The following is a 56,365-nucleotide window of genomic DNA, read 5'->3' on the forward strand; positions in this document are numbered from 1 at the left end:
GTCGTCCCGAGGGCCGTACCGGGCGGCGGGACCGTCGGGTAGGGTTGCCGTCCGGCCCGGCAAGGACCCGGCCGTCGGAAACCGAGGAGGTGAGACCCATTACCGCTGTGTCAGCTCGGGTGCTCTCCTCTCGATGTCCCGCGGATCGCCGGTCGTAGGCGATCACCGGAGCGCCCTTCGGTTCCCGAAAGGCTCTGGGCTTCCATGCCGTCTGTCTCCGCAGTCCCCCCTTCCACTCCGTCGTCGCGTGACGCGGTGGTCCTCGCCCTGCGCACCGCGGGGTGCGTCTTCGCCGAGGACGAGGCCGAGGTGATCCTCGCCGCCGCGCGCATCCCGGCCGAGGCCGCCGCCATGGTCGAGCGCCGCGTCGCGGGTATGCCGCTCGAACTCGTCGTCGGCTGGGCCGAGTTCCGCGGTCTGCGCATCGCCGTCGCCCCGGGCGTCTTCGTGCCGCGCCGGCGCACCGAGTTCCTGGTGGAGCAGGCCTTGGCGCGGGCCGCGGGCGCCACCGTGGTCGTGGACCTGTGCTGCGGCTCGGGCGCCGTGGGAGCGGCCCTGGCCGCCGGGCTCGGCGGCGTGGAGCTGCACGCCGCCGACATCGACCCGGCCGCCGTGCGCTGCGCCCGGGGCAACGTCGCCGCCGTGGGCGGCCGGGTCCACGAGGGCGATCTGTTCGAGGCGCTGCCGGTCGGCCTGCGGGGCCGCGTCGGCATCCTGGCGGCCAACGTGCCGTACGTGCCCAGCGACGAGATAGGGCTGCTGCCGCAGGAGGCCCGTGACCACGAGCCGCTGGTCGCCCTGGACGGCGGCACGGACGGCCTCGACGTCCTGCGCCGGGTCGCGGCCGGGGCGTCCGACTGGCTCGCCCCCGGCGGCTGCGTCCTGGTGGAGACGAGCCGGCACCAGGCCCCCGCCGCCGTCGAGGCGTTCGAGCGCAACGGGCTCGCGACCCACCTGGCCGTGTCTCGGGAGCTCTACGCCCACGTGGTGATCGGCGTCCGGCCGTGAGGTCGCTCAGTCCGGTTCGGTCGCCCGGGCGATGAGCAGCGCCACGTCGTCGAAGTTGTCCGGCTCGTGCAGGGTGCGCAGCAGCAGGTCGCAGACGTCCTCCAGCGGCAGGTCGGGCCCGTCGAGCAGGGACAGCAGCGTCTCGAGCCGTTCGTCGATCGGGTCGCGGCGGGTCTCGACGAGTCCGTCGGTGTAGAACACCAGCCGGTCGCCGGGTTCGAGGTCGACGGTGGTCGTGGAGAAGGCGACACCGCCCACGCCGAGCGGCACCCCCGTCGGCAGACCGAGCAGCTCCGGCGGCCGGCCGGCCCGCACGCGCACCGGCGGCAGATGCCCGGCGTTGGCGATCCGGCACTGCCGCAGATGCGGGTCGTGGACGGCGTAGACACAGGTGGCGATGGCCTGTTCGAGCCCTGAGGTGATCTTGTCGAGGTGTTCCAGGAGCACGTTCGGGTCGAGACCGAGGGAGGCGAGGGTGTGGGTCGCCGTGCGCAGCCGTCCCATCGCCGCGGCCGCGGGGATGCCGCTGCCCATCACGTCGCCCACGACGAGCGCCGTCCTGCCGCCGTCCAGCGGGATCACGTCGAACCAGTCGCCGCCCACCTCGCTCGTGGCGCCCGCCGGCTGGTAGCGGGAGGCGACCTCCAGCCCGCCCGTCACCGGCGGGTGAGTGGGCAGCAGACTGCGCTGCAGGGTGAGCGCGGTCTCGCGGGCGCCCTGGTACCAGCGGGCGTTGTCGATCTGCACCGCGGCCCGGGCGGCCAGTTCACGCGCCAGCAGCAGGTCGTCCTCGCTGAACGGCAGCGGATTGCGGGTGCGTTTGAGGTCGAGGGCGCCCAGCACCTCACCGCGCGCGATCAGCGGTACGGCCAGATAGGAGTGCACCCCCGCCCGGCCCAGCAGCTCGGCCGCCTCCGGGGAGCGGGCGATGTGCGCCAGGTCCTCGGCCTTGACCTCCGGCAGCATCACCGGGCTCGCCGTGCGCACGCACTGGGTGACCAGCCGGTCGGGGGCGTACCGGGCGACCTGCCCGGGGGTGTCGGCCGCCTCCAGGGCCTCGGCGGAGTCGTACCCCTGGACCGCCAGCGCGCGGATCACGGCCGACTCGGCGGGCCCGAGGCTGGTGCGCCGGCCCTGCACGACCGCGTCCAGCAGGTCGACCGCCGCGATGTCGGCGAGCTCCGGGACGGCCACGTCGGCCAGCTCGCGGGCCGTACGGTCGAGGTCCAGGGTGGTGCCGATGCGGCCCGAGGCGTCGGCGATCAGGGCCAGACGCCGGCGCGCCGCCTCCGCCTCGATGCCCGCCCGGTACTGCTCGGTGACGTCGACGATGGAGACGGCGACTCCCAGCACGGTCCCGAACGCGTTCTCCAGCCGGTACAGCGAGACCGACCAGGCGTGGTCCTGGTGCGGGTCGGCCGGGGTGCGGCCGATCGTGGACCGGTCGACGACCGGCGCGCCCGTCTCCAGCACCCGGCGCGTGGCGGCTTCCAGGGCGTCCACGTCCATCCCGGGCACCACCTCGCGCGGAGTGCGGCCCAGGTGCTCCTCCGCCGGTACCCCGTTGATCTCCTCCAGCGCCTTGTTGACCGAGACGTAGCGCAGCTCGGTGTCCAGCACGGCCAGCCCGCTCGGGGACTGTGCGATCATCCGGGTCGACAGCGCCACCTCGCGCTCCAGCCGGTGCACGGTCCTCTGGTCGGCGCACAGCCCCAGCGCGTAGACGTCGCCCTGGTCGTCCAGCAGGCGCATGTTGCGGAACTCCACGAGCCGGGTGGTGCCGTCCTTGCGGCGGACGGGGAAGGCTCCCGCCCAGCTCTGGCCGGTGCCCATGACGTCGGCGAACAGCTTGACGACCAGGTCGACGTGCTGTTCGTGGACCATGATCCGGGCGGCGTACTGCCCGAGCGCCTCCCGTGCCTCGTACCCGAACAGCTCCTCGGCCTGCGGGCTCCACAGCACGATGCGGCCCTCGGCGTCCAGGACGACCGAGGCCACGCGCAGCACGTCGAGCAGACCGCTCGGGCGCGCCGATCCGCGCACCGGACCGTCGCCTGCGGACTCGGCAGACCCGGCTGCACTCATCCCACGCCCCGCCTTCGCCGTCCTCGCGGCACGCCGTCGTGTGCCGACACCCCATGTTCTACCGCGCGGAGCCGTCCCCGAAGGCCGCTTCCGTCACCTTCCACCATCTCCCACCACGGCCCGGACCGCCCCGCCGAACCGGTCACCGGGAGCAGGGCACCGCCGGTAGTGCTCACCGGGAGGTGGTGCTTTGCTGGGGGAGGGGCGGATACCGCAGCCGGTGGCCACGTAAGGAGCGATCACGATGGCGATGGACCACGAGCGACCGCATCCCCACTCCGTCTCGGTGGAGATCAGCGGGTGCAGCAAGCACGACGCCCGCACCGTGTTCGACGCACTGTGCTCCTGCTTCGAGTCCGACCGGTGCGCCGACGACGTACCGGAGGAACTGCACGAGACCCGTCCCACCGTGTGGCTCGGCACCTTCGACGTCGCCGACGAGCACGAGGGCGCGCGGCCGGTGCACCTGTCGTCCTCCGTCGACGCCGACCTGCACGGCGGCTACTGGGCGATCGAGCGGTTCCGCACGACCCTGGACTCGCTGTTCGACGTGCACGACCTGAGCACCGTCTCCGGCGACCAGGAGAAGGAGCTCCACGTGCGTCTGCAGAGCCGGTGACGGCCTCCTCACACCACACCCTCTGAGCGCACGGCGGTGCAGCCGCACCGCCGTGCCCGCAGGTCACCGTCGGCTTCGGCGGCAGCGCGGACGCGCCCCGCTGTGCCCTCCATCACCTTGTGCAACTAGTTGCATAAACCGTGGGTCGTCCTCTACAACTACAGGCACGACACCGCGCACGGAGGGCCCGATGAGCCGTTACCCGCACCTGCTGAGCCCCCTCGACCTGGGCTTCACCACCCTGCCCAACCGGGTCCTCATGGGCTCCATGCACGTCGGCCTGGAGGAGGCCGAGGGCGGTTTCGCACGCATGGCCGCCTTCTACGCCGCCCGCGCCCGCGGGGGAGTGGGCCTGATCGTCACCGGCGGCATCGCCCCCAACGACGAGGGACGGCCCTACGAGGGCGGCGCCAAGCTCACCACCGAGGAAGAGGCCGAGCAGCACCGGGTCATCACGGACGCCGTGCACCGCGAGGGCGGACGGATCGCGATGCAGATCCTGCACTTCGGCCGCTACGCCTACCACCAGGACCTCGTGGCGCCGAGCCCGGTCCAGGCGCCGATCAGCCCCTTCCCGCCCCGCGAGCTCACCGACGCCGACGTCGAGCGGACGATCGACGACTACGCGCGCGCCGCCCGCCTCGCCCGGCAGGCCGGCTACGACGGTGTCGAGATCATGGGCTCCGAGGGCTATCTCATCAACGAGTTCATCGCGCGGCAGACCAACCACCGCACCGACCGCTGGGGCGGCACGTACGACAACCGCACGCGCTTCCCGCTGGAGATCGTGCGCCGGGTACGCGAGGCCGTCGGCGAGGACTTCATCGTCATCTACCGGCTGTCCATGCTAGACCTCGTCCCGGGCGGCTCGACCCTCGACGAGGTCGTCACCCTCGCCAAGGCCGTCGAGGCCGCCGGGGCGACGATCATCAACACCGGCATCGGCTGGCACGAGGCCCGCATCCCCACCATCGCGACCTCCGTGCCGCGCGGCGCGTACACCTGGGTGACCAAGCGGCTCATGGGCGAGGTGTCCGTCCCGCTCGTCACCACCAACCGCATCAACACCCCCGAACTCGCCGAGGAACTGCTCGCCGAGGGCGCCGCCGACATGGTGTCGATGGCCCGCCCGATGCTCGCCGACCCCGACTTCGTCACCAAGGCCGCCGCCGGTCGCCCCGAGGCGATCAACACCTGCATCGGCTGCAACCAGGCCTGCCTGGACCACACGTTCAGCGGCCTGATCACCTCCTGCCTGGTCAACCCGCGCGCCTGCCACGAGACCGAACTCGTGCTCTCCCCGACCCGGCTGCGCAAGCGCGTCGCGGTCGTCGGCGCCGGACCGGCCGGCCTCGCCTGCGCGGTGTCCGCCGCCGAGCGCGGCCACGACGTGACGCTGTTCGACGCGGCGGGCGAGATCGGCGGCCAGCTCAACGTCGCCCGCAAGGTCCCCGGCAAGCAGGAGTTCGACGAGACGCTCCGCTACTTCCGCACCCAGCTCGACTGGCACGGCGTCGACATCCGGCTGAACACGCCCGTCACGGCCGCGGACGTCGACGACTACGACGAGGTCGTCGTCGCCACCGGCGTCACCCCGCGCACCCCGGAGATCCCCGGCGTCGACCACCCGAGCGTGGTCGGCTACCTCGACGTCCTGCGCGACGGCGCCCCCGTCGGCGACCGGGTCGCGGTCCTCGGCGCGGGCGGCATCGGCTTCGACGTGGCCGAGTTCCTCACCGACGGCGGCGACAAGGCCCACGAGGACCCGGCGACGTACTTCCGCCAGTGGGGCGTCGACATGGACTACAACGGCCCCGGCGGCCTCGCCGCGCCCGAGCGGCCCGCCCCGCCGCGCACCGTCCACCTGCTCCAGCGCAAGACCTCCAAGGTCGGCGCCGGCCTCGGCAAGACCACCGGCTGGATCCACCGCACCGAGCTCAAGCACCGCGGCGTCACCATGGTCCCGGGCGTGCGCTACGACCGGATCGACGACGCCGGTCTGCACATCACCGTCGGCGAGGAGAGCACGGTCCTCGAGGTCGACACGATCGTGCTGTGCACGGGCCAGGAGCCGCGCCGGGGCCTGTACGAGGAGCTGATCGCCGCCGGACGCAGCGCGCACCTCATCGGCGGCGCCGACGTGGCCGCCGAGCTGGACGCCAAGCGCGCCATCAAGCAGGGAACGGAGCTCGCGGCCGCCCTGTAGTGCGGATACGCGTCCCTAGGATGAGGCCATGTCACTCCCGCACGCGATCCTCACCGCCCTGCTCGAGAAGCCGTCGTCGGGCCTGGAACTGACCCGCAGGTTCGACCGGTCGATCGGCTACTTCTGGTCGGCGACGCACCAGCAGATCTATCGCGAGCTCGGGAAACTGGAGGCCGACGGCCTCATCAGGGCCCTGCCGTCCGAGCAGCCGGCCCGCGGGCAGAAGAAGGCCTACGAGGTCCTGCCCGCGGGCCGTGCCGAACTGGCCCGGTGGACCGCCGCCTCCCAGGACCCCAGGCCGCACCGCGACCCGCTGCTGCTGCGGCTCAGGGCGGCGGCCGTGGTCGGCACGGAGGGCCTGGAGGCCGACCTGCGCCGCCATCTGGAGCTGCACGAGCGGCAGCTCGCGGAGTACGAGGAGATCGAGAAGCGCGACTTCCCGCCCGGCCGGGACGCCGCCGAGGACCGGCTGCGGCACCTCGTGCTGCGGGCCGGTATCGATCTGGAGACCTTCTGGACCCGGTGGCTCAGGCACGCCCTGGAGGATTTCGCCGAACTCCCCGACGAGGCCACCTGACCGGCCGACCGGCCGACCGACCGACCGACCAGCTGACCGGCCGACTGGGCCGGCCGGGCTGAGCAGCCGTCCGGTTGACCTGCCGGATGGCCGTCTTGGGGCGGACCGGCCGTCCGTCCGGCCCGGTCACGTCATGACGCCGGCCCGCCCGCCCGGAGCGCTTCGGGGGAGCGGGCCGACGTCCGTACCGGATCAGAGCCGGTACGGCTTGTTGCGCCGGCGCAGGTACCAGGCCGTCCCGAGGAGGCCGGCCCCGACCAGCGTCCCGCCCGCCACCAGCGTGACGGTTCCGTAGTCCGTCGTGCTGCCGCCGACCCCGCCCATGACGCCGCGGGACGGCGAGACGGAGGGGGACGCGGACCGCGAGGGGGAGGGGGCGGTGGAGACCACGACGGACTGCGTGCCCGCCGTGGTGCCGTCCGAGCACACGACGATGACCGTGTACGTGCCCGGGGAGACGTTCGACCAGGCCGCCGACTGACTCGTGGACGTCCCCGACAGCGTCACCTGGCGGCCCTGGGCGAAGCTGCCCTGGCTGCTGGTGAGGAGCGAGGCGGTGCCCCAGCTGCCGTTGATCTGCGTGCACGAGCTGGTCGTGACCGACACCGTGGAGCCCGTGGTGCTCACGGAGATGCCCGGGCCCGCGACGGCGGGTACCGCGGCCAGGGCGAGGGGCAGCGCGGCCACTGCCACGGTCAGGCCGGAGCGGAGAACTGACGATGAGTTGCGCATGTGGACTGCCCTCCGGCGGCACGGTCGGCGGTACATCCCTTGCGCCGCCGAGGGTCGGGGAGCGCCCGTGCTGCCTCGGGGCCAGCCAAAGCGCCCCCGGCCACGGCCGCACTCCGAGCGCCCCCGTGCAGGTGACGGGTTCCTCCTCCCGGCCGATGACGACCGATGACGATGGTCGCGACTGGTGACGGCCGATGACGACGGTGGTGACTGATGACGGCTGATGGTGGCCGATCTCAGCCGATGAAGGCTGATGATGACGGATGACGGATGACGGATGACGGCCGATGAGGGCTGATGGTGACGGTGACGGCCGATGAAGGCTGATGGTGACCGATGACGGCCGACGGCACGGCGTCGTCAGTGCCCCGTGGTCACCGCGCGCTCCGCCGAGAAACCTCCCCAGGTGCCGTCCGGCAGCATCGCCCGGACGCGGACCCGGTGCGTGACACCGGCGCTGCGCCCCACGTAGAAGCTGTAGGTGGCCCGCCCGCGCGGGGCCCTGCCGCCGTACACGAGGGACGTCGCCGGCCGGCCGTCGAGCTCGATCCGGTACTCGGTCACCTCACCGTCCACCCGGGGCGGCACCCAGCTCAGGTCGAGGTGGTAGGCCCCGTCCTCGCGGTGGCTCGTCGCCCGGAAGTCCGTGGGGGCGGTGGCGCGGCCGTCGTCGGTGCCCGGGGTGGTGAGGCGGACGGCGGGCCCGGCGGGGGAGACGTTCCCGGCCGCGTCCCTGGCCCGGACGGTGAACACATAGCGCGTGCCGGGCCGCAGCCCCGTCAGCACGGCGGCCCTCTGGTGCCCGCCCACACTGTGGATCTTCGTGTCTCCCTGAAGGATGTCGTACGACACCACTGCCCGGTCGTCCGTCGAGGCCGACCAGGACAGCTGCACCGCTCGGCTCCCCGCCGCCCGCCCCTCGGAGGACTTGGGCCGGCCCGGCGCGGAGCGGTCGTCCGCGACGGCCTCGGGCGTCTTCGCCCGCACCGCGCGGCTGGACGGGCCGAGCCGCCCGTCGGCGTCCCGCGCCCGCACGGAGAAGACGTACAGGGTGGCGGGCCGGAGCCCGGTGACATCCACCATGTGCCGCGAACCCGGCACCTCCTTGACTTTGGTGGGGCCCCGATACACCTCGTAGACCTCGGCCCGGGCGGTGGTGTTCCACATGACGTGCACGCTCCTCGCGCTGCCCGCCGCCGCGGTGACACCCGTCGGCGCGCCGGGCGCACGGCCGCCGTCCCCTTCCTGGGCCCCGGCCCCGCCGCAGGCCGCGACCAGCGTGAGGGCGGCGCAGAGCGCCAGGCGGCGGAGGAGGAACAAGGGGGTGAAACGTCCTCGCACGGCACTGCCTCCCGGGGTGGTCGGCCGACGGGTACACCGCAATGGTCCGGACCAATATGGCCTCGTTGGCGGGAGCACATCAAGGGGGCGTCCGGCTGAACCGTCACCGTCCCTGCCGCGACCGCGTCACCCCGGGCCGGGCGGGCGTTCCGTACGCTGAGGGCGCCACGGTCTAACTCCCCGCATGAGAGCGGGAGTTCAAGTCTGCCGACCCGGTGGCCGGACGGTCGGCGTCTTACGCGGACTCAGGTGGTCGACTCCCGTCGGACGTTGGGGGCGTGCACCGTCCGGCCCCCCAGCGGTGGCCGGGGGATGGGCCCGGGGCCAGATTGGGCTGAGTGCCCGTCAGGTCCCCAGCGAGAGGCTCCCGTATCGTGCGTGTCCAGTCGCTCACTCTGGCCGTGGCCAGCGCCGCCCTGCTCGCCCCCACGACACCCCCCGCCCATCTCCAGCCCGCGGTATGGCGCGAGAGCACCGTGAGCGCCGCCGACCTGCTCGCCCGCGTGCGCGACTGTGTCCCCGTCTCCCGCGGCCGCTACCGCAGTGACGTCGGCGCTCCCGCGAACATCCCGGTCTGCGGCACCGGCGACGTCGTGTTCTGGAAGGCCGACATGGACATCGACTGTGACGGCCGGCCGGGGCCCCGCTGCAACGCCCGGACCGACCCGTACTTCGCGGCGAGCACGGCCTACTCCCAGTCGGACGGCCGCCCGCTGAGCGCCGAACGCCTGCCCTTCATCGTCGTACCCGCGCCGAGCGCCCTCTGGGACTACCGGGCGCACGGCATCGGCGGCGGCTCGGTCGTGGCGGTCGTGTACCGCGACCGCGTGCAGTACGCGGTGGTGGGCGACGCGGGCCCGCAGGGCATCATCGGTGAGGCGTCCTACGCGACGGCCAAGGGTCTGGGCATCCGCGCCGACCCGCACGGCGGGGGCGCACCCTCCGGCGTCACCTACATCGTCTTCATGAACACCAAGGTGTCCCCCATCGAGGACCACGCCGCCGCCGTGACGGAGGGGGAGCGGCTCGCGAAACGGCTGGTCGCCGGAGGGCGGACGAACGCAAGCTGAGCAGCTGACGGCACCTCACGACGGGCCCGCGGCCGGGCGGAGCGCCGCCGGTCGGACCACCGCCGGGCCCGCGATCCGGCGCTGCGCCGGCAGGCCTGCGGCCACATCCACCGCCGGCAGGCCTGCGGCCGGGCGCAGCACCGCTCCGGTGGGCCCGGCCGCCTCCGTGGCTCACCTGCCGGCAGGTATACGCCTCCGTCGCTCACACCTGCCGGCAGGTACACGCCTCCGTCGCTCGCACTCTCCGTTAGCTGTACGCCTCCGTCGCTCGCACTCTCCGTTAGCTGTACGCCTCCGTCGCTCACACTTTCCGGTAGCTGTACGCCTCCGTCGCGGCCGCCTCCACCGCTGACAGGTCCGCGCCGGTGGACGCCGTGACGACCGCGGCCACGGCTCCCTCCACGAAGGGCGCGTCCAGCAGACGTGTGCGCTCGGGGAGTTCGTCGCCTTCCGCGAGCAGCGCCTTCACCGTGAGCACCGCGCTGCCGAGGTCGGTCAGGACGGCCACTCCCGCACCGCGGTCGACGGACGCGGCCGCCGCGGTGATCAGTTCGGAGCTGGTGCCGATTCCGCCGCCCTCGGTGCCGCCCGCCGCAGCGACCGGCACCGCCGGACCGCCGCCCGCGAGCCCCTTCGCCATCTCGGCGACCGACGCGGCCACCTCCGCGCTGTGCGACACCAGAACGATGCCCACCAGCTGTTCGTCACTCACCGGCGGCCTCCGCGAGTCCGGCGATCAGCAGGGCCGACGACGTGGCCCCCGGGTCCTGGTGGCCGATACTGCGCTCGCCCACATAGCTCGCCCGGCCCTTGCGCGCCTGCAGGGGCGTCGTCGCCACGGCGCCCTCCTCCGCGGCGGTCCGGGCCGCCGTGAACGAGTCGCCGAGCGCGTCCACCGCGGGCACCAACGCGTCGATCATGGTCGCGTCGCCCGGGGCGGCCCCGCCGAGCGTCATGACCGCGTCCACCCCCGCCCGCAAGGCCTCGGCCAGCTGCTCCGCGCTCACCTCTTCGGCGTCGCCGAGGGCCTTGCCGGTGCGGCGCAGCAGCGTCCCGTACAGCGGCCCCGAGGCGCCGCCCACCGTCGAGATCAGCTGGCGTCCGGCCAGGGTCAGGACCCCACCGGGCGTGCCGGGGGCCTCCTTCTCCAGCGCGGCCGTCACGGCCGTGAACCCGCGTTGGAGGTTGCTGCCGTGATCGGCGTCCCCGATGGGGGAGTCGAGGGCGGTGAGCCGTTCCGCCTCACGGTCGACGGACGCGGCGGTCGCCGTCATCCAACGGCGGAAGAAATCGGCGTCGAGCACTGGCTCTCCTTGCCTGGTAGGTACTGGTGATCCTCTACTCCCGCAGGTCACGCGCCCCAGCGCAGGCCCGGAGTCTTCACCGGCGCGTCGTACAGCCGCAGCAGTTCCTCGTCGACCTGGCACAGGGTGAGGGAGGCGCCCGCCATGTCCAGGGAGGTGACGTAGTTGCCCACGAGGACACGGGCCACGGGGACGCCGCGCTGCGCGAGCACCCGGTGCACCTCGGCGTTGAAGCCGTACAGCTCCAGCAGCGGCGTCGCGCCCATGCCGTTGACCAGGACCAGCACCGGATTGCGTGGCTGGAGGTCCTCCACCACCGCCTCGACGGCGGCCTCCGCGATCTCCCCGGAGGTCATCATGGCGCGCCGCTCCCGGCCGGGTTCGCCATGGATGCCGATGCCCAACTCCAGCTCTCCGGGCGGCAGATCGAAGGTCGGGCTGCCTTTGGCCGGGGTGCTGCAGGCGCTCAGCGCGATCCCGAAACTGCGGGAGTTCTCGTTCACCTGCCGGGCGACGGCCTCGACCCGCTCCAGGGGCATGCCCTCGGCCGCCGCGGCGCCCGCGATCTTCTCCACAAACAGGGTCGCGCCGGTCCCGCGCCGGCCCGCCGTGTACAGACTGTCGGTCACCGCCACGTCATCGTTGACCAGCACCTTCGCCACCCGGATGCCCTCGTCCTCGGCCATCTCGGCTGCCATGTCGAAGTTGAGCACGTCGCCGGTGTAGTTCTTCACGATGAACAGCACACCGGCGCCGCTGTCCACGGCGGCGGCCGCGCGCAGCATCTGGTCGGGCACGGGGGAGGTGAACACCTCGCCCGGGCAGGCCGCCGACAGCATGCCGGGACCCACGAAACCCCCGTGCAACGGCTCGTGCCCCGAGCCTCCGCCCGACACCAGTCCCACCTGTCCGGCCACGGGGGCGTCCCGCCGTACGATCACCCGGTTCTCCACGTCCACGGTCAGCTCCGGGTGGGCAGCCGCCAGACCGCGCAGCGCATCCGCGACCACGCTCTCCGGGACGTTGATCAGCATCTTCACGGGTACCTCCTAGAAAACCTAGTAGATGAGCCCTGGAACTCCAGCTTCGCAGCCCACACCACGTTTGACCAGTTGTCGATCATGGCTGTTCCCATCGGTCCGCCGCGGACTGCGGCGCCCGACGCGCCGAGGCCGTCCGCACCCCTCACGGTGCGGACGGCCTCGGCTCCGGCCTGGGATCAGTAGCCGTAGATCATCTTGTAGGCGACCTCGGGGAGGAACTGCCCGGCCGTGGAGCCGCCTCCCACACCGCAGTTGCCGTCGGACTCGCCGGGAACCTTGATCCACAGCAGCATCTCCGCGCCTCCGCCCAGCTGGGTGGGCGTGCCGATACGGCGGCCCGCCGGGTTGCACCACTGGCCGTTCGAGCCGTTGCCGTTGCGGCTGGTGTCCACGACGAACGGCTTGGTGTAGCCGTAACGGGCGGCGAGTTCCCTGTTGACGGCGTTGCCGTACGCGGTGTTCTGGTCCGTGGTGAGGTAGTTGGAGACGTTGAGCGAGAAGCCGTGGGCCTGCCGGACTCCGGCTTCGTGCAGCCGCCGGGCCATGGTCGCCGCGTCCGCCCAGGCCGGGTTGCCGGCGTCGAGGTAGACCCAGGTGTTGGGCGCCCGGCGGTTGAACTCGGCGAGCGCACCGGTCAGCATGCTCTCGCGTTCGTCGATCTGCGCCTGGTTCATGCAGCCGTAGTCGCCGAGGGAGTCCGGTTCGAGGACGACCAGGGCCGGGCGGCCGCCGATCCCGCCCGCGAACTGGGCGATCCAGTTCGCGTAGGCGGACGGCGAGGAGGCGCCGCCCGCGGAGTGCCCGCCGCAGTAGTCACGGTGGTAGATGTTGTAGGCGACGAGGAGGGGCAGCTTGTCCCGGGCGTCGGCGGCGCCCGTGTACGCGCCGGTGGCGGTGCCGATGCTGCCGCTCCAGGAGCCGAACCAGCGGGCCGTGGGCGTGTTGGCGATGGAGGCGTTGATCGCGGAGGCCCGGCCGTCGCCGGGGTTGGCGGTGACCCACCGTTTCGCGCTGGAGTCGGGGTCGGCGTAGAACCCGTTGGTCATGGTCGTCGGGTCGGCCGCCTGAGCGGCCGGGGCGGCGGCGAGCGCCAGCGGCAGCGCGGAGAGCGCTGCCATCAGGGCGAGGAGACTGCGGCGCATGACGGTACCTCGGCTTTCTGGCAGGAGAGCGTGCGAAGGTCGACGGCGGGCCGGAGAAGGGGGAGCGCTCCCCTCGTGGCGGCGCTCCCCCCCCCGGCACGGCAGGTCAGCAGGCGGAGTTCGTCCGGGTGAGCAGGCCGAGCCGCCACGGGAGCAGGCCGTAGGTGCCGCCCGCGCCGGGGTTCAGGCCCTGGTAGAGGGAGGCGGCGGTGCCGGCGGCCCCACGGGAGCGGGCGGGCGTGCCGCGGGTGGCCGCGGAGGCGCCGCCGGTCACGGCGGGCGTGACGGGGGTGGGGACACACGCGCCGCCGGTCACGGCGGGCGTGCCGCCCATCGCCGTCAGGGCCGCGTTGTACGCCGGTTTCTTGCCGCCGTTGCGGTCGAACAGCAGCGGGTTCTCGCCGCTGCGCCAGGAGTCGCTGTCGCGGATGCCCCACACCGTGATGCCGGTGCAGCGCGCGACGTTCATGCAGGCCCGCACGGTGTTCGCGTAGGCCGTCGTGGGGGCCTGTGCGATGTCCAGCTCGGTGATCTGGACGTCCACCCCGAGGGCGGCGAAGCTCGACAGCGTCGTCTGGAAGCTGCCGGGCGGGCCCCCGGCGCCGAAGTGGGACTGGAGGCCGACGCAGTCGATGGGCACCCCGCGCGCCTTGAAGTCGCGCACCATGCGGTAGACACCCTGCGTCTTGGCGTCGCTCCAGTTCTCGATGTTGTAGTCGTTGTAGCAGAGCTTGGCCGCCGGGTCCGCCGCTCGCGCCGTGCGGAAGGCCTGCTCGACGAAGCCGGTGCCCAGGACGTCCCGGAAGACCGAGCCGCGCATCTGTCCGCTGCCGCCGTCGGCGAAGGCCTCGTTGACCACGTCCCAGGAGTGGATGCGGCCCTTGTAGCGGTTCATCACGGTGGTGATGTGGTTGTTCATCACGCCGCGCAGCGTGGTGGCGTCCCTGATGGAGCTGACCCAGCCGGGCAGTTGTGAGTGCCAGACCAGGGTGTGGCCGCGCAGACGCTGACCGCGGGCCTGCGCGCGCTGGGCGATCTGGTCGGCGGGGCCGAACGTGAACGAACCGCGGGACGGCTCGGTCGCGTCCCACTTCATCTCGTTCTCGGGAGTGACCGAGTTGAACTCACGGTCCAGGATGCGGGTGTACGTGCCGTCGCCGAGGCGTCCGGCGGCCACGGCCGTTCCGAAGTACCGCCCGGACTGGGCCGCCTGGGCGCCCAGGGTGGAGGCCCGCACGCTGTCGGGCGCGCCGGTCGCCGTGCCCGGTGTCACCAGGACCGTCGCGGCCAGCAGGCCGAGGACCGTGGCCCGGCGGCGGCCGAGCCGTTTGGGTAAGTTCATGGGACTCCTCGTGGAGGTGGGGGGTTGGGTGGTGCGCTCGGTGGGCCGTTTCAGGGCGTCGACAGCTCGAACCGCTGGATGCGGACCGCGCCGCCGAGTGCCTGCGTGGCGTGGTTGAAGAGGGCGAAGCGGTAGCCCATGAAGAACCGCCAGTCGTTGCCCAGGGTGAAGGCGGGGCCGAGGCGGGTGAAGGTGGTGCCGTCGGTGCTGTAGGAGAACGTGCCGGAGCGGGCCGCGCCGGGGCGGATGTCCGCACTCGCGCGCAACCAGAGCCGGCTGCCCGTCAGGACCGCACTCGCGCGCTCCCTGCCGGTGCCGGTGGTGTTCCAGTTGCTGTCCATGGTGAGCCCGTCGACCATCACCACCCGCGGCACGCCACCGTCGCGCCGGACGCCGATCCAGGCGGAGGAGTCACGCAGCAGCGCGAGCCCGGCCCGGTCGCCGTCCCGCATCGCGGAGTGGTCGAGCTGGACCGTGGCCGTGGAGGTGGGGCCCTGGATGCGGTGCGTCAGGGTGTTGCGCGCCCAGTAGAGGTCGCCTGTGACGGTCGCTGTCCGCAGGGTCAGGCCGTTTCCCGCCGACCACTTGGTGGCGTCCGGGTTGTGGTTCCACTCCCAGCGCGGGTTCAGTGCCGGGCCGTCGAAGGTGTCGACACCGGTCATGGGGGTCACCGGCCGCGGGGGAGGAGGCACGGCGGGGCCGGGGTACGAGGTGCCCCAGGCGCCGTCGACGAGCTGCACGACCGGCCACCCGTCCGGGGTCCAGGTGACGGGAGCCAGGGCGGGCATCCGGCCACCGGGGTAGGCGTCGACGAAGGCCAGGTAGTACCAGGCGCCGTTCTGCGTCTGTACGAGACCACCCTGGTGCGGGACCCCGCCGCCGGGGATCGGCCCGCGCAGGTCGAGGAGGACCTGCCGCATCGTGTACGGACCGAAGGGGCCGCTCGACGACTTCAGGATGTACTGGCCGTTCGCCGGGCGGGTCAGAAAGATGTAGTACTGCCCGTTGATCTTGTAGAAGCGGGAGCCCTCGAGGGTGCCGACGCTCGACGGTGTCGTGAACACCTGCTGGGTGCGGACCTGGGTCCGGCCGTCACGGGAGAGCTGGGCCACGTGGATGGTGGTGTTGCCGTACGCCACGTACAGGGTGTCGTCGGTGTCGACCAGCAACCCGGCGTCGTAGTAGGGGGTGCTGATGGTCGTCAGCCTGTTCCACGGCCCCTCGGCGGCCGTGGCGGTGTAGACGTACGTCCGGGCGAAGTCGATCTGGCCGAGCCAGTAGAACGTCCTGTTGCTCGGCCGGTAGGCCAGGGATGACGCCCAGATACCGCGGACGTACCCGCGGGCACCGTTCAGGTCGTACTTGGCGCCGAAGTCGAGCACGGGCACCGAGTGGCCGGCGATCTCCCAGTGCACCAGGTCGTACGACCGCAGGACGGGCGCGCCCGGCGAGTAGTGCATCGTCGAGGCCGAGGCGTAGAAGGTGTCACCGACGCGGATGACGTCGATGTCCGCGAAGTCCTGCCAGATGACCGGGTTCGTGTAGGCCGCCGCGCTCGCGAGGAGCCGTCCCCGGGCAGTGGCGGACGCGGCCCGTGGCGGGGCCGGGGGGAGCAGGGCGCCCGCGGTCAGGCCGGTGGCGGCCGCCAGGGCGTGGCGACGGGACAGGTCTTGATGAAGCCATGACAGACCCATGGTGGCGTTCTCCTCGCGTGGCTCGGCCGTTGGTGGGCGGGAACGTCCTGGAGGTGCCGTGCTTCGAGCGAGTGGGGCGTATGGATCGTTCGAGTGGTTCGAGATGTCGAACATATATCGAGGTGTCGACCAACCTGGATGATAGGAGGCCCACGAGCCCCGTCAATCCTTCTCGCAGTATTCGATTGATCCTGCGAAACATTCGAAGCCGGGCCTCTCCGATCGCCGCAGGTCACTTGCCCGCCCGGCGGGAATGCTCCCGGTGTTGACATGTGCAGGCGTCCGTCTACCATCCCTGGCACCGCGAGTTTCCGAATGGCATACGAAATTTCGAACCCACTCTGCGTGTCATGGACGTGACATCCCAGCGGCGTCGCCCACCCATGGCACCCGTTCCCGGCCGAGGAGGCCCTTGGTGCCCAGACGACCAGGCGGACGACTGTTCCGCCTTCTCGCGACCACCGTGCTGACGGTCACCGCGTCCCTGGCGGGCTCCGCACACTCCACCGCCACGGCCGCGCCGGGCAGCCCGGCGCTCACCCCGCCGCTCGGCTGGAACAGCTGGAACAGCTTCGGGTGCGGGATCACCGAGGCCCAGGTGCGCCAGGCGGCCGACGCGATGGTCACGTCCGGCATGAAGGACGCCGGCTACCGGTACGTGGTGGTCGACGACTGCTGGTTCGACCCCCAGCGCGACCCGGCGGGCAACCTGCGGGCCAATCAGGCCAAGTTTCCCAGCGGGATGAAGGCACTCGGTGACTACATCCACAGCAAGGGCCTGAAGTTCGGCATCTACCAGGTGCCGGGCGAGCGCACCTGCGCGCAGACCACCGGCGCCTACCCGGGATCGACGGGCAGCAAGGGGCACGAGGCCCAGGACGCCGCCACCTTCGCCTCATGGGGCGTCGACTACCTGAAGTACGACTGGTGCTCCTCCAGCGGCACCCGGGACGAGCAGGTCGCGCGGTTCACGCTGATGCGCGACGCCCTGCGTGCCACCGGGCGGCCGATCGTCTACAGCATCAACCCCAACAGCTTCCACGCCATCACCGGCGCCGCGTACAACTGGGGCGAGGTCGCCGACCTGTGGCGGACGACCGAGGACCTGCTCGACATCTGGCAGAACAACAACACCAACAGCTACCCCATGGGCGTCGGCAACGTCCTGGACGTCACCGCGCCGCTCGCGGCGCAGTCCGGCCCCGGGCACTGGAACGACCCGGACATGCTCGTCGTCGGCCGCCCGGGCCTGTCACTGACCGAGTCCCGCTCCCACTTCGCCCTGTGGGCGCTGATGGCCGCTCCCCTCATGGCCGGAAACGACATCCGCACCATGTCCGTCGACGTGAGCGCGATCCTGCGCAACCCCCGCCTGCTGGCGGTGAACCAGGACCCGCTGGGCGCGGGCGGACGCAGGGTGCGCGACGACGGCGCCACCGAGGTGTTCGCCAAGCCCCTGTCCGACGGATCGGTCGCGGTGGGCCTGTTCAACCGCGGCGCGGCTGCCGCGACCGTCACCACCACGGCCGCCCAAGTAGGCCTGACCGGCGGCCCGTTCACCCTCACCGACCTGTGGAACGGCAGCACGTCGAGCACGTCCGGCCAGATCTCGGCGAGCGTCCCCGCGCACGGAGTGGCCGCGTTCCGGGTCAGCGGGGGCAGCCCGCTCGGCGCCACCACCTCGCGCCTGCGCGGCACCGCGTCCGGCCGCTGCCTGGACGTGGACAACGCCTCCACGGCGCCCGGCGCCACCGTGCTGATCTGGGACTGTCACCGCGCCGCCAACCAGTTGTGGACCACATGGGCCGGCGGCGAGATCCGGGTCTTCGGTGACAAGTGCCTCGACGCCCAGAACCAGGGCACCACCAACGGCACCCGGGTCGTCACCTGGCCCTGCAACGGCCAGAACAACCAGCAGTGGACCCTCGGCGCCGACGGGTCGATCCGCAACGCCCGCGCCGGGCTGTGCCTCGACGTCAACGGGGCAGGCACCGCGGGCGGGACCCCGCTGGTGCTGTGGACCTGCAACGGACAGGCCAACCAGAAGTGGAGCCGCGCGTGAACCGCCGCGGAGGGACGATGAGACGCGCGTGAGGCCGCCCGCCACCCGTTCGTGACCGGCCTGAAGACCGGTCAGGTGGCCGCTGTCCCGTTCCGGCCCCCCGGCCACGGTCTGCCGGGGGGCCGGACTCTCTCCTGCGGTGTCCGCTTCGCGAGCGATCCGGGGGCGAACGGACCGGCCCGCCGGGGGTGGCCGACGGGTCCGCGAGGTGCTATTCAGGGGTCCGCTCGACGGTGCGGCGACAGCGTCCGGTGAACGGTTCGAGTCTCTTCGCGGCGCGTTCCGTATGCGTTCTCGGACGCGGTACGTCACCTGAACATGAGGGGGGAAGCGGTGGAAGCGACAGGGTCACAGGTGCGGGTGCGGCGACGCGCGGTAGCACCGGTGGTCGCGGCGCGGTGGGCGCTGTGGACGTTCGTCATCGTCAACGTGGTGATCGTCGAGTTCTTGTTCCTCGACGCCGGCAGCGGGAAGAACGGCGTGCTCACCGCCGCCAAGTTCTTCGGCCTGCACGCCGCCGTGCTGATGCTGTTCCAGCTGCTGCTGGTGGCCCGGCTGCCCTGGCTCGACCGCCGTATCGGCATGGACCGGCTGACGGTGTGGCACCGCTGGGTCGGCTTCACCCTGGTGTGGACCCTCCTCACCCACGCCGTTCTGGTGGTGCTGGGCTATGCCCGGCTCGACGACGCGTCGATGACGAAGACGTTCTTCGCGCTGGCCGGGGTGCCGGCGTCGCTGCTCGGGATGGGAGCCGCGGCGATCGTCGTCGTGATCGGCGCCGTCTCCGCCCGGTACGTGAGGCGGCGGCTGCGGTACGAGACGTGGCACGGCCTGCACCTGCTGCTGTACGTGGCGTTGGGGCTGGCGTTCGTCCACCAGTTGCGGGAGACCACGACCTTCAGCTCCTCCGCGGCCGCGAAGACCTACTGGTTCGCGCTGTGGCTGTTCGCGTTCGGCGCGCTGGTCACGGGCCGGGTCGTCCTGCCCGTGTGGCGCAACGCCTACCACCGGTTCCAGGTGACCGCGGTGGTCCCGGAGTCGGACGACGTGGTGTCGGTCCATGTCACCGGCCGCCGTCTGGACCGGCTGCCCGCCCGGGCGGGCCAGTTCTGCGTCTGGCGGTTCCCCGGGCACCGGCACTGGTGGACGGCGAATCCGTTCTCCCTGTCGGCGGCTCCCGACGGCCGCACACTGCGCCTGACCGCCAGGGCCGCCGGCAGCGCCAGCGCGGGCCTGCGGCACCTCCCGGTCGGGAGCCGTGCCTACGTGGAGGGACCGTACGGGGCGTTCACCTCGCTGCACCGAACGCGGCCCGGTGCTCTCCTGATCGCCGGAGGGGTGGGAATCACCCCGGTCCGCGCCCTGCTGGAGGAGGACGCGGCGGGGGACGTCGTCGTGCTCTACCGGGTGCGCAGCGAACGCGAGGCCGTGCTGGCCGACGAAGTGCGCGCCCTGGTCGCGGACCGCGGCGGGCGGCTGCACCTGCTCACCGGCCGCACGGGGGAGGGGAACCGGCCCTTCGAGCCGGACGGCCTTCGGGCCCTGGTCCCCGACCTGGCCGAGCGGGATGTGTACGTCTGCGGCCCGCCCGCGATGACCTCGGCCGTGCTCGACGCCCTGCGGAGGCTGCGGGTTCCCCGCCGGCAGGTGCACTCCGAGCGGTTCGGCCTGGCCTGAGCGCGGATCCGGAGGAGCCCGGCGGTCGCGGTCCGGGAAACGGGCCGTGCCCGCCGTCGGCCTCGGCAGCGCATGGCCGGCGCACGACCTGCGCCGGGTCAGCCGCGGCGTACGAGCACGCTCAGGGAGTTGGCCAGCACGATGGCGCCGATGCCGGCCCACTCGGCCCAGCCGAGGTGCTGGCCGAGGCCCAAAAGGCCCACCACCGCGGCGAGCACGGGGTTGACGCTCATGAACAGCCCGAAGGCCTGGGCCGGTACGGTGCGCAGCGTGAACAGGTCCGCCAGATACGGCACGGCGGACGACAGGACCCCCGCGGCGACCGCACAGCCCACCGCCTGCGCGGTCGGCGGCTGGCGGAGGACGAGGACGACACCGACCGGCAGGAACATCACAGCCGACAGCCCCGCCGCTGCCGCCGAGCCCTGCGCCCCCGGGATGCGCCGCCCGACCGTGCGGTTGAGCAGGATGTACGACGCCCAGCACGCGGCCGCGAGCAGGCCCAGCCCCATGCCCGCGTAGTCGGCCGACGGCTGAGGCCGCATCAGGACCACCACCCCTGCCGCCGCCGTCACCGCACAGCACGCGTCCACCCGGCGCCGCGCGGCGGCCAGGGCGATGGTGAGCGGGCCGAGGAACTCCAGGGTCACGGCGAGGCCCAGGCCGATGCGGTCGACGGCGCTGTACAGGGACAGGTTCATCGTCCCGAAGACGACGGCCAGCGCGAGGACCGGCCACCACTGCCGTCGGGTGAAGGACCGCAGCCGGGGCGGACTCACCGCGCACAGCACGACTGCGGCCACGTACTGGCGGACCGCGACGACGCCGAGCGGCCCGATGACGGGGAAGGCGAGGGAGCCGATCGCGGCACCGGTCTGGTTGGACAGGCCACTGCCCACCATGGTGGCCACACCGGCGAGCCGGTGCGGACCGTGCCCGGGGCCGGTCACCGCGGTCGGAAGCACGGGCTCGGTGGGAGGTCCGCAGGAGGCGGCGGGGGCGGAGACGGCTCGCATGCGCTGATCGTGCGCCGAACCGGCCCTTGCGCAAAATGCGTCCCGAGTTCGATCTATACGATGCAGTCATGGATGGAGAGAGCCTGAAGGTGGAGTTCCGTCAGCTGCGCTGTCTCGTCGCGATCGTCGACGAGGGCACCTTCACGGACGCCGCCACCACGCTGGGCGTCTCCCAGGCCGCGGTGTCCCGGACGCTCGCCTCGCTCGAACGAGCCCTGGGCGCGAAGCTGTTGCGCCGCACGTCCCGCGAGGTCACCCCGACCGCGACCGGGCTGCGGGTGGTGGCCCGGGCCCGCAGGGTGCTCGGGGAAGTGGAGGACCTGGTCCGCGAGGCCACGTCGGGTCACGCCGTCCTGCGCATCGGCTACGCCTGGTCGGCGCTGGGCCGCCACACCTCGGCCTTCCAGCGCCGCTGGGCTCTGGACCGGCCGGAGACCGGACTGCACCTGGTGCGCGTGAACTCGGCGACGGCCGGTCTGGCCGAGGGCGCGTGCGACCTGGCCGTGGTGCGCAGGCCCACGGAGGACCGGCGGCTCGACTCGGCCATCGTGGGACTGGAGCGACGCATGGTCGCCCTCGCCGCGGACGACCCCCTGGCCGGACGCCGCTCGGTACGGCTCGCCGACCTCAGCGGCCGCACCCTGCTGATCGACCGCCGGACCGGCACCACCACCCCCGACCTGTGGCCACCCCACTCCCGCCCGGCGACCGAGGAGACGCAGGACGTCGACGACTGGCTCACGGTCATCGCCACCGGCCGCTGCGTCGGCATGACCGCGGAGTCCACCGCCCACCAGTACCGGCGCCCGGGAGTCCTCTACCGCCCCGTACGCGACGCCGAGCCCATCGCCGTACGCCTCGCCTGGTGGCGCGACGAGCCCCACCCGGCCACGCAGCCGGTGATCGAACTCCTCACCGCGCTGTACCGCGACGACGGAGAGTCCGGTCGCGAAAACCCCGCGAGGCGAACCCGGCCGCGATGAGAGAGTCGGCTTCATGTCCACCTCAATGCCGGCCCGCCCGCTCCGCCTCGTCGCCGTGACGCTCGCCGTCGTCGCGGCTGTCGGCGGCTGCGGTGACCTCCATGCCCAGGACTCCCCGCCCGGAGCGGCTGCTCCCGCACCCTCGGGCGCCTCGTCGCCCGGCTCCCCCGGAGCCTCGCCGTACGTGGAGCCCGGCGCCGGGGACGGCGCCCCGCACTACGACGAGAACAACGCCTACCGCCGCGAGGGCGACATGGCCCCCGCCCATGCGAAGGACGCCGAGCGGGAGGCCGCCCGTGTCCGGCCGGTGGTCGAGCGGCTGTGGGAGCAGCGGAAGTGGGACCCCGCGGCCGTACGGACGGCACTGCTCCGGCTCGGTTACGAGGAGGAGCGGGTCACCCAGGACGGCAAGCGCCTCGGCGGCACGCTCACCGTCACGACGATGTCCCCACGCTGGGAGGGCGACGGCTACGTCACGCCCGAGGGGACGCGGATCGCCGTGCGCGTGCACGACGACGCCTGTGTGTCGGGGTTCGTGCAGAAGTCGAATGCCGAGGTCCGGGTCAACGGCCCCTACCCGGAGACCGGCTGTTTCGAGCCGCCCTACGGCCACTGAGGTCACCGCTGCGGGCACGGGTGCGAGGGTCCCGCGAGCCCGGCTGCGGCCCCTGATCCCGGACGTCAGCCGGGGAGCACGTCCACCAGCGCACCCACCCCCGCGGCGCAGGCCAGCACCGCGCAGGCCCGGCGGCGTGCGCCGCCGCAGGGCTTGCCGGAGGTGGGCGTGGCGACTCCCGTGCTCCTGCCGCGGTTCCCCGGCCCGGCGCACGGGCCCGGGAAGCGGCCGGCCGGTGTCCGCGGCGCCGCGTGCGCGCCCGCGGGTGCGTCCCGTCCCGCGTGTTTCCGCGTACAAGCGTTTTCTCCTGCTGTGCCGGGTTTTGTCCCGGCCGGAGCGCGGCACTCGGGAAGCCACGAGCGTGCTCCCGAGGGGTGACCTTCCGCTGCGTGGGTTGCGCCCGGAGCGCGCCGGGATCCGGGCGGCCGCCGGGCGGGACAAGAGGATGATGGTCGATGACGACGATCGGCGTGGAAGAGGAGTACCTGCTGCTCGACCCGGTCACGGGCCTGCCGGTACCTCAGGCGGACAAAGTGCGCGCGGCGGCGGGTGTGGGGCATCTCGTGGCCGATCAGGAAGTGCAGTACGAGCTGCTCCAGGCTCAGGTCGAAGTGGCCACCCCGGTCTGCGACACCCTGGAGGAGGTCGGCGGCCATCTGCTGCGGCTGCGGCACGCCGTCGGCGTGGCCGCCGAGCAGCACGGCTGCCGGATCGGGGTCTGCGGCACACCGCCGGTACGGCACGGCCGCCCCATCGCCGTCACCGACCAGGCCCGCTACCGCGCCATGGTCACCCAGGCCCCCCAGCTCGTCGCGGAGCAACTGGTCAACGGTACGCACGTGCACGTCGGCGTACCCGACCGGGAAGCGGGCGTGCAGGTCCTGAACCGGATCCGCTCCCGGCTGCCCACGCTGACGGCCATGGCCGCCAACTCCCCGCTCTGGGACGGACACGACACGGGCTTCGCCAGCTGGCGCACCGTGATCTTCAGCCGGTGGCCGGTCAGCGGCATGCCCCCGTCCTTCCACGACGCCGCCGACTACGACCGGCGGGTGGAACGGCTGCTGGAGTCCGGCCTCGTCTCCGACACCGGGCAGCTCTACTGGCAGGCCCGTCTCTCCGCCACCTACCCCACGGTCGAGGTGCGGTGCCTGGACGTCCAGTTGCGCGCGGACGAGGCGGTCATGCTCGCCGCGATCATCCGGGCCCTGGTGGAGACCGCGCTGGCGGAGGCGACCGCCGACGTGGCCCCGCCCGACAGCGCGCCGGAGATGCTGCAGGCCGCCATGTGGCACGCCGCCCGGCACGGACTCGGCGACACCCTGATCGACCCGGGCGGCACCCCGCACCGGGCCGGCGACGTGCTCTACGAGTTCCTGCGGCACGTCGCGCCCGCCCTCGACACGTCCGGCGACTCCCGGCAGGTCACGTCCCTGGTCCACCGTCTGCTGCAGGACGGCACCGGCGCGGACCGGCAGCGTGCCGCCCTGGCGCACGGGGGGCTGCGCGCGGTCACCGAGCTGATCAGCGCCCAGAGCACGATGCCGTGACGGTGGCGCCCCGGACCTGCTCCTCAGGCCACCGCGGCGCAGGCGGTGCGGTGGCGCCCCGGACCTGCTCCTCAGGCCACCGCGGCGCAGGCGGCGGTGACCGCGGTGTCCGCGCGGGCGTGGACGACCAGGCGCGTACCACCGGTGTCGGCGCCCGCCTCGAGCGCGCGGCGGACGGGCGCGCTGTGCGTGGCCACCGACATCAGCGTGCCCAGCCGGCCGCACAGCTGGTGGACCCGGAGGATGACGCCGACCACCGAGCTCCGGGCGGCCGGCTCGTCGAGGACGACGACCACGGGGGCCGGCCGGCAGGCCTGCACGAGGTCGCTGATCCTCGTGAGGAGCATGGCACTCCCGTCGACGCCGGGGTCCTGGTGGACCGTGATGACGAGGACTCCGCGATCACGCGTATGGGACAGCAACACGGCCTCCGTTCCTCCGTTTCCTCGGCGGGCGGGTCGTTCCGCCGTGGAAGTACCCGGGACAGGCCGTTCGAAGCCAGGAGATGAGCGCCGATGGAGCGCAGCGGCGAGGGCGGCCGGCGGATGCTGCCAGTCCTGGATCTTCGGGGCGCGAGCCCCGCGCAGCATGCGGTCCAGTTCGTTCGTCCCGGCTGAACGCCCTCGGGCGGCAGATCAGGAGCGCCGGCAGCCTCGCCGCCGTGTCGCCCGTCTCCCAGAGCCCGCGGGCGAGGTCATGCTGCGTCTTCAGTCGCTTCGCGAGAGCGCGCAGATGGCCGAGGTTCACGCCGTGCGGCGGAGACCGGCGGCCCGTCGTCGGCCCGCGCGTGGTCAGACGGGGAGGACGAAGGCAGGGTGCGCACCGTTGAGGAAGTAGTCCCCGACGTCCCGGAGCCGGTGGCCCACGGGCTCGTACAGGGTGTGCGTGCGGGCGTTGCGCCAGAACCGGTCGAAGCCGAGCCGCGCGGAAGCGGAACGGGCACCGATGATGTCCAGGGCCCGGGCGGTGGATTCCTGGGCGGCCCTGGACGCCGCGGCTTCCGCCATGGCCACCAGGACGGAGATCTCCGCGTGGTCCTCGTAGGTGAGGTCCTCGCCGCGGGCGAGTCCGCCCTGCACGGCCTGTCTCGCCTCGTCGGCGAGTGCGGACGCCGAGCGGGTGAGCACGGTGAGCTCGCCGTACGCCGTCAGCACCTGCGGGTCCTGGGGAGAGCCGACGGGCCAGTCGGGGTGCCAGTGCGCGTGGCCGGTCCTGCTGTACTCACGGGCCTCGGCGAGCACGCCCTCCGCCATGCCGAGCCGGAGCTGCGCCGACAGCAGCCGGCCGACCGGTGACAGCAGGGCCGTCCGCGGCGAGAGGACGTCCTCGTCCGCCGCGAGGGACCCCAGCACGTCGTCGGCGGCTACCGGCACCGCGTCGAACTCCGCGCTGCCGCCGGCCGCCAGCCGCTGGCCGAAGGGATCGGCGTCACCGTCGACGGCCACGCCGGCAAGGGCGGGATCGACCACGACGGCGACGGGCTCGCCGGTACCGGCCCGCACCGCACGCACGGCGAGGCGGTCGGCGACCAGAACGCCGGCGGCGTAGCTCTGCCGCCCGTTCAGCACATGGCCGCGTGTGTCCCGGGTGAGGCCCAGGGCCGGTTCCTGGCGGGCCAGGCCGCCGCCCCAGCACCACCCCTCCGCCGCGGACCGCCGCTCAAGCCGGGCGCCGAGGGCCGATCGGGCGAGGAACCGGGCGCTCCAGGACGTGAAGTAGTGACAGCCGAGGAGCTGGCCGATGGCGCCGTCGGCCGAGGCGATCTCCCGGACCACCGCGTATGCCTCGGTCCAGTCCCCGCCGCCGCCTCCGAGGTCGGCGGGGACGAGGAGGGTCAGCAGCCCCGACTCGCGCAGCCGCGACACCTCGTCGAAGGGAGGCTTGCCCGCCTGGTCTCTGGCGACCGCGTCCGTGGCCAGGTCCTCCGCCGTCTCCCGGGCCACCCGCAGCCAGTGCCCGCTGCCGGGCCCGGGCTGGTCGGACTCCACGACGGGGCCGGACGGCGCCGGGGCTGTGCCCATGGCTGGCATCTCCTCAAGTTCGTGTGCAGGAAAGGGCGTTGAGCCTCACGGGCGGGAAAGATGGGTGGGCCATGCGCATCATCCTGCGCAGGAGCACAAGGCCCCGTCAATACTTTCCTAGTAATTCGATAGGGAACGTAGGGAACGCAGGGAACGAGGGAACGTGCGGATCCAGGGAACACAAGGAACCAGGGAACGCGGGGACGTGGGGATCGGTGCGCGCGCGGCCGGCCGGAGCAGCGGTGCCGCACCGGAAGAAGACCGACCCGCACCCGCCGCCACCCGATGCGGTCACGAACCGACCGCATCCCGTGCGACCGTGAGCGCGTGAGCCGCCCGGACACCCGGACCACGGGCCGGCCCCGACCCGAAGGCCGAGGTGATCCCGTGACCGTTCTCGACGCCCGCGCGCTCAATCGCGCCACCCTGGCACGGCAGTTGCTCCTGGAGCGTGCCGACCTGCCGGTCCTCGACGCCGTCCGGCACCTCGGCGGCCTGCAGGCCCAGGAACCGCAGGAGCCCTTCGCCGGGCTCTGGTCGCGGCTGCGGGCCTTCGACCCCGCGGAGCTGTCCCGCCTGCTGACCGGGCGGCGGCTCGTGCGCACGCACCTGATGCGCCGCACCGTCCACCTCGTCACCGCCGACGACGTCGTGGCCTGGCGCTCCCGCCACGACGGCATGCTCCGCCAACGCGTCCTCGGCGTGTACCGGCGCGAACTCGACGGGATCGACCTCGCCGCGCTCGCGGCGGCGGGCCGCGCGGTCATGGCCGACGGCGAACCCCGTTCCCTGCCCGAACTCGCCCGCACCGTCGCCGGACACCTGCCCGCCGCCGAGCCGCGGCCCCTGGGCGAGATGCTGGTCGCCGCGCTCCTGCCGACGGTCCAGGTGCCGCCGCGCGGCCTGTGGCGCACCCCCGGCGGCGCCCGCTACGCGCTGATCCACTCCTGGCTCGGGCGTGAGATCGACCCGCCCTCCCCGGACGTCTCCGACCCCGTGGGCCAAGCGATGCTCCGGCGCTACCTGGCCGCGTTCGGCCCCGCCGCCCCGGCGGACCTGCGCGCCTGGTGCGGTCTGGCCGGACTGCCCGCCGCGGTCTCCGCCCTCCGCGGGGAACTGGCCGCCTTCCGCGACGAACGCGGACGCGAGCTGCTCGACCTCCCCGACGCGCCCCGCCCCGACCCCGACACCCCGGCACCGGTGCGGTTCCTGCCCGCGTTCGACAACGCGATCCTCGGCTATCACGACCGCAGCCGGATCATCGACGACGTCCATCGCCCGCTGTCCGTCGCCGGCGCCCGGGTCGTCCTCGTCGACGGGCGGGTCGCCGCGACCTGGACCGTGGAGGCGGACACGGTGCACGTCACCCCGCTGTGCCGCTTCTCCCGGGCCGACCGCACGGCCGTCGCCGAGGAAGGACGGGCGATGGCCTCCTTCCTCTCCGGTGGCCGGAGCGACCGCGCGCGCGTCGCGGCGTCGCCGGGCTGAACCACGGCCCCCGATGGCGGTCGGCCGTGCCGGTGATCGGCGGGCGTTCTGGGCGGGCAGGCGCACACTGGAAGGGTGCTGCCGGTGCTCACGAGGGGGTGTCGGCCATGGAAGCGTCAGAGCGTGTGACCGTGCGGTGGTGGCGGTGGCGACGCAACGCGCTCCGACGGCGCGTCGACGTCGTCGAGGCCTGGGTCGTGCTCGCCGGCTGGCTGCTCGCCCTCCTGGGCGGCGTGCTCGCGGGGCTGCTGGCCGCGGGCACGGTCGATCAGGCCGTCGAACGGCAGCGGGCCGAGAGCCGCCAGGTCCGGGCGGTGGTCGTCGAGGACGCGCCCGGCCCGTCACAGACCCGCACCGCGAGCGACCACCGGGTGTGGGGCAAGGTGCGATGGACCGCGCCCGACGGCTCGACCCACCGGGAGCAGGCCCGGGTACCGGCGGGAGCACCCGCCGGGAGCACCGTCCCCGTGTGGGTGAACGGCAGGGGTGACCTCACGAGCCCGCCCGTGTCCGGCGGCGAGGCCTGGCTGCACACCGCCATGGGCGGGGCGCTCGCGGGGATCTTCACCGGCGGTGCGGCACTGGGAGCCACCTGGCTGACCCGGACGGCCCTCGACCGGCGCCGCATGAAGCAGTGGGACGCGGAGTGGGAGCGACTCGACACCCGCAGGGGCTGGAAGACGGGCTGAACAGTCGGCTTACGGGGATACGAAGGGGGACGCGGACGGGAGCGGTGTGGCCGTGGACTGGTGCGCGGTCGCGCCCTCGACCTGCCGCACCGTGCTCTCGCCGGGCCGGTGGCCGGTCCCCGCGCCGGTGGACAACTGGGACCAGGCGCCCAGGGCCAGGGCGACGGCGGCCGCGGTGGCGGCCACCCGCCCCGCGCGCCGGACCTTGGCGCGGCGGTCCAGGTCCCGCCACGCCACGCGGACCCACAGGTCGTCCGGCTGCCACAGCTCGCCGACGGCGTACGGGGGCTGGAGCTGCCGCCCCGCCGCCCGTTCCGTGGCGGAGGGCTCCCGGGGAGCCGAGACGCGCAGGGCGGACTCGCTGTCGGTGAGGAACCTCAGCCACACGTCGTCGGGGACGGGGAGAACGCCGGGCGGCTCGTGGGGACTTCCCCGCCCGTCCGGCTCTTCGGTGGTCACGTCCCGTCATCCCCTTCTTCGACCGTCGGCCCGATCAGCGCGCCGTGCAAGATCAGTATGCCGCCCGGTTCCCGGAGCCGCGCCCCCGTCGGTCCCGGTCCCCGCGTCCCGAGCCCGAGACCGACTCGGTACCTGCCGTGGCGGGAGGGACCGGTGGCCCTCCCGCCACGCGGGTCAGACCGTGCCCGGCAGGACGTGGTCGCCGACCTTGTCGGTACTCAGGCACAGCGAGCAGACGACCGCGTCGTGGGCCGGGCAGGCGGCCACGTCGGGCCGCTCGAACTGCTGGCGGCACACATGGCACGCGTAGGCGACGGCGCTGGGGTTGCCGTCCTCGTCCAGCAGGGGCTCGGGGATGCCGTCGTCGGTGCGGCGCAGGTAGTACCGGCCCTTGGTGAGCACGGCCATCAGCGGCGTGAGGACGAAGGCGATGACGGCCGCGGCGACGGGGGAGTAGGGCTGGAGCGTGTCGCCGAGGCCGTGGAAGTACATCGCGATGGACAGCCCGGAGGCGGCGACGAAGGCCACGACACCGACGGGGTTGACGGCGTAGAGCATGCCGCGGCGGAACTCGGGGGCGTGCGGGGACAGCTTCAGCACGTACTTGTTGATGCCGATGTCGGTGGCCACGGTGACCACCCAGGCGATGGCGCAGTTCGAGTAGAAGCCCAGGATGCTGTTGAGGAAGCTGAACATGTCGGCCTCCATCAGGGCGAGCGCGAAGCCCAGGTTGACCAGGACGAAGACCATCCGGCCCGGGTAGCGCCGGGTGACCCGGGTGAAGGAGTTGGTCCAGGCGAGGGAACCGGAGTACGCGTTCGTCACGTTGATCTTGATCTGGCTGATGACGACCAGCACCACCGCCAGCGGCACCACGAGCCAGGACGGCATCATCGCGTCGAAGGCGCCCTTGAACTGCTGGATCGGCTCGGGCGCGGCAGAGGCGCCGACCTCGGCGATGATGTACACCGCGAGGAACACACCGATGGCCTGCTTCAGCGCGCCCAGCACCACCCAGCCCGGCCCGGCCATCACCACGGCCGCCCACCAACTGCGCTTGTTCGCCTCGGTCTTGGGCGGCATGAAGCGCAGGTAGTCGATCTGCTCGCCGATCTGCGCGATCAGCGACAGGCACACGCCCGCGCCGAGCAGCACGGACGCGGTGTCGATGCCGCCGTCCCCGTCGGTGCCCGCGTAGGCGAGGAAGCGGTCGACGGTGCCCGGGTCGGTGACGACCAGGTAGACCAGCGGGCCGACCATCAGCAGCAGCCAGACCGGGGTCGTCCACACCTGGAGCTTGCTCAGCGCCGTCATGCCATAGATCACCAGCGGGATCACCATCAGCGTGGACACCAAGTAGCCCAGCCAGAGCGGCAGTCCGAGGCCCAGCTTCAGGCCCTGCGCCATGATCGAGCCTTCGAGCGCGAAGAAGATGAAGGTGAAACTGGCGAAGATGACGCTGGTGAGCACCGAGCCGAAGTAGCCGAAGCCGGAGCCGCGGGTGATCAGGTCCAGGTCGATGTTGTAGCGCGCCCCGTAGTACGCCAGCGGGAAGCCGGTCACGAAGATGACGGCGGCGGCGACGCCGATCGCGAGGAGCGCGTTGCCGGTGCCGTGGGCCAGGCCGATGCCGGCCCCGATGGAGAAGTCGGCCATGTAGGCGATGCCGCCGAGCGCGGTCGTCGCCACGACCATCGGGGTCCAGCGCCGGTAACTGCGCGGCGCGAAGCGCAGCGTGTAGTCCTCGAGGGTCTCCTTGACGGCCTGGTCCGTGCCCGGTGCTGCCTGTGGAGCGGGTTCCGGCTCGGCCACTGCGGCCAGTCGCGGCTCGGCACTCATGCCACGCCTCCTTGTGCGGGTGGGGTACTGACAAGGCAGGCACGGTAGGCAGCGGCCGTTACCCCTCCGTACGTCCCGCGTGAAGGGAGTGTTTCGGAAGCCTTCGCAGCCGGGTCGGCACCGGCGGCTGTCACGGCACTCCCAGCACGAACAGCACGTACCCGGCGTACGACCCGGAGGTCAGCGCGGCCGTGCCGAGCACCGCGGCCAGGGACGGCCACCGCAGCCGCCGCATCGCGAGCGCCAGGGGGACGAACAGCGGGAAGAGCGGCAGCAGATAGCGCGAGACGTTGCCGAAGTACTGCTGGGTGGTCATCACAATGAGGTAGGAGAGGACCGTGTAGACCACGAGCACGGCGGGCGGCCGCAGACGGGCCAGCAGCACGGTCAGCACCGGCACCAAGAGCACCACGCAGAGGCCGATCACGTCCTCGAAGGGCATCGCGAAGAGGTAGTCGAAGTGACCGACGGGGATGGACGTCAGCACGTGGAACGAGTGCACTCCCCAGTCGAACTTGTGGCCCCAGGCGCCGTCCTGGAGTTTGGAGTATCCGTTGATGTCGCCCATGCGGTAGTTGACCCAGGCGAGGTAGCCGAACAGGCCCAGGGGGGCGATCGCCGCGGCGGCGAGGGGGCGCACGACCCCGTCCGCCCGCCGGCGCAGGGACAGCACCGCCGCGACGGCGAGGGCGGCCACCAGCGCCACCGCCGTGGGCCGGCAGAGCCCGGCCGCGCAGGTCAGCAGCCCGGCCGTGAGCCAGCGGCGGGTCATGACGGCGTGGCAGGCCCACGCGGCGAGAGCCGTGTACAGGGACTCCGAGTAGCCCGACCATTCCGTGCCCGACCCGGGCCAGACCGCCCACAATCCGGCCGCGACCAGCCCGGCCCGGTGCCCGCCGAGGCGGTTCGCCACGGCGTGGACGCCGAGCGCGGCGGCGAACGAGGCGAGGACGGACACCGTCAGGCCGGCGCCGTACAGACCGAGTCCGGTGCACTCCGAGACCAGCCGCATCAGGGCCGGGTACAGCGGGAAGAACGCCGCCGAGTTGCCCTCCAGCGTGATCATGCCCGTCGCGCCGGGGACCGGCTTCAGGGCGGGGTCGTACCCGTGTGCGGCGATCTGCTGGTACCACCAGCCGTCCCAGCTGGCCAGGACGTCCCAGGGGTGCAAGCCGCCGCCGAAGCGCGGGTGCTTCTTCCGGAAGTCGCCCGCCGCGTCCAGCAGATACATGAAGACGGCGAAGCCGGCCAGCTTCAGCACGCCGTACGTCAGCAGCACGGACCCGTAGCGCACGGCGGCGGCGCGCAGCCGCGGCCGGAACTCCCGGGAGCCGCCGGGGAGTCGGTGCTCCCCGGCGGGTGAGGGCGGGCGGCGCAGCTGGACGGTGCTCATCGGGCGGAGGGTCCTGTCGTGCGGCGGGCCGGGAAGACCCAGGCCCGGAAGAGGAGGAAACGCAGCAGCGTCGCGGCCAGGTTGGCGGCGATCAGGGCCATGAGCTCGACCCGGTGGCCGGCACCCGGCGCGACGTGGTGGAGCACGGCCAGCGAGCCGCTCGTCAGGGCCAGCCCGACCAGGAACGCGGCGAGGCCCTTGAGGTGGTGGCGCAGCGCTCCGCCACGGCCCCGCACACCGAAGGTGAGCCGGCGGTTGGCCGCCGTGTTGGCGAGCGCGCTGGCCAGCAGGGCGAGCGCGTTGGCGGCCTGCGCCCCCGCCGCCGGTCTGAGCGCGCTGTACAGCAGCACGTAGCACAGGGTGCTGGCGGCACCGACGGCGGCGAACCGCACCACCTGCCGGGCCAGCCCGGTGGGCAGGTCCCCGGCGAGGTCGCCGCCGCTGCGCCGCAGCGCGGACAGGGGCAGCCTGCCGCGGGCCAGGGCCCCGCCCAGCCTGGCCATGCCGCGCAGGTCCGCCAGCGCCGTGGACAGGATGTGGACCCGGCTGTCGGGGTCGTCCACCCAGTCCACCGGCACCTCGTGGATCCGCAGGCCCGCGCGCTCCGCGATGACCAGCAGCTCGGTGTCGAAGAACCACTCGCGGTCCTCCACCAGCGGCAGCAGCCGCTCGGCGACGTCCCGCCGCACCGCCTTGAACCCGCACTGCGCGTCGGAGAAGCCGACGGCGAGCGTGCCGCGCAGCAGCCCGTTGTAGCAGCGGGAGATGATCTCCCGTTTCGGTCCGCGCACCACCCGCGAGCCGCGGGCCAGCCGGGTGCCGATGGCGATGTCCGAGTGGCCCGAGATCAGCGGTGCGACCAGCGGCAGCAGTGCGGCGAGGTCGGTCGACAGGTCGACGTCCAGATACGCGAGCACCGGGGCGGTCGAGCGGGACCACGCGGTGTGCAGCGCGCGGCCCCGTCCTCTCTCCGCCAGCCGGATCCAGTTTGTGCCGGGCAGTTCGGCGGCCAGCCGCGCGGCGATCAGCGGGGTCCGGTCGGTGCTGGCGTTGTCGGCGACGGTGATGCGGAACGGGTAGGGGAAGGTCTCGCCGAGGTGCGCGTGCAGGCGCCGGACGCAGGGTTCCAGGTCGTTCTCCTCGTTGTGCACGGGGACGACCACGTCCAGGACGGGATCCGGGTGGTCCGCGGGCAGCGGCGCCCGGCGGGGGAGCGCGGACGGTTCGGGTGTGGGGCGGTCGACGAGGGCCGACCGCCGTGCGGTGCGCATGGCGTCTCACGGTCTCTTTCTGGCGCGCGGGCATGCCCGCGCGCCGGTTCCGGGCATGCCGAAGGCGCCCGTGGCGGGTGGTGCGGTGAGGGATGCGGGGCGTGGCGCCCCTGGCGTGGAGGGCCGCTCAGGCGGCTATTCGGTGGAGGCCGATGCGAAGGGTTCCTCGGACTCCAGCACGGACGGCGGGACCGTGGTCGGTGTGGGGGAGGGGGGCGGCGCGGGCGGTGTCGTGCGGGTCCGGCTCTCGGAGGCCGTGGCCGTCGGTGCGGGATCGGCCGACCGGGTCGCCGTCCGGGACGGTGTGACGCTGCCGGCGGTGGTCGCGGGCAGCGACGTCTCGGGTCGCAGGGTCGGGGTCGGGCTCGTCGCCGACGGCTCGGTCGTCGGTGTGCCGTCGGGTGAGCTCGTCGGGCTCGTCGCCGGCTGCGGGCGGGGGTCGGCGGGCTGCGCGCGGGTGAGCATGCCGGGCAGGAAAGCCAGTCCGACGCTGAGCCCGGCCACCGCCACCGCGGAGCCGCCCGCCTTCCACAGCATCCGCGACCGGCGGCGGGCCCGGATGCCCGCGTGCAGCCGCTGCCGGTGCGCGGGCTCGTAGGGGGTGATCTCCCGGGTGTCGTGCATGAGCCGCGACAGGTCCCGCTCGAAGTCGTCCATCGGTTCTCCTTTCACCCCACGGGCCTGACGGTGTCGGACAGGATCCGGCGGAGCCGGGCGACTCCGCGTGACGCGTGGGACCGGGCGGTGCCCACCGGGCAGCCCAGGGCCTGGGCGACCTGGGCCTCGGGCAGGTCCTCGCAGTAACGCAGCACCACCGCGGCACGCTGCTTCGGCGACAGCTGGGCCAGGGCCGCCTCCAGCCGCGACCGTTCGGCGACGGCGGACGACACGTCGCCCGGGTCGGCCCGGTCGGGCAGCTGGTCCACGGGGCGCTCGCCCCACCAGCGCCGCCGCGCCGAACGGGCCGCCAGCCGCACCAGCACCGTCCGGACGTACGCCTCCGGAGCCTGCTCGGCGACCTTCGGCCACGCGAACCACAGCTTGACCAAGGCCTCCTGCACCAGATCCTCGGCCCGCTGCCGGTCGCCCCCCGTGAGCAGACGCCCGACATGGAGCAGCGCCGACCAACGGGCGGCCGCGAAATCGTCGAAGCCGTCCGCCCGAAACTGCTCCATCCTCACCGTCCCGCGTCTCAGTGGCCCCCTACATCCTTCAAAAGACGCCGGCCCGTGCCCCACGATGCACCCGAAGCCTGTGATCCACGTCACCCCTGGTCGGGCGTGCCGGGGCATGGGAAAGGGGCCCGTGCACAGGCACGGGCCCCTTTCCCGGGTGTCGCCGGTTCCCTAGGTGCGGTTGGCCTTCGGCTGGCCCGGCTGGTCGGGCGTGCCGTGCGGCGGCGGGTGGTGCGGCTCCGGCGAGGTCGCCGGAGACACGGGCGAGCCGCCCCGGTCACCCTGCCCCGCCTCGGGGCGCGGGGCGTTCGGGTCACCGGACGTCGGCTCGGCGCCCGCGTGCAGCTGGTCGAGTCGGGAGCCGAGCAGACGGGTGACCGCCGGCCGGTCGGCGTGCGACCGCTCGTACGAGAGCAGTCGCTCGACCTCATCGTCCGACAGTGACCGCACACGGCTCTCGAGGGAGCCGATCGGCAATTGGTCGTAGTCGGGCAGGGGCAGGGTGCTGCGGGCGGAGTCGGCCATGGTTCTCACATCCCTGTGTACGTACGACGTGCTCGGCGATGCCGGGTGGCGGGTTCAGCGGGCGCCCGGGCCGCCGCTGCCGAAGCCGCCGCTGCCGCCCTCGCTCCAGCGCGGACGCTCCTGGGAGGCGCTGGTCCGGTCGCTCTGGTTTCCGTGGGTCTTCAGCTGGTGCGGCGTCAGACGCTCCTCGCTTCTCGGCATCTCGTCCGGCTCGCGGCGCTCCAGCGTCTCGCGTACCGGCCCGCCGTCGGGCAGCCTGGGCTGCTCCTCGGGCCGCGGCGGGCGCCGGCGCTTGTGCCGCAGGCCCAGGATGAAGGCGCCCAGCAGCAGGGCCACGACCACCAGACCCGTCACGACGAACCCGAAGCCGGGGGCGTCGCCGCCCGCGGCCATCTCCATCCATGCGTCAGTCATGGCGCGCGGGTACCCCTGGACCTCGCCATGAACCCGGCACCATGAACCCGGCACCATGAACCCGGCACCATGAACCCGGCACCATGAACCCGCCCTCTCGCCGTACTCGGCCGGAAACACCGGTTTGACCGGTGCCGAGCGGGGCTACCCGCGCGATGTGACTTCGACGACATCCCAGCAGGAGCTGTTCCGGTTCCTGGAGGACCGTTTCGCCTGTGCGCAGGCGTGCACGGAGTGCGCGCGGGCGTGCGCGCTGCGCGCCAGCCTCGTGGATCCCGACGGCACCGAGAACCAGGAACTCGTACGACGCAAGGGCATCATGTGCGCGGAGGTCTGCGACGCGACCTGCCGTGTGCTGTCCGAGCAGAACCAGGTGGACGAGGGCACCATCCGGGTCCAGGTGGAGTGGTGCCGGACCGTGTGCCTGGAGGCCGCCCACGTCTTCGACCGGCAACCGGGAGCGGAGGGCTCCGCGGCGGCGTGCCGCGCCTGCGCGCGGGCCTGCACGGACTTCCTCGCCACGCTCGAATGACCGGCGCCATTCCACGGGCCGGCACCATTCCCAATTTCTGAAACACGTTCTACGGTGTGCGCCGACAGGACCGATCTGGGGAGCCTGGAGGCGCCGTGCACCTCGAATACACGCCCGAGCAACTGCGGCTGCGCACCGAACTGCGGTCCTACTTCGCCGAACTGGTCCCGGACCACGCCTACGCCCGGCACGGCGACCCGGCCGCCCAGAAGCGGTTCTACCGCGAGACGATCCGGAAGCTCGGTGTCGACGGCTGGCTCGGTGTCGGCTGGCCCCAGGAGTACGGCGGGCGCGGCCTGACGGCCATGGAGCAGTTCATCTTCTTCGACGAGGCCGCCCAGGCCGGTGTCCCGCTGCCGCTCATGGCGCTGAACACCGTCGGGCCGACGATCATGCAGTACGGCACCGAGGAGCAGAAGGCGTACTTCCTGCCCAGGATCCTCGCGGGCGAGATCGACTTCGCCATCGGCTACAGCGAGCCCGGCGCCGGCACCGACCTGGCGTCCCTGCGCACACGGGCCGTACGTCAGGGCGACCACTACGTCGTCGACGGCCAGAAGATCTGGACGACCAACGGTGACACGGCCGACTGGGTGTGGCTGGCCGTGCGCACCGACCCGGACGCGCCGCCGCACCAGGGCATCACCATGCTCCTGGTGCCGACCACCGACCCCGGCTACTCCTGCACCCTCATCAACACCCTCGCCTCGCACGACACCACCGCCAGTTACTACGAGAACGTGCGCGTCCCCGTTACGCACCGGGTCGGCGCCGAGAACCAGGGCTGGCGGCTGATCACCAACCAGCTCAACCACGAGCGCGTCACCCTGGCCGCCCACGGCACCATGGCGATCCGCGCCCTGCACGACGTGCGGCGCTGGGCGCAGGAGACCAAGCTCGTCGACGGCCGCCGCGTCGCCGACCTGCCCTGGGTGCGCCGCCTGCTGGCCCGCACCCACGCCCGGCTCGACGCGCTCAAACTGCTCAACTGGCGGATGGTCGGCGCGGTCCAGGACGGCACCCTCACCCCGCAGGACGCCTCCGCGGTCAAGGTCTACGGCTCGGAGGCCCGGCGCGAGGCCTACGCCTGGCTGATGGAGATCGTCGCCGCCCCGGGTGCCCTGAAGGAGGGCTCGGCCGGTGCGGTCCTGCACGGCGAACTGGAACGCGGTTACCGCTCGGCCGTCATCTTCACCTTCGGCGGCGGCAACAACGAGATCCAGCGCGAGATCATCTCGTGGATCGGGCTGGGGATGCCGAGGGTGCGGCGCTAGGAGGTGATGACGAGGATGCTCGGTTGACCCCAGGAGCGGCTTCAGCCGGGTCCGCCCAGCATGATCTTCCACACCCGGGTCGCGACCTGCAGGTTGAGGCGGTCCTCCACGTTCGTCAGGTCACGGCCGCTGATCTCACGGATGCGCTGGAGCCGGTAGCGCAGCGTGCTGCGGTGGATCATGAGGGACTCGGCGGTCTCGGCGTAGTTGCCGCCGCAGTCGAAGTACCGGGACAGGGTCTCCACGAGCGCCGCACGGTGCAGACCGTCGTAGTCGACGAGTTGTCCGAGCCATTCCCGAACGAACCCCTCCAGCTCCTGGTAGTCGTTCCCGGGGCCCAGGATGCGATAGAGGCCCAGGTCGTCGAAGAACGTCGTGCCGTACCGGCTTCGGGACCGCAGGCGTACGTCCAGGGCCCGCAGTGCCTCCTGGTAGCGGCCGGGGATACCGTCCGGGGTGTCGCAGCGGGCGCTCACCCCGATCGTCCCGTCGGTTCCGGTCTCCCGGGCGAGTGCCTCGTACAAGGCGTGGTCGTCGGGCCTGCCCTCGGCGACCAGGACCACGTGGCCGGAGCGCCGAGTCACCAGTGACCGCATGCCCACGGCCGTCGCCGCCCGGCCCACGGTGCGCGCGAAAGCGTCGTCGGAGACCTGGCTCCTCCACTGCACCACGACCACGTACTGGATGCGGTGCAGGTCGTGACCGAACGCCTCGGACCGGGCGTAGGCGCTCACCTCGTCCGTGCCCGCCAGAAGATCGTCGACCAGTTCGCGGCGTAGTCGCAGCTCCACCCCGGCCAGATGGCGCAGGTGCGACAGTTCCAGGGCGAGTGACGTGGCGGCGTGCTCCAGCGCGAACAAGGTGTACTCGTCGGCGTCGCCCCCGGGGTCGACCACGGCCAGGACTCCGAGGACCTCACCGCGGGGGTGTACCAGGGAGATCAGCCGGTCCTTGACGCGTACAGGTCCGCCTCGCCGGGCGACCTCCTGGAGCATCTCCGCATGGCGTGCGGGGTCCGGTTCCGGATAGGGGTCGGGCCGGCCGGGACCGGACCAGGAGCGCAGTCGGCCGAAGCGGTCCTCCACGAGCACGGGAAAGCCGGTGAGCTGATGAAGCGCACCGGTGATGGCGTGTTCGCCGCCGCCCGAGGCCGCGACCTCGGCGAGGGCCTCGTGCACGGCCCGCTGATAGCCCGCCCTGACCACGAGGGAGACCAGGTGCTGCTGGAGGGTCGCTCGTTCTCGTCGCAGCCGGTGCAGCTCCAGCGCGTCCTCCTGCCGACCGCGGTGCGCGACGGCGACCGACAGGGCCGCGGCGGTGAGACGTACCAGCACGGCGAGCAGGACGTGCTGGGCCTGGGTGGGCCGGGAGCTGGACGTCACCACGAGGTAGCCGTGCAGTCCACCGGGACCGTGCAGGGCCAGAGCCCGGCCCCGTGACCGCCCGGGAACGGTCACGGGGCCGTCCCGCCCCGTCAGCTCTCGCACCCTCCGGTCGACGGCTGCCGCGGGGCCCGGCCCGCCCTGCGGGCCGGGGACCAGCTGGCCGTGCACCCTGAGGTATCCGGCCTCGGCCCTGTACGGGCCGACGGCCGACACGTGGTCCATGGCCAGGCGCAGGATCTCGCCCTCGTTCCGGGCGTCGAACAGGGCGCGGGAGACTGCCAGCAGTGCGTGGGAGGCCGGGTCGGCCGCGCTGGGAAGGTCCGGGCGGGACCCCTTCCAGGAGGGTGCCGGGTACCGCCCGGGACGGCTCCGTGGAGGGCTGCCTGCCTGGCCGGGGCGGCCCCGGTGCATGCTTCGTGCCCAGCGGCCGACCATGCGGATCACGCCCTTTCCGGAACCCTCGCCTAGGTGGCCGGAAGTCGTGTACCCCTCTACGACCGGAACTCACCCGAGGGCTTCGGAGTGCTCGCCTCGTGCTCCCGGGCGGACGGGCTCCGTCGTTCTTTGACCTGCCGGGCGCAGGCGCACAGCTGCCCGGTTCGCGAATCTGGGTTCGTGCCGGGGGCGCGCCGTGCGTACCGGCAGGAAGGACTGGGCGATGACCGAACAGCCTCGCAGGCCCGTTGCCACGTACCAGACGTACCAGGAAGCCGAACGCGCCGTCGATCACCTCTCGGACCAGGGGTTTCCCGTGGAGAGGGTGGCCATCATCGGCCAGGACGTCCGCCTCGTCGAGCAGGTCGTCGGACGTATGGACTACGGCCGGGCCGCCCTGCACGGAGCGGCGAGCGGAGCCCTTCCCGGTGCGCTGATCGGCTGGCTCTTCGGCTTGCTCGACTGGGTGGACCCGCTCGTCTCCGCCCTGCTCGTCGCCCTCTACGGCCTGATTTTCGGGGCGATCGTGGGCGCGCTGTTCGGTCTGCTGCTGTACGCCCTGCAGGGCGGCCGCCGGGACTTCGCCTCGGTGCGCTCGATGGAACCGAGCCGCTACGACGTCGTCGCGGACGAAGCGGTCGCCGACGAGGCCGTACGGCTGCTCGGCGGGCTGCGGAAGACCACCGGCACGGGCGGACGTCCCGCGCATACATGAACGATCGGACCGCAGGCGCGGCGCATGCCGCCGCACCGGGAGGAGTTCCTCATGGCCAAGGCAGTGGGCATCGACCTGGGCACCACGAACTCGGTGATCGCCGTGTGGGAGGGCGGCGAAGCCTCCGTCGTGCCCAACAGCGAAGGCAACCGCACGACACCGTCCGTGGTGGCCTTCACCGACACCGGGGAACGGCTGGTGGGCCAGCTGGCCCGGCGTCAGGCGATCCTCAACCCCAAGGGCACCATCTACTCGGCCAAGCGGTTCATCGGCCGGCACTTCGACGAGATCTCGGACGAGGCCAAGGCGGTGGCGTACGACGTCGTCGAGGGCCCGGGCGGCGTCGCCCGCTTCAAGGTGCGCGACAAGCTCTACGCCCCCGAGGAGATCAGCGCCCAGGTGCTGCGCAAACTCGCCGACGACGCCTCCAAGCAGCTCGGGGAACGGGTCACGGAGGCGGTGATCACCGTGCCCGCCTACTTCAACGACGCCCAGCGCACCGCCACCAAGGACGCCGGGCGGATCGCGGGACTGGAAGTACTGCGGATCATCAACGAGCCGACCGCGGCCGCCCTCGCGTACGGCATGGACAAGAAGGAGCACGAGACCGTCCTCGTCTTCGACCTGGGCGGCGGCACCTTCGACGTGAGCATCCTCGACGTCGGCGACGGCGTGGTGGAGGTGCGCTCCACGGCGGGCGACAGTCACCTGGGCGGTGACGACTTCGACCGGCGTCTGGTCGATTACCTCGCGGACGACTTCCAGAAGGAGAACGGCATCGACCTGCGCAAGGACCCGCAGGCCCTGCAACGCCTGTTCGAAGCGGCGGAGAAGGCCAAGACCGAGCTGAGCTCGGTGACGCAGACACAGGTCAGCCTGCCGTTCATCACCGCCGACGCCTCGGGCCCCAAGCACCTCACCGACTCGGTCATGCGGTCCACGTTCGAGCAGATCACCAGCGACCTGGTGGAGCGGTGCCTGGAACCGGTCAAGCAGGCCATGGCCGACGCCAAGGTCGGCGAGAGCGACATCGACGAGGTCATCCTCGTCGGTGGTTCCACCCGCATCCCCGCCGTCCAGGCCCTCGTGCGCCGGCTGACCGGCGGCAAGGAACCCAACATGAGCGTCAACCCCGACGAGGTCGTGGCCCTGGGTGCCGCGATCCAGGCCGGGGTGCTCAAGGGCGAGGTCAAGGATGTCCTGCTGCTCGACGTCACGCCCCTGTCGCTGGGTGTCGAGACCCGGGGCGGCGTGATGACGAAGATCATCGAGCGGAACACCACCATTCCCGTGCGCCGCACCGAGACCTTCTCCACCGCCGAGGACAACCAGCCCGCCGTCGACATCGTCGTCCTCCAGGGCGAGCGCGAACGGGCCGCCGACAACCGGGTGCTCGGCCGCTTCCAGCTCACCGACATCCGCCCGGCGCCGCGCGGCGAACCGCAGATCGAGGTCACCTTCGACGTCGACGCCAACGGCATTCTCAACGTCAAGGCCCGCGACCAGGACACCGGCAAGGAACAGGGCATCACCATCACCGAGAGCTCCAACCTCGACCGCGGCGAGGTCGAACGCATGGTCCAGGAGGCCGAGCGCAACCAGGGCGAGGACAAGGCCCTGCGCGAGGCCGTCGACGCCCGCAACGAGCTCGACGCCGTCGCCTACCAGGTGGAGAAGCTCCTCGCCGATCTCGGCGACGCCGCTCCCGCGCACGAGAGGTCACGCGCCGAGATGCTGGTGTCGGATGCCCGGGCGGCGGTCAAGGAGGAGGCGGGCGTGGAGCGGGTGCGGCCCCTGACCTCCGAACTCCAGCAGGTGCTGGCAGGGCTGGCGGCGCATCAGGCCGGCGCCACCACAGGCGGTCCCGACCAGGACACCACCGGGGACGGCGCGACCGGTGGCGGCCCGAGCGGCGGTGACGACGACGTCATCGACGCCGAGTTCGACAAGGACTGAGGAACCACCATGCCGATCCACCCCAGGGAATCCGACCCGGCCGTGCCGGACCCGGCCGACCCGGCTCCGGAGGGCGCCGCACGCCCTCCCCGAGGTGATCTGCCGCCCTCGAGCCCGTCGGCCGGGCCGGGGCCCGGCACAGGCGAGGCACCCGGCCCCGACGCGGCCGGAGGCCCCGCACCGTCCGAGGACCAGCACACGGCCGAGCTCAAGGAACTCGAGGACCGCTGGCGGCGCGCGCTCGCCGACCTCGACAATCTCCGCAAGCGCCACACCAGGGAACTGGAGCGGGAGCGGACGGCCGAGCGGTCCCGCACGGCCGCCGCCTTCCTGCCCGTCCTGGACAACCTCGAACTCGCCCTGACCCACGCGGGATCCGACCCGGGCGCGATCGTGGAGGGCGTCCGGGCGGTCCGCGACCAGGGGGTGAACGTCCTCGAACTGCTCGGCTACCCCCGGCACGCGGAGACCGGCGTCGCCTTCGACCCGGCCCGGCACGAGGTGGTCGGCGTCGTCCAGGCCCCCGACGCCCCCCAGGGCACGGTCGTCGAGGTGCTGCGGCCGGGCTACGGAGACGGCGAACGGCAGCTCAGGCCCGCCGCCGTGACGGTCGCGAAGCGGGAGTGACCGGTCATGGCACAGGACTTCTACGACGTGCTGGGCGTGTCACGGACCGCGAGCCAGGACGAGATCCAGCAGGCCTATCGCAAACTCGCCCGCAAGTACCACCCCGACGTCAACAAGGACCCGGGAGCGGAGGAACGCTTCAAGGACCTCAACGAGGCGTACAGCGTCCTGTCGGACCCCAAGACCCGGGCCCGCTACGACCGCTTCGGCGAGGACTTCCGGAAGGTGCCCGAGGACTGGGAGGAGCGGGTCGGTGCCGGTGCGGGACCCGGCGGCGGCTTCCGCGCTCGCAGGACCGCGGGTGCGGGCGGTCCCCGTGTCCGGTACACCGGCTTCGGCGACGACTTCGCCGGGGAGGGCATCGACATCGAGGACCTGTTCGGCTCGTTCTTCGGAGCGGGCGGCGCCCCCGGCGGTGTACCGGGGGCCGACCAGGAGGCCGAGCTGCCGCTCACCGTCGAGGAGGCGTACCGGGGCGGCCGCCGCACCGTCACGCTCGCCGGCCCCACCGGGCAGCCGCGACGGTACGAGGTCGACGTGCCGCCCGGCGTCACCGACGGGCAGCGCATCCGCCTGGCGGGCGAGGGCGGACGGGGCAGTGGTGACGCCGCCGCGGGGGATCTGTACCTGCGGGTGCGCATCCAACCGCACCCCCAGTTCCGCCTGGACGGCCGGGACGTGCACGTACAGCTTCCGGTCACCCCCTGGGAGGCCGCGCTGGGCGCGACGGTGCCGGTGCCCACCCCGGGCGGCGGCACGGCCAAGGTCACAGTGCCCGCGGGCTCCTCCAGCGGCCGGCGACTGCGACTGCGCGGCGAGGGCATGCCGAACCCGCGCGGTGCCGACGGCAACCTCTACGCCGAACTCCGCGTCATGGTGCCGCCCAAGCTCAGCGACCGGGAGCGCGAGCTGTTCGAGGAGCTCGCCGCCACCTCTTCGTACGACCCCAGGAGGACGCGATGAGCGACCGACCCTCATGGGCTGCGACCGGCGGCCGGACCGCCCGGGCCGACGCAGGCGGGCGTCCCGTACGGACGGGCACCGGTTCCACGGCCGTGCGCTACGCGCTCGTCCCCGTACCCAGGCTGTCCTTGAACACCGTGGCCCGCCGCGCGGGCCTGCACCCCGACCTGGTCCGCCGGTTCGTCGCCCTCGGCCTGGTCGACGCCGAACGCGACGCCGCGGGGCACCTGGTGTTCGACCCTGCGGCTCCCGCGGTCCTCGCCCGCGTCCAGCGGCTGCGCTCAGGACTCTGCCTCAACTACGCATCCATCGGTCTGGTGCTCGACCTGCTCGACCGCATCAGCCTGCTCGAAGCCGCACTGCGCGAGCGCGGCAGGAGGAGTGACTCACCCCCATGGACATGAACCGTCTCACCCAGAAGTCACAGGAAGCCCTCCAGGAGGCGCAGACCGCCGCCATCGGCATGGGCCAGACCGAGGTCGACGGTGAGCATCTGCTGCTCGCGCTCCTCGACCAGGAGGACGGCCTGATCCCGCGGCTGCTGCAACAGGCGGGCGGGGACCCCGAGGAACTCCGTGCGGCGGTGCGCGAGGAGCTTTCCCGCCGGCCCAAGGTGACCGGCCCGGGCGCGGCACCGGGCCAGGTGTTCGTCACCCAGCGCCTGTCCCGGCTGCTGGACGCCGCCGAGCGGGAGGCCAAACGCCTCAAGGACGAGTACGTGTCCGTGGAGCACCTCCTGCTGGCCCTGGCCGAGGAGGGCTCGGCGACCGCGGCCGGACGCCTGCTCAAGGAGCACGGCATCACCCGGGACTCGTTCCTGAGCGCGCTGACCCGGATCCGCGGCAACCAGCGGGTCACCTCCGCCAACCCCGAAGTGGCCTACGAGGCTCTGGAGAAGTACGGCCGCGACCTGGTCGCCGAGGCCAGGGACGGCAAACTCGACCCGGTCATCGGCCGGGACGCCGAGATCCGCCGCGTCACCCAGATCCTCAGCCGCAAGACCAAGAACAACCCCGTCCTCATCGGCGACCCAGGCGTCGGCAAGACCGCCATCGTCGAGGGCCTCGCCCAGCGCATCGTCCGCGGCGACGTGCCCGAAGGACTGCGCGACAAGACCGTGTTCGCCCTCGACATGGGTTCTCTGGTCGCCGGAGCCAAGTACCGCGGCGAGTTCGAGGAACGCCTCAAGGCCGTGCTGTCCGAGGTGAAGGCGGCCCAGGGGCACATCCTGCTCTTCGTCGACGAACTCCACACCGTCGTCGGCGCGGGCGCCGCCGAAGGAGCCATGGACGCGGGCAACATGCTCAAGCCGATGCTCGCCCGCGGCGAACTCCACATGATCGGTGCCACGACCCTCGACGAGTACCGCAAGCACATCGAGAAGGACGCCGCCCTCGAACGCCGCTTCCAGCAGGTCCTGGTCGACGAGCCGAGCGTGGAGGACACCATCTCCATCCTGCGCGGACTGCGCGAACGCCTGGAGATCTTCCACGGCGTGAAGATCCAGGACACCGCACTGGTCTCCGCGGCCACCCTCAGCCACCGCTACATCACCGACCGGTTCCTGCCCGACAAGGCCATCGACCTCGTCGACGAAGCCTGCGCCCGGCTGCGGACCGAGATCGACTCGATGCCCGCCGAACTCGACGAGATCACCCGCCGTGTCACCCGCCTGGAGATCGAGGAGGCCGCCCTCTCCAAGGAGACCGACCCCGCGAGCAGGACCCGCCTGGAGGAACTGCGCAAGGAACTCGCCGACCTGCGCGCCGAGGCCGACGCCAAACACGCCCAGTGGGAGGCCGAACGGCAGGCCATCCGCCGCGTGCAGGAGCTGCGCCAGGAACTGGAACAGGTCCGCCACGAGGCGGAGGAGGCGGAACGCGCCTACGACCTCAACCGCGCCGCCGAACTCCGCTACGGCCGCCTCCAGGACCTGGAGCGCCGGCTGAAGGCCGAGGAGGAACAACTGGCCGCCAAGCAGGGGGAGAACCGGCTGCTGCGCGAGGTCGTCACCGAGGAGGAGATCGCCGAGATCGTCGCCGCCTGGACCGGCGTTCCCGTCGCCCGGCTCCAGGAGGGCGAACGCGAGAAGCTGCTGCGCCTCGACGAGATCCTGCGCGAGCGCGTCATCGGCCAGGACGAGGCGGTCAAGCTCGTCGCCGACGCCATCATCCGCGCTCGCTCCGGCATCCGGGATCCGCGCCGCCCCATCGGCTCGTTCATCTTCCTCGGCCCGACCGGCGTCGGGAAGACCGAGCTGGCCAAGACCCTCGCGGCGGCCCTGTTCGACTCCGAGGAGAACATGGTCCGCCTCGACATGAGCGAGTACCAGGAGCGGCACACCGTCAGCCGGCTGATGGGCGCCCCGCCCGGATACGTCGGCTACGAGGAAGGCGGCCAGCTCACCGAGGCCGTGCGCCGCAAGCCGTACTCGGTCGTCCTGTTCGACGAGATCGAGAAGGCGCACACCGACGTCTTCAACACCCTGTTGCAGATCCTCGACGACGGCCGCATCACCGACGCCCAGGGCCGCACCGTCGACTTCCGCAACACCGTGATCATCATGACGTCCAACATCGGCTCCGAGCACCTCCTCGACGGCGTCACCGCCGAGGGCGAGATCAAGCCGGACGCCCGCGCCCTGGTGATGGGCGAGCTGCGCGGGCACTTCCGCCCGGAGTTCCTCAACCGCGTCGACGACATCGTGCTGTTCAAGCCGCTCGGTGAGCGGCAGATCGAGCGGATCGTGGAGCTGCAGTTCGACGAACTGCGCCGCCGCCTCGCCGAGCGCCGCATCGCCGTCGAACTCACCGAGTCGGCCCGGGAGTTGATCGCCCACCAAGGTTACGACCCGGTGTACGGGGCCCGGCCGCTGCGGCGTTACATCTCCCACGAGGTCGAGACGCTGGTCGGACGCGCCCTCCTGCGCGGCGACGTCCAGGACGGCGCGACGGTCCGTGTCGACGCCCAGCACGGAGAGCTGGTCGTCACCTATGAGGAGCCCGAGGACGTGAAGGGAGCGAAGGCGGCATGAGTACCGTGCAAGCCACCAACGTCACCTGCCCGCACTGCGGGCGCACCAACCGGGTGCCCGTGGCAGCCGAGGGCCGCCCCCGGTGCGCCAACTGCAAGCAGCCTCTGCCCTGGATGGCCGAGGCGGGCGACGACGACTTCACCGAGGTCGTCGAGCAGGCCACCGTGCCCGTCGTCGTCGACCTGTGGGCCACCTGGTGCGGCCCCTGCCGCATGGTGAGCCCCGAGCTGGAGAAGGTCGCCACCGATCTCGCCGGAAAGGTCAAGCTGGTCAAGGTCGACATCGACAAGAACCCGCGCCTGGCGCAGCGGTTCGAGGTCCAGGCGGTACCGACGCTGCTGGTCCTCGACAAGGGGCAGACCATCGCCCGGCAGGCGGGTGCCGCACCCGCCCCTGCCCTGCGGCGGTGGGTGGAACAGTCGATCGCCGGCCGCGAACCGGCCGGGAAAGGGTGAACAGCCATGACCGTACGCACCGACCCCCACCTGGCGCTCGTCCGGCCGGTCCAGCCACTGACCCCCGAAGGGTGTCAGGAGTGTCTGCAGCTCGGCTCCCCGTGGGTCCACCTGCGGCTCTGCCTGACCTGCGGCCACGTCGGCTGCTGCGACTCCTCGCCGAACCGGCACGCGCGCCGTCACGCCGCCGCCGACGGCCATCCGATCGCGGCGTCGTTCGAGCCCGGTGAGAACTGGCGGTGGTGCTTCGTCCACGAGGCGTTCGTGTGATGCCCGGCGACGAGACGCGGCCGAGCGCGGCGCAGGTGCCGGACGAGACGGAGGAGAGCGTCCCCTTCGAGACCGCCGACATCTACGGCGCCTATCCCCGCCTGCCCGAGGACCAGATGGACCGCCTGGCGCAGCATGGCCGGCGGCGCGAGGTCGACGCCGGCGAGGTGCTGATCCGGGAGGGGGAGCGGTGCGAGACGTTCTACGTCGTCCTCAGCGGCTCGGTCGCCATCGTCGAGGACTACGGCACGCCCGACGAACGTCTGCTGCGGGTGCACGGCCCCGGCCGCTTCATCGGCGAACTCGGCCTCCTGAACGGGCAGGTGGCCTTCTACACCGCCACGGTCAGGGACCCCGGTGAGGTCCTCGTCCTGTCCATGGACCAGCTGCGTGACCTGGTGACCCGGGATTCCGTCCTCGGTGATCTGGTGCTGCGCGCCTGCCTCGGCCGCCGTGCCCTGCTCGTCGGGCAGGGCGCCGGTTTCCGCATCGTCGGCTCGCGCTATTCGCCCGACACCCGGCGGCTGCGCGAGTTCGCCGCCCGCAACCGGCTGCCGTACCGCTGGATCGACCTGGAGACCGACGAGGAGGCCGAGGAGCTGCTGCGCCGCTTCGGCGTAGGCCCGGAAGAGACACCGATCGTCATCTGGCGGGACACCACGCTCTTGCGCAACCCCAGCAACGCGGAACTGGCCCGGCTCATCGGCCTGCCCTCGTTGCCTGCGGGCAACCACCACGGCGATCTCCTCATCGTCGGCTCCGGACCCGCCGGCCTCGCCGCCGCGGTGAACGCCGCCTCGGAGGGTCTCGGCACGACCCTGGTCGAGGTGCTGGCCACCGGCGGCCAGGCCGGGACGTCGTCCCGGATCGAGAATCTGCTCGGTTTCCCCTCCGGCATCTCCGGCGCCGAACTGACCGACCGCGCGGTGCTCCAGGCGGAGAAGTTCGGCGCCCGGATCAGCGTCCCGGCGGAGGCGACCCGCCTCGAACCGCGGGACGGCCACTACGCCGTCGGGTTCGCCGACGGCAGCGAGATCACCGCCCGCGCCGTCGTCCTGGCCACCGGCGCCCGCTACCGCCGCCTCCACGCGCCCGGCATCGAACGTCTGGAGGGAACGAGCGTCCACTACTCGGCGACCGTCTACGAGGCCCAGAAGTGCCGCACCGACCCGGTGGCCGTCATCGGCGGCGGCAACTCGGCGGGTCAGGCCGTCCTCTTCCTGGCCGGGTACGCACCGCAGGTGTATCTGCTCGTCCGCGGGCCGAGCCTCGAGGCACACATGTCCCGCTACCTGATCGATCAGATCGAGCGCCACCCGCGGGTGCGCGTGCTGCTGTACACCGAGGTGACCGAGGCACTCGGCGACAAGGTGCTGGAGGCGGTCACCGTGGTCGACCACCGTACGGGGGAGCACCGGCAGCTCGAGGTGCGGGCCCTGTTCGTCTTCACCGGCGCCGAGCCGCACACCGAGTGGCTGTCCGACGCGCTCGCCCTCGACGCGCGCGGCTTCGTGCTCACCGGGGCGGAGGCACAGGCCTGTTCCGCGCCCGGACTGTGGCAGAGCCAGGGCCGCGACTGCCTGACGCTGGAGACCAGCCTGCCCGGCGTGTTCGCCGCCGGCGACGTGCGCAGCGGCTCGGTGAAACGCGTGGCCTCCGCGGTCGGCGAAGGCGCGATGAGCATCCACTTCGTGCACCGCTACCTGGGCCACTCGGCCGCGCCCGGCGGCACCGACACCTCCCCGCGTACCCGTCCGAAGGAGTCCGCTTGGCTCGGATGACCCCGAAGAGAGACGAGATCACGAGAAGGAGAAGGAGGCGATGGGAATGACTACGCCGGTCCGGCACCAACGGGGTGCCGCAGTGCAGGCCAGGCCGCTCGGCTGGGCACGCAATCCGCTGACGGAGTTCGACCAGCTGCTCAGCGAGATGAGCGGACTGATCGAATCCACGGTGGGAGGTGCGGCGCCCGCAGTGGTGTGGACACCCCTGGCGGACGTCACGGAGTCCGACGACAGCTTCCGCATCGAGATCGAACTCCCCGGCGTCAAGAGCAAGGACATCGACGTCGAGGCGAACGGCCAGGAGCTGGTGGTCACCGGAGAGATCAAGGAGAAGGAACGCAAGGGTGTCCTGCGACGGAGCACCCGCCGCACGGGAGCCTTCGAGTACCGGCTGCGGCTGCCCGGAGAGGTCGACACCGAGAAGATCAGTGCGCAGATGTCGGACGGGGTGCTCACCATCACCGTCCCCAAGGCCGAGGTCGCAAAGCCCCGCCACGTCGAGATCAGCGAGACGAGTGAAAGCGCCGGCGGCAGCGGCTGAGACGCGAACACCGCGGTTCCGGACCCCCGTCCGGAACCGCGAGGCATGGCAGGACCTCCACCGGGGCGGTGGCCGGGGCAGAAGGAGGCAGCGATGAAGTACGACGGATTCCTCGCCCACGTACGCGAGCGAGGCGAGTACAAGGACCAGGGCGAAGCCGCGGACGTCACCAACGCCGTGCTGGAAGTACTGGCCCAGCGGATCACCCCGGGAGAGGTCAAGGACCTCGCATCCCAGCTGCCCGGCCCGCTGAGACAGGTTCTCCACCAGGTAACGCCCCAGCAGACGCGGAGCTTCGGGATCGAGGAGTTCTACCGCCGGGTCGCCGAGCGCACGGGTGCCCGGCCGCGTACGGCGCAGTGGGACGCCAGCGCGGTCCTGACCACCGTCGCCGACGCCGTGACGGGCGGAGAACTGAACCAGATCATCAGCCAACTCCCGTCGAGTTACGCGGTCCTGTTCGGAAAGGCCGACCTCGCGGACTGAGCCTGCCGCGGTCGACCGGATGATGTGGTCGGTGACGCCCGGATGATGTGGTCGGTGAAGCGCTCCAGGCCGAATTGCTCACTCGCATCGCCCAGCCGCTCGGCTCCCCGGCAACGGGGCAGCCCATGTTCGGCCCTCCGGTGGGGGTTTCCTCCACTCGGAGGGAGTCGGTGCGGTAGGCCCGTTCATCCAGCAGCCGCTCACCGGGCCCCACGGACACGTTCCTGTCCGTGCTTTCGGGTCACAGCAGGAGGTCGAAGACGGCTCGAGCCTCGTCCCAGTGCTGGGTCTGGGGGTTCTTCAGGTCCGGGTGGAGGATCTTGAAGCTGTGGGCAAGGGCCAGGCTGAGTCCGCCGATGATCTCCGGATAGGCCGCCTCGGTCTCCTCGTCGGGCGTGCGGTCCAGGGCGGGATGGGTGGCGAGCTGTTCCAGGATCGGCTTGAGTTCCACCTCCTGGTCGAGCTTCCGGAAGCGGTGAATGCTCTCCTGCAGGCCTTTCGTGATCGGCAGGTCACTGGTCCGGATGATGTCGCGCCCGTTGGCCTTGGCCGTGGCCTGGGCGACGGTCAGCAGATCGTAGAGCTTGTCGTCCACGAAGTCGCTGTAGCGCTTGAGATCGTTCTTGTCGACGTCCAGTCCTGCGGCCGCGCGAAAGAACCTCTCGAATCTGGCGATGGACATCACAGTCATGACGGCAACCTCCGGCTGCGGGGCCGGGTGTCTGCCGGCCCCTGGGCTTCCCCGTCAGCCTGGCCGATGGGGGCGCGCGAACGCATGCGCATGCCGGGGCCAATCGGCCTCCCTCTCTCGCCCTGCCAGGCCCATGCGTCCGCGCGGAGGCCGGTGTGTCAGATGGCGTGGACGTTACCGCGGCGACGTCCGTGGGCACTCGGGACCGACGGGGCAGCCGACGAGGAAGGTCCGATCATGCAGGTGTCGTCTCAGGGCGTTACGGTCGTGGCTCTCCTGGCGGATCCGGACACGCCGACGGAGATCGCGCGGCGCATGGCCCGGACACTTTCTGATCGGCTCGCCGACAAGTCGGGCCAGGGGCGGCGATTCGACGTCGAGGTGGTCAGTGAGCCCTTCACCTCGGGGACGGAGGACCCGCCCACCTTGATGCGCAGGATCAAGAACCGCGGTCGTGCGGAGAATTGGGACATCGTCGTGGCCCTCACCGACCTTCCGCTGCACTCAGATGGGCGCAAGCTCGCTGTGAACCTGAATCACGAGCAGGGCTTGGCGCTGCTCTCTCTGCCCTCACTGGGAGGAGTGCGGCTGCAGACGAGGGCCCGGCGGGCCGTCGAAGAAGCCGTGCTCGGCTTGGCGGGTCCGCGAGTCAACGGGGATGAAGGACCTCCGGGAAGCCAGCCGCTTCCGGGATCCTCCGCCGAACGTCTCGCGCCTGTTGACCCGGGCCGCACCGGTGAGAAGGAGACCGAGGATCTCCGGTACGTCGTCGGCGGGCCGCGCGGTTACCTGCGGGTGCTCGCCGGCATGGTCCGCGCCAACCGCCCGTGGCGGTTGGTGCCCGGCTTGTCGAAAGCCCTGGCGGCCGCGCTCGCCACGGGAGCGGTCGCCACCGTGAACTCCACCGTCTGGACCCTGGCCGCGTCCCTCAGCACGCCACGCCTCGTGATCGCCACGGTCGGATCCGTCGCGATCATGATCGGCTGGCTGATCATCGACGCGGAGCTGTGGCATCGATCCGAAGGAAGCTCGCCGGAGGCGAGGCAGAGGGCGCGGCTGTACAACGCCTCGACGGTCGTCACCGTCGGTATCGGCGTGATCGTCTGCTACGTGGGTCTGCTGGTCATCAACTGGGTGTGGGCGCTGTTCATCCTCAACGACAAAGCTTTCACCGCCGTGACACGAACTCCACTGCACGCCGAGGAGTACTGGACGCTGGCCTGGTTCGTCGCTTCGGTCGCCACCGTGGGTGGCGCGCTGGGATCGGGCTTGGAGAGTGACGAGGCGATCCGGGCAGCCGCCTATTCCAAGCGTGAACAGGAACGCCGCCAGAGGCTCCAGGACGACCAGGACGACCAGGACGACCAGCCGGGGTCCGAGCCGGAGATACGGCGGTAGACGGTGGTTCCCGGAGGGAAGATTTCGCTGATCGATGCGTGCGTGCTCGTTTCGCACCGGGGCCGACGGGGACCCGGTCGGCACGCCGCCGGGGCACCGGCGCTCAGTGTCGCAAGCCGCCGACGGCGCCGTTGCACCCGATCCGGGTGAACGCCCCGCAGCGGCATGCCGGAGCCACGGACCGCGTCCCACCGACTCCCACGCCTTCAACTCCCGGGAGCGAGGCTCTTCGCGCCGTCTCCAGCACCGCCATGGTGCGGTCATGCCGCGACACCGAGAGGTTGCCATCATGAAAGCAGCGGTATACGAAGGCCCGCGAACGGTCGCGGTGAAGGACGTACCGGACGCGAAGATCGAGCACCCCTGCGACATCATCGTCAAGATCACCACCACCAACATCTGTGGTTCCGACCTGCACATGTACGAGGGCCGCACCTCGTTCGAGTCCGGCCGCACGCTGGGACACGAGAACATGGGCCAGGTCGTGGAGGTCGGCCCGGCCGTGCGCAAGGTCCAGGTCGGCGAGTACGTGGTGCTGCCCTTCAACATCGCCTGCGGCTTCTGCAAGCAGTGCGAGCGAGGGCTGACCAACTACTGCCTGACCATGCAGCCGGAACCGGCCCTCGCCGGAGCCGCCTACGGCTTCGCCGACATGGGCCCCTACCAGGGCGGCCAGGCAGAGCTGCTGCGTGTGCCCTACGGAGACTTCAACGCGCTGCGCCTGGGCGAGGACGCCGCCGAGCGGCAGACCGACTACGTGATGCTCGCCGACATCTTCCCCACCGGTTACCACGCCACCGAGATGGCCGACGTCAAGCCGGGCGACCAGACCATCGTCTACGGGGCCGGTCCGGTCGGGCTGATGGCGGCCTACTCCGCCATCCTCAAGGGCGCCGGCCGCGTCTGGGTGGCCGACCACCAGCCCGACCGGCTGCGCAAGGCGGAGGAGATCGGGGCCATCCCGATCAACACCGCCGAGCAGGACCCGGCGGAGGTCGTCAAGGAGGCCACCCTCGGTCTGGGCGCCGACAACGGCTGTGAATGCGTCGGCTACCAGGCACACGACCCCGAGGGTCACGAGGACGCCAGCCTCACGCTCAACGGACTCATCGACTCGGTCAGGTTCACGGGCCACCTCGGCGTGGTGGGCGTGTTCCTGCCCGAGGATCCCGGCGGCGCGGAGGCCCAGAGCGAGCTGGAGGCGCAGGGCAAGGTGCCGATCGACTTCGGCATGATGTGGTTCAAGGGCCAGCGCATGGGCACCGGCCAGGCCCCGGTGAAGAGGTACAACCGGGCGCTGCGGGACCTGATCGCCGGTGGGAAGGCGAAGCCGAGCTTCGTCGTCTCCCACGAACTCGGCCTGGACGAAGCCCCCACCGGCTACGAGCACTTCGATGCCCGCGACGAGGGCTGGACCAAGGTGGTCCTGCACCCCGACGGACACGGGAACGGCAGCAAGCGATAGGAACCCAGGGGCCGTCGCCCGTCAGTCTCCCCGGAGCAGTCCGGGTGGCGGGTGGCAGTCACCCTGGTTCCGGCAGGGGCCGGAACCGGCGGCGGTCACCGGAGTTCGGCCCGGCAGGACGGATCACGGCCCTCGCCTGCCGGCCGGCCCGGAGGCGACGACCCCGCCGGACACGCGTGCGAGGAAACCTGGGACCGGTGAGGCCGCATGCTGATGTGCCGCGTACGCACCGAGGCGCAGTCCTCGGGCCCTGCGGGAGGCTTCCTCGCCCGGCGGCCACACCGCGACCGGCCCGTCGCGACCGGGCAGGGCCTCTCGACCAGGCTCACACCGTGAAGTGGCTGCGGATCTTCCGGGAGATCGTGCGATCCGGGCTCACGATCGAGGAGGCGCGGCTGGAGCCCCTGCTCGCGCTGCGTACGGCTGCCGGGGTGGCGATCGTCGTCGGGCCGACGCTGTGGCTGGTCTCCCCTGCGTACGCCGCGTCCGCCGCCCTCGGTGCCTACTCGGCGGGTGCTGCCACCTTCCAGCGCACCTGGCGTCCGCGCAAGGTGATCGCGCTCGGTGCGGGCGCGGGTCTGGCGCTCAGCACCTTCGTGGGCTACCTGGCGGCGGGGCGACTCGTGACGTTCCTCCCGCTGCTCGCCGTATGGGCCTTCGCCGCGGGGATGGCGTGGGCCCTCGGATCGACCGCCGGGATCGTCGCCGCGACGACGGTCGGCAGCATGCTGGTGACCGTCACTCTGCCCACCAGCGTCGGACGAGCCCTGGAACACGCCGGGGTCATCGCGCTCGGAGGCGTGGTGCAGGCCGTGCTGATCCTGCTGTTCCCGATTCGCCGCTGGGGGGCGCATCGTGACGCGCTGGCCGACGCGCTGGCCGCCGTGGCCGACTACGCCCGCCGGCTGCGGCACGACCCGACCGCGCCGTTCGACCCGGAGCCGCTGATGACGGCCCGGGACGCGGCCGCCGTGACGCCGTCACAGGCCCGCACCCGGCCTCCCGTCCTCCACGGCCCCCGGGGCCTCGCCGAGCGCATGGTGCCGGTCGTCGCCGCACTCGCCGACCCGGACGTCGGCGCCCCGGCGGAGGGATCCGGGCGGGACCGCGCACGGGAGTTGCTCGGCGCGGCCGCCGACGTCCTCGACGCGGCCGCCCGTTCGATCCGTCGCGGAACTCCCGCCGAGGTGCCGCCCGGGAGCGCGGACGCCCTGCGCGTCGACGACGAACACGAGGTGCTGGAGGGGCCCGCCCGGGACGCCGCCGAACGGCTCGTGGAACTGATCACCGAGACGCTGGAGATCGCCGGGAGCGGCGGCGCGCGCGACAAGGCGCCCACACCGCCCGACCCCGCGCGTGCCCAGTTCCGGGTGCGCCCGACCCTGTTCCGGCTGCTCCCGGTCGTCGTCGGGGCGGTCCGCCGTGAACTCCGCCGGGATTCGCCCGTGTTCCGGCACGCCGTCCGCCTGGCGGCGGTGGCCACGCTCGGCTATCTCATCGCTTCCCGGCTGCCCGTGGGCCACAGCTACTGGGCGCCCATCGCCTCGGTGATGGTGATGCGGCCGGACTTCCACCGGACGTACGCGCGTGCGGTGGGCCGTCTCGCCGGGACCCTGGCGGGGGTCGCGCTCGCCACCGGGATGGTGCGGGCCCTGGGCCCGGACGCCCAGGTGTTCGGCGCGCTGGCGGTGGTCTCGGCGGCCCTGTCGTACACACTGCTCCGTACCGGCTACGCCTACTCCCAGAGCTTCACCGCCGCGTACGTCGTCTTCCTGCTCGGCATGGGTGGCCAGGCATGGGAGCAGACGGTTCCGGAGCGGGTGGTGCTCACCCTGCTGGGCGGGGTCCTCGCCATGCTGGCGTACGTGGTGTTCCCCGCATGGGAGACCCCGCGGCTGCCGGATCGGCTGGCGGACTGGCTCGCCGCCGACGGCCGCTACGCGGCGGCAGTGCTCCGCAGCTACGCCGAACCGACCCGGGAGCATCGAGCCGACATGCGCAGGACCCTCCTGGCGAGCAGGGAGGCACGTGCCGCCTGGCAGGACGCCTACGACCAGGCGCGGCAGGAACCGGTCCGCCCCAGGGGGCTGACGTCGCGCGAGGCGGAGGACGCGCAGGAGGCGCTCAAGCGGTTCGACCGGGCGGCGATGCTCATGGAGAGCCATGTCCCGCGAGCCGACAGTCGTGTCGTCCCCGAGGCGGAGCGGTTCGCCGACGCCCTGGAGGCGGACACCGCACAGGCGGCGGACGACGTGCGCGGGCACCGGAATCCGGACTGGGGGCGCGTGGCGCAGGCGCTCCACACGTGGGAGGGCGATGCCGGGAACCGGAGCCCGGTGCTGCGGCGCGGCGCGGAGCTGCAGAAGAGGGCCTTGGACAACCTCGCGACAGCCGTGAGCCGAACACTCCTGGAACAGGACGTCGGCTCTGCTCGCGAGGAGCAACGCGTGCGGGCTGCCGGGCTTTCGGAAGGTGACGGAGCAGGACCCGCGCACCGGGACGGGTGAGGGCCCCGTCGACAGGAAGAGCACAGGGACGCAGGTGCACCGGAGGTGTGTGATGAGTGCCGGCCACTCTCTCGGGAGTCGAGACGGTCACGTACTGGTCCTCGACGCGGGCTCTTCGAGCCTTCACATGGCTCTGTTCGCGGCGGACGGTGAACAGGTGGCGGATCGACACGCCTCACAGCCTCCGGGGCCCGCCGCGGCGGCGGACCTGCGGAACCTCCTCCGTGAGGTGCCCGCCCCCGCGGCGGTCGGTCACCGCATCGTCCACAGCGGTCCCCGGCTGACCGGACACACGCCGATCGACGCGCACGTACGGGCTCTGCTGGCGGACGTCGCCGATCTCGCGCCGCTGCACGTGACCCCGGCCCTGCGCATGGTCGATGCCGCACGAGAACTCCTGCCCGACGTTCCTCATGTCGCCTGCTTCGACACCGTCTTCCACAAGGATCTGCCGGCACCGGCGCGCACGTACGCGGTGCCGGAGCGGTGGCGAGCCGTATACGGGC

At 72.2% G+C, this 56,365-nt stretch carries 50 protein-coding genes and 2 pseudogenes (1 of these 52 running past the window's edge); 29 read left to right on the forward strand and 23 right to left on the reverse strand.

The features are described 5' to 3' along the window. Positions 1-204 precede the first annotated feature (204 nt). Positions 205-1,008 carry a putative protein N(5)-glutamine methyltransferase gene (locus tag ACFV20_RS22945; RefSeq protein WP_385659202.1) on the forward strand — a complete coding sequence of 268 codons (804 nt, stop codon included), beginning with the start codon at positions 205-207 and terminating at the stop codon, positions 1,006-1,008. A gap of 6 nt (positions 1,009-1,014) precedes the next feature. On the opposite strand, the gene ACFV20_RS22950 is transcribed toward ACFV20_RS22945, so the two are convergent. After that, a complete protein-coding gene (locus ACFV20_RS22950) occupies positions 1,015-3,093 on the reverse strand; it encodes a SpoIIE family protein phosphatase (RefSeq protein ID WP_385659203.1) in 2,079 nt (692 codons plus the stop codon). A 250-nt stretch (positions 3,094-3,343) separates the two neighbouring features. Between ACFV20_RS22950 and ACFV20_RS22955 the strand changes: the two genes are divergently transcribed. The 3 genes from ACFV20_RS22955 (at position 3,344) to ACFV20_RS22965 (ending at position 6,495) form a co-directional block, all read left to right on the forward strand. Then, entirely contained in the window at positions 3,344-3,712 is a 369-nt protein-coding gene (locus ACFV20_RS22955) for a hypothetical protein (RefSeq protein ID WP_385659363.1), read from the forward strand. A 190-nt stretch (positions 3,713-3,902) separates the two neighbouring features. Next, entirely contained in the window at positions 3,903-5,918 is a 2,016-nt protein-coding gene (locus ACFV20_RS22960; protein ID WP_385659205.1) for an FAD-dependent oxidoreductase, read from the forward strand. 28 nt (positions 5,919-5,946) lie between these two features. Beyond that, complete coding sequence (locus ACFV20_RS22965) at positions 5,947-6,495, forward strand: PadR family transcriptional regulator (RefSeq protein ID WP_385659207.1); 549 nt, start codon at positions 5,947-5,949, stop codon at positions 6,493-6,495. 192 nt (positions 6,496-6,687) lie between these two features. Here ACFV20_RS22965 and ACFV20_RS22970 read toward each other — a convergent pair whose 3' ends face one another. Next, positions 6,688-7,227 (reverse strand): hypothetical protein, encoded by a 540-nt coding sequence (locus tag ACFV20_RS22970; RefSeq protein WP_385659209.1) that lies wholly within the window; start codon positions 7,225-7,227, stop codon positions 6,688-6,690. Positions 7,228-7,587: 360 nt separating this feature from the next. Then, positions 7,588-8,568, reverse strand: coding sequence for a fibronectin type III domain-containing protein (locus ACFV20_RS22975; RefSeq protein WP_385659211.1), 981 nt, complete (start codon positions 8,566-8,568; stop codon positions 7,588-7,590). A 374-nt stretch (positions 8,569-8,942) separates the two neighbouring features. Between ACFV20_RS22975 and ACFV20_RS22980 the strand changes: the two genes are divergently transcribed. Next, positions 8,943-9,638, forward strand: a complete 696-nt coding sequence (locus tag ACFV20_RS22980) for a glycoside hydrolase family 75 protein (RefSeq protein WP_385659213.1) — start codon at positions 8,943-8,945, stop codon at positions 9,636-9,638. A gap of 301 nt (positions 9,639-9,939) precedes the next feature. Here the strand turns inward: ACFV20_RS22980 and ACFV20_RS22985 are convergent, their stop codons facing one another. The 6 genes and pseudogenes from ACFV20_RS22985 to ACFV20_RS23010 all read right to left on the reverse strand — a co-directional run bounded on the left by ACFV20_RS22985 (position 9,940) and on the right by ACFV20_RS23010 (position 16,163). Then, positions 9,940-10,350 (reverse strand): PTS-dependent dihydroxyacetone kinase phosphotransferase subunit DhaM, encoded by a 411-nt coding sequence (locus ACFV20_RS22985; protein ID WP_385659215.1) that lies wholly within the window; start codon positions 10,348-10,350, stop codon positions 9,940-9,942. Then, complete coding sequence (gene dhaL / locus ACFV20_RS22990; protein ID WP_385659217.1) at positions 10,343-10,942, reverse strand: dihydroxyacetone kinase subunit DhaL; 600 nt, start codon at positions 10,940-10,942, stop codon at positions 10,343-10,345. Before dhaL ends, ACFV20_RS22985 begins: the two co-directional genes overlap by 8 nt. 47 nt (positions 10,943-10,989) lie before the next feature. Further along, positions 10,990-11,982, reverse strand: coding sequence for a dihydroxyacetone kinase subunit DhaK (dhaK, locus tag ACFV20_RS22995; RefSeq protein ID WP_385659219.1), 993 nt, complete (start codon positions 11,980-11,982; stop codon positions 10,990-10,992). Positions 11,983-12,161: 179 nt separating this feature from the next. Then, positions 12,162-13,127: a glycoside hydrolase family 6 protein gene (locus tag ACFV20_RS23000; protein WP_385659221.1), complete on the reverse strand. Its 966-nt coding sequence runs from the start codon at positions 13,125-13,127 to the stop codon at positions 12,162-12,164. Between the two features lie 202 nt (positions 13,128-13,329). Then, positions 13,330-14,469: pseudogene (locus tag ACFV20_RS23005) on the reverse strand (endo-1,4-beta-xylanase); the annotation flags it as partial. A 50-nt stretch (positions 14,470-14,519) separates the two neighbouring features. Further along, the gene (locus ACFV20_RS23010) at positions 14,520-16,163 is read right to left on the reverse strand and encodes a glycoside hydrolase 43 family protein (RefSeq protein ID WP_385659223.1); all 1,644 of its coding nucleotides are present in this window, start codon (positions 16,161-16,163) and stop codon (positions 14,520-14,522) included. A gap of 415 nt (positions 16,164-16,578) precedes the next feature. Here ACFV20_RS23010 and ACFV20_RS23015 point away from each other — a divergent pair, with 415 nt between their 5' ends. Together ACFV20_RS23015 and ACFV20_RS23020 are read left to right on the forward strand one after the other, a co-directional pair. Continuing rightward, on the forward strand, positions 16,579-18,225 hold the full coding sequence (locus tag ACFV20_RS23015) for a glycoside hydrolase family 27 protein (protein ID WP_385659225.1): 1,647 nt from the start codon (positions 16,579-16,581) through the stop codon (positions 18,223-18,225). A gap of 318 nt (positions 18,226-18,543) precedes the next feature. Next, on the forward strand, positions 18,544-19,902 hold the full coding sequence (locus ACFV20_RS23020; protein ID WP_385659226.1) for a ferric reductase-like transmembrane domain-containing protein: 1,359 nt from the start codon (positions 18,544-18,546) through the stop codon (positions 19,900-19,902). Between the two features lie 98 nt (positions 19,903-20,000). Here ACFV20_RS23020 and ACFV20_RS23025 read toward each other — a convergent pair whose 3' ends face one another. Beyond that, positions 20,001-20,918 (reverse strand): DMT family transporter, encoded by a 918-nt coding sequence (locus ACFV20_RS23025; protein WP_385659228.1) that lies wholly within the window; start codon positions 20,916-20,918, stop codon positions 20,001-20,003. 68 nt (positions 20,919-20,986) lie between these two features. On the opposite strand from ACFV20_RS23025, the gene ACFV20_RS23030 reads away from it, so the two are divergent. The 3 genes from ACFV20_RS23030 to ACFV20_RS23040 all read left to right on the forward strand — a co-directional run bounded on the left by ACFV20_RS23030 (position 20,987) and on the right by ACFV20_RS23040 (position 24,067). Continuing rightward, entirely contained in the window at positions 20,987-21,901 is a 915-nt protein-coding gene (locus ACFV20_RS23030; RefSeq protein WP_385659230.1) for a LysR family transcriptional regulator, read from the forward strand. Positions 21,902-21,914: 13 nt separating this feature from the next. Next, positions 21,915-22,517: a hypothetical protein gene (locus ACFV20_RS23035; RefSeq protein ID WP_385659232.1), complete on the forward strand. Its 603-nt coding sequence runs from the start codon at positions 21,915-21,917 to the stop codon at positions 22,515-22,517. 455 nt (positions 22,518-22,972) lie between these two features. Further along, entirely contained in the window at positions 22,973-24,067 is a 1,095-nt protein-coding gene (locus tag ACFV20_RS23040; protein WP_385659234.1) for a glutamate--cysteine ligase, read from the forward strand. Between the two features lie 71 nt (positions 24,068-24,138). On the opposite strand, the gene ACFV20_RS23045 is transcribed toward ACFV20_RS23040, so the two are convergent. From ACFV20_RS23045 to ACFV20_RS23055, 3 genes and pseudogenes are all read right to left on the reverse strand, one after another. Further along, on the reverse strand, positions 24,139-24,492 hold the full coding sequence (locus ACFV20_RS23045; RefSeq protein WP_385659236.1) for a hypothetical protein: 354 nt from the start codon (positions 24,490-24,492) through the stop codon (positions 24,139-24,141). A 126-nt stretch (positions 24,493-24,618) separates the two neighbouring features. Further along, a pseudogene (locus ACFV20_RS23050) lies at positions 24,619-24,835 on the reverse strand (DNA alkylation repair protein); the annotation flags it as partial. A 23-nt stretch (positions 24,836-24,858) separates the two neighbouring features. Then, entirely contained in the window at positions 24,859-26,088 is a 1,230-nt protein-coding gene (locus tag ACFV20_RS23055) for an acyl-CoA dehydrogenase family protein (RefSeq protein WP_385659238.1), read from the reverse strand. Positions 26,089-26,475: 387 nt separating this feature from the next. Here ACFV20_RS23055 and ACFV20_RS23060 point away from each other — a divergent pair, with 387 nt between their 5' ends. Together ACFV20_RS23060 and ACFV20_RS23065 are read left to right on the forward strand one after the other, a co-directional pair. Continuing rightward, a complete protein-coding gene (locus tag ACFV20_RS23060; RefSeq protein WP_385659240.1) occupies positions 26,476-27,576 on the forward strand; it encodes a winged helix DNA-binding domain-containing protein in 1,101 nt (366 codons plus the stop codon). A gap of 107 nt (positions 27,577-27,683) precedes the next feature. Further along, positions 27,684-28,265: a hypothetical protein gene (locus tag ACFV20_RS23065; RefSeq protein WP_385659242.1), complete on the forward strand. Its 582-nt coding sequence runs from the start codon at positions 27,684-27,686 to the stop codon at positions 28,263-28,265. Between the two features lie 9 nt (positions 28,266-28,274). On the opposite strand, the gene ACFV20_RS23070 is transcribed toward ACFV20_RS23065, so the two are convergent. The 8 genes from ACFV20_RS23070 to ACFV20_RS23105 all read right to left on the reverse strand — a co-directional run bounded on the left by ACFV20_RS23070 (position 28,275) and on the right by ACFV20_RS23105 (position 35,341). Further along, the gene (locus ACFV20_RS23070) at positions 28,275-28,724 is read right to left on the reverse strand and encodes a hypothetical protein (RefSeq protein WP_385659244.1); all 450 of its coding nucleotides are present in this window, start codon (positions 28,722-28,724) and stop codon (positions 28,275-28,277) included. A gap of 174 nt (positions 28,725-28,898) precedes the next feature. Then, positions 28,899-30,563, reverse strand: a complete 1,665-nt coding sequence (locus tag ACFV20_RS23075) for a purine-cytosine permease family protein (protein WP_385659245.1) — start codon at positions 30,561-30,563, stop codon at positions 28,899-28,901. A 130-nt stretch (positions 30,564-30,693) separates the two neighbouring features. Then, entirely contained in the window at positions 30,694-31,956 is a 1,263-nt protein-coding gene (locus ACFV20_RS23080; RefSeq protein ID WP_385659247.1) for a hypothetical protein, read from the reverse strand. Beyond that, positions 31,953-33,227, reverse strand: coding sequence for a glycosyltransferase (locus tag ACFV20_RS23085; protein ID WP_385659249.1), 1,275 nt, complete (start codon positions 33,225-33,227; stop codon positions 31,953-31,955). The genes ACFV20_RS23080 and ACFV20_RS23085 overlap by 4 nt, the downstream gene beginning before the upstream one ends. 135 nt (positions 33,228-33,362) lie before the next feature. Further along, complete coding sequence (locus ACFV20_RS23090) at positions 33,363-33,884, reverse strand: cellulase (protein WP_385659251.1); 522 nt, start codon at positions 33,882-33,884, stop codon at positions 33,363-33,365. Positions 33,885-33,895: 11 nt separating this feature from the next. Next, entirely contained in the window at positions 33,896-34,402 is a 507-nt protein-coding gene (locus tag ACFV20_RS23095; protein WP_385659252.1) for a SigE family RNA polymerase sigma factor, read from the reverse strand. A 171-nt stretch (positions 34,403-34,573) separates the two neighbouring features. Continuing rightward, entirely contained in the window at positions 34,574-34,927 is a 354-nt protein-coding gene (locus ACFV20_RS23100) for a hypothetical protein (RefSeq protein ID WP_385659254.1), read from the reverse strand. Positions 34,928-34,981: 54 nt separating this feature from the next. Beyond that, positions 34,982-35,341 carry a DUF6479 family protein gene (locus ACFV20_RS23105; protein ID WP_385659256.1) on the reverse strand — a complete coding sequence of 120 codons (360 nt, stop codon included), beginning with the start codon at positions 35,339-35,341 and terminating at the stop codon, positions 34,982-34,984. Positions 35,342-35,498: 157 nt separating this feature from the next. Here ACFV20_RS23105 and ACFV20_RS23110 point away from each other — a divergent pair, with 157 nt between their 5' ends. Both ACFV20_RS23110 and ACFV20_RS23115 read left to right on the forward strand, forming a co-directional pair. Beyond that, the gene (locus ACFV20_RS23110) at positions 35,499-35,873 is read left to right on the forward strand and encodes a ferredoxin (RefSeq protein WP_385659258.1); all 375 of its coding nucleotides are present in this window, start codon (positions 35,499-35,501) and stop codon (positions 35,871-35,873) included. Between the two features lie 95 nt (positions 35,874-35,968). Then, a complete protein-coding gene (locus ACFV20_RS23115) occupies positions 35,969-37,147 on the forward strand; it encodes an acyl-CoA dehydrogenase family protein (RefSeq protein WP_385659260.1) in 1,179 nt (392 codons plus the stop codon). Positions 37,148-37,188: 41 nt separating this feature from the next. Here the strand turns inward: ACFV20_RS23115 and ACFV20_RS23120 are convergent, their stop codons facing one another. Next, on the reverse strand, positions 37,189-38,967 hold the full coding sequence (locus tag ACFV20_RS23120) for a PucR family transcriptional regulator (protein ID WP_385659365.1): 1,779 nt from the start codon (positions 38,965-38,967) through the stop codon (positions 37,189-37,191). Positions 38,968-39,190: 223 nt separating this feature from the next. Here ACFV20_RS23120 and ACFV20_RS23125 point away from each other — a divergent pair, with 223 nt between their 5' ends. From ACFV20_RS23125 to ACFV20_RS23175, 11 genes are all read left to right on the forward strand, one after another. Continuing rightward, complete coding sequence (locus ACFV20_RS23125; RefSeq protein ID WP_385659261.1) at positions 39,191-39,682, forward strand: general stress protein; 492 nt, start codon at positions 39,191-39,193, stop codon at positions 39,680-39,682. 51 nt (positions 39,683-39,733) lie between these two features. Beyond that, complete coding sequence (gene dnaK, locus ACFV20_RS23130) at positions 39,734-41,638, forward strand: molecular chaperone DnaK (protein WP_385659263.1); 1,905 nt, start codon at positions 39,734-39,736, stop codon at positions 41,636-41,638. A 9-nt stretch (positions 41,639-41,647) separates the two neighbouring features. Beyond that, positions 41,648-42,265 (forward strand): nucleotide exchange factor GrpE, encoded by a 618-nt coding sequence (gene grpE, locus ACFV20_RS23135; protein ID WP_385659265.1) that lies wholly within the window; start codon positions 41,648-41,650, stop codon positions 42,263-42,265. A gap of 6 nt (positions 42,266-42,271) precedes the next feature. After that, positions 42,272-43,228 (forward strand): DnaJ C-terminal domain-containing protein, encoded by a 957-nt coding sequence (locus tag ACFV20_RS23140; protein WP_385659267.1) that lies wholly within the window; start codon positions 42,272-42,274, stop codon positions 43,226-43,228. After that, positions 43,225-43,632, forward strand: coding sequence for a chaperone modulator CbpM (locus ACFV20_RS23145; RefSeq protein ID WP_385659268.1), 408 nt, complete (start codon positions 43,225-43,227; stop codon positions 43,630-43,632). Before ACFV20_RS23140 ends, ACFV20_RS23145 begins: the two co-directional genes overlap by 4 nt. Continuing rightward, positions 43,623-46,262, forward strand: coding sequence for an ATP-dependent chaperone ClpB (gene clpB, locus ACFV20_RS23150; RefSeq protein ID WP_385659270.1), 2,640 nt, complete (start codon positions 43,623-43,625; stop codon positions 46,260-46,262). Before ACFV20_RS23145 ends, clpB begins: the two co-directional genes overlap by 10 nt. After that, positions 46,259-46,717 carry a thioredoxin gene (trxA, locus tag ACFV20_RS23155; RefSeq protein ID WP_385659272.1) on the forward strand — a complete coding sequence of 153 codons (459 nt, stop codon included), beginning with the start codon at positions 46,259-46,261 and terminating at the stop codon, positions 46,715-46,717. The genes clpB and trxA overlap by 4 nt, the downstream gene beginning before the upstream one ends. Positions 46,718-46,723: 6 nt before the next feature. Next, complete coding sequence (locus ACFV20_RS23160) at positions 46,724-46,987, forward strand: UBP-type zinc finger domain-containing protein (RefSeq protein ID WP_385659273.1); 264 nt, start codon at positions 46,724-46,726, stop codon at positions 46,985-46,987. Continuing rightward, positions 46,987-48,768, forward strand: a complete 1,782-nt coding sequence (locus ACFV20_RS23165; protein ID WP_385659275.1) for an FAD-dependent oxidoreductase — start codon at positions 46,987-46,989, stop codon at positions 48,766-48,768. Before ACFV20_RS23160 ends, ACFV20_RS23165 begins: the two co-directional genes overlap by 1 nt. Before the next feature lie 46 nt (positions 48,769-48,814). Further along, positions 48,815-49,312 (forward strand): Hsp20/alpha crystallin family protein, encoded by a 498-nt coding sequence (locus ACFV20_RS23170; protein ID WP_385659277.1) that lies wholly within the window; start codon positions 48,815-48,817, stop codon positions 49,310-49,312. A 93-nt stretch (positions 49,313-49,405) separates the two neighbouring features. Beyond that, entirely contained in the window at positions 49,406-49,798 is a 393-nt protein-coding gene (locus ACFV20_RS23175) for a DUF2267 domain-containing protein (protein WP_385659278.1), read from the forward strand. A 241-nt stretch (positions 49,799-50,039) separates the two neighbouring features. Here ACFV20_RS23175 and ACFV20_RS23180 read toward each other — a convergent pair whose 3' ends face one another. Further along, positions 50,040-50,489, reverse strand: coding sequence for a DUF1931 family protein (locus ACFV20_RS23180; RefSeq protein WP_385659280.1), 450 nt, complete (start codon positions 50,487-50,489; stop codon positions 50,040-50,042). Between the two features lie 66 nt (positions 50,490-50,555). On the opposite strand from ACFV20_RS23180, the gene ACFV20_RS23185 reads away from it, so the two are divergent. The 4 genes from ACFV20_RS23185 to ACFV20_RS23200 form a co-directional block, all read left to right on the forward strand. Beyond that, complete coding sequence (locus ACFV20_RS23185; protein ID WP_385659282.1) at positions 50,556-51,887, forward strand: hypothetical protein; 1,332 nt, start codon at positions 50,556-50,558, stop codon at positions 51,885-51,887. 289 nt (positions 51,888-52,176) lie between these two features. Further along, on the forward strand, positions 52,177-53,352 hold the full coding sequence (locus ACFV20_RS23190; protein WP_385659284.1) for a glutathione-independent formaldehyde dehydrogenase: 1,176 nt from the start codon (positions 52,177-52,179) through the stop codon (positions 53,350-53,352). Positions 53,353-53,684: 332 nt separating this feature from the next. Beyond that, positions 53,685-55,859, forward strand: a complete 2,175-nt coding sequence (locus ACFV20_RS23195) for an FUSC family protein (protein WP_385659286.1) — start codon at positions 53,685-53,687, stop codon at positions 55,857-55,859. Positions 55,860-56,016: 157 nt separating this feature from the next. Next, a protein-coding gene (locus tag ACFV20_RS23200; RefSeq protein WP_385659287.1) for an acetate/propionate family kinase crosses the window boundary here: on the forward strand, positions 56,017-56,365 show its start. 704 nt of this gene lie beyond the right edge of the window; the window shows 349 of its 1,053 coding nt (coding positions 1-349); the start codon lies at positions 56,017-56,019; the stop codon falls past the right edge of the window.

It is taken from the genome of Streptomyces sp. NPDC059696 (assembly GCF_042733745.1).
GTDB lineage: Bacteria > Actinomycetota > Actinomycetes > Streptomycetales > Streptomycetaceae > Streptomyces.

Coding starts and splice junctions, on each gene's coding strand:
- ACFV20_RS22945 (WP_385659202.1), top strand. CDS start 205: ATGCCGTCTGTCTCCGCAGTCCCCCCTTCCACTCCGTCGTCGCGTGAC.
- ACFV20_RS22950 (WP_385659203.1), bottom strand. CDS start 3,093: ATGAGTGCAGCCGGGTCTGCCGAGTCCGCAGGCGACGGTCCGGTGCGC.
- ACFV20_RS22955 (WP_385659363.1), top strand. CDS start 3,344: ATGGACCACGAGCGACCGCATCCCCACTCCGTCTCGGTGGAGATCAGC.
- ACFV20_RS22960 (WP_385659205.1), top strand. CDS start 3,903: ATGAGCCGTTACCCGCACCTGCTGAGCCCCCTCGACCTGGGCTTCACC.
- ACFV20_RS22965 (WP_385659207.1), top strand. CDS start 5,947: ATGTCACTCCCGCACGCGATCCTCACCGCCCTGCTCGAGAAGCCGTCG.
- ACFV20_RS22970 (WP_385659209.1), bottom strand. CDS start 7,227: ATGCGCAACTCATCGTCAGTTCTCCGCTCCGGCCTGACCGTGGCAGTG.
- ACFV20_RS23000 (WP_385659221.1), bottom strand. CDS start 13,127: ATGCGCCGCAGTCTCCTCGCCCTGATGGCAGCGCTCTCCGCGCTGCCG.
- ACFV20_RS23010 (WP_385659223.1), bottom strand. CDS start 16,163: ATGGGTCTGTCATGGCTTCATCAAGACCTGTCCCGTCGCCACGCCCTG.
- ACFV20_RS23020 (WP_385659226.1), top strand. CDS start 18,544: ATGAGGGGGGAAGCGGTGGAAGCGACAGGGTCACAGGTGCGGGTGCGG.
- ACFV20_RS23025 (WP_385659228.1), bottom strand. CDS start 20,918: ATGCGAGCCGTCTCCGCCCCCGCCGCCTCCTGCGGACCTCCCACCGAG.
- ACFV20_RS23030 (WP_385659230.1), top strand. CDS start 20,987: ATGGATGGAGAGAGCCTGAAGGTGGAGTTCCGTCAGCTGCGCTGTCTC.
- ACFV20_RS23035 (WP_385659232.1), top strand. CDS start 21,915: ATGTCCACCTCAATGCCGGCCCGCCCGCTCCGCCTCGTCGCCGTGACG.
- ACFV20_RS23040 (WP_385659234.1), top strand. CDS start 22,973: ATGACGACGATCGGCGTGGAAGAGGAGTACCTGCTGCTCGACCCGGTC.
- ACFV20_RS23055 (WP_385659238.1), bottom strand. CDS start 26,088: ATGGGCACAGCCCCGGCGCCGTCCGGCCCCGTCGTGGAGTCCGACCAG.
- ACFV20_RS23065 (WP_385659242.1), top strand. CDS start 27,684: ATGGAAGCGTCAGAGCGTGTGACCGTGCGGTGGTGGCGGTGGCGACGC.
- ACFV20_RS23075 (WP_385659245.1), bottom strand. CDS start 30,563: ATGAGTGCCGAGCCGCGACTGGCCGCAGTGGCCGAGCCGGAACCCGCT.
- ACFV20_RS23080 (WP_385659247.1), bottom strand. CDS start 31,956: ATGAGCACCGTCCAGCTGCGCCGCCCGCCCTCACCCGCCGGGGAGCAC.
- ACFV20_RS23085 (WP_385659249.1), bottom strand. CDS start 33,227: ATGCGCACCGCACGGCGGTCGGCCCTCGTCGACCGCCCCACACCCGAA.
- ACFV20_RS23090 (WP_385659251.1), bottom strand. CDS start 33,884: ATGGACGACTTCGAGCGGGACCTGTCGCGGCTCATGCACGACACCCGG.
- ACFV20_RS23095 (WP_385659252.1), bottom strand. CDS start 34,402: ATGGAGCAGTTTCGGGCGGACGGCTTCGACGATTTCGCGGCCGCCCGT.
- ACFV20_RS23100 (WP_385659254.1), bottom strand. CDS start 34,927: ATGGCCGACTCCGCCCGCAGCACCCTGCCCCTGCCCGACTACGACCAA.
- ACFV20_RS23105 (WP_385659256.1), bottom strand. CDS start 35,341: ATGACTGACGCATGGATGGAGATGGCCGCGGGCGGCGACGCCCCCGGC.
- ACFV20_RS23120 (WP_385659365.1), bottom strand. CDS start 38,967: ATGGTCGGCCGCTGGGCACGAAGCATGCACCGGGGCCGCCCCGGCCAG.
- ACFV20_RS23125 (WP_385659261.1), top strand. CDS start 39,191: ATGACCGAACAGCCTCGCAGGCCCGTTGCCACGTACCAGACGTACCAG.
- dnaK (WP_385659263.1), top strand. CDS start 39,734: ATGGCCAAGGCAGTGGGCATCGACCTGGGCACCACGAACTCGGTGATC.
- grpE (WP_385659265.1), top strand. CDS start 41,648: ATGCCGATCCACCCCAGGGAATCCGACCCGGCCGTGCCGGACCCGGCC.
- ACFV20_RS23140 (WP_385659267.1), top strand. CDS start 42,272: ATGGCACAGGACTTCTACGACGTGCTGGGCGTGTCACGGACCGCGAGC.
- ACFV20_RS23145 (WP_385659268.1), top strand. CDS start 43,225: ATGAGCGACCGACCCTCATGGGCTGCGACCGGCGGCCGGACCGCCCGG.
- clpB (WP_385659270.1), top strand. CDS start 43,623: ATGGACATGAACCGTCTCACCCAGAAGTCACAGGAAGCCCTCCAGGAG.
- trxA (WP_385659272.1), top strand. CDS start 46,259: ATGAGTACCGTGCAAGCCACCAACGTCACCTGCCCGCACTGCGGGCGC.
- ACFV20_RS23160 (WP_385659273.1), top strand. CDS start 46,724: ATGACCGTACGCACCGACCCCCACCTGGCGCTCGTCCGGCCGGTCCAG.
- ACFV20_RS23165 (WP_385659275.1), top strand. CDS start 46,987: ATGCCCGGCGACGAGACGCGGCCGAGCGCGGCGCAGGTGCCGGACGAG.
- ACFV20_RS23170 (WP_385659277.1), top strand. CDS start 48,815: ATGACTACGCCGGTCCGGCACCAACGGGGTGCCGCAGTGCAGGCCAGG.
- ACFV20_RS23175 (WP_385659278.1), top strand. CDS start 49,406: ATGAAGTACGACGGATTCCTCGCCCACGTACGCGAGCGAGGCGAGTAC.
- ACFV20_RS23180 (WP_385659280.1), bottom strand. CDS start 50,489: ATGACTGTGATGTCCATCGCCAGATTCGAGAGGTTCTTTCGCGCGGCC.
- ACFV20_RS23185 (WP_385659282.1), top strand. CDS start 50,556: ATGGGGGCGCGCGAACGCATGCGCATGCCGGGGCCAATCGGCCTCCCT.
- ACFV20_RS23190 (WP_385659284.1), top strand. CDS start 52,177: ATGAAAGCAGCGGTATACGAAGGCCCGCGAACGGTCGCGGTGAAGGAC.